Consider the following 57,671-nt stretch of genomic DNA (forward strand, 5'->3'; position numbering starts at 1 on the left):
TTATAGATGAAGGGTCGACAAAAAGGGCTCTAGCCGACCGAGAGTCTTCAAATTTATAGATGAAGGGTCGACAATGAGGGCTCTAGCCGACCGGGAGTCTTCAAATTTATAAATGAAGGGTCGACAATAAGGGCTTTAGCCGACCGGGAGTCTTCAATTTATAGATGAAGAGTCGTCAGTAAGCACTCTTCGGGTCAGACAGTTTTTATTTTATTAGGAGAAGGGTTACACCTTGGATTAAATAGGGATGAAAGACGGAGAATGCGTTGGGTATTCTCTTTTTTTTGATTAGTTAATGACAGATGTCAAGACAACTGATAAAATACCTTATGAATAATAGTATTATCCCTTCAGACCTAAAAAAAGGTTTTTAGGGAATAATGTAAATACATGTTGTACATAGGGGGATCATCATGAAAAATAAGAAGGAAATATCCACCCGAAGATTGCTTGGAATAGCTGGCATGGGCTGGATGTTCGATGCTATGGACGTGGGGATGCTCAGCTTTATTATTGCTGCCCTGAAGGTGGAATGGAATTTAACACCAGGTGAGATGGGCTGGATTGGCAGTATCAATTCCATTGGGATGGCTGTAGGGGCACTTATTTTTGGATTAATGGCAGACCGGGTTGGCAGGAAAAATGTTTTTATCATCACATTACTCCTGTTCTCAGTGGGGAGTGGTCTCTCAGCCCTTACTACATCACTTGCAGCCTTTTTGGTCCTAAGGTTCTTTATCGGTGCTGGCTTGGGCGGTGAGCTGCCGGTGGCCTCTACTCTTGTTTCGGAAAGTGTTTCTGCCGAAAGGCGCGGCCGGATCGTTGTTTTGCTCGAAAGTTTTTGGGCAGGCGGCTGGTTAGTAGCGGCCGTCATATCATACTTTATCATCCCGAAATTTGGCTGGCAGATTGCCCTAGTCATTAGTGCGATTCCTGCGCTATACGCCCTATATTTGCGAATGGGGCTTCCCGATTCGCCTCGTTTTACAGCAGTAAAAGAAAAGCATAAGACATCGATGCGTGAAAGTCTGCAGAAATTATTTTCTAAGGAATACGGACGTCAAACAGCCATGCTTTGGATTGTATGGTTCTGTGTTGTCTTTTCCTATTACGGAATGTTTTTATGGCTTCCTAGTGTGATGGTCATGAAAGGCTTCAGCCTAATCAAGAGCTTCCAATATGTACTGATTATGACAATCGCCCAGCTGCCTGGATACTTTACAGCAGCATGGTTTATTGAAAAATTTGGCCGGAAATTTGTCTTAGTTGTTTACTTAATTGGAACAGCGATAAGTGCTTATTTCTTTGGTACAGCGGACACTACGGCCATGCTGATGACCTCTGGTATTCTGTTATCCTTCTTTAACCTTGGTGCCTGGGGAGGATTATATGCTTATTCACCGGAACAGTATCCAACCATAATCCGCGGGACAGGTACTGGCTTTGCGGCCGCAGTAGGGCGTATTGGCGGCGTACTTGGGCCATTATTAGTTGGGAACCTAGTGGCCAAGCAGGTATCGATTTCATCTATCTTTATAATCTTCTGTATTTCGATTTTAATTGGAGCGTTTGCTGTCTTTATTTTAGGAAAAGAAACGAAAAATAAAGAATTAGTATAACAATTACTTGTAAGGGATTCCAAAAAAAGGAATCCTTTTTTCGTTTAAACGAACAGGAGAATATATTTAGACAAAATAATAAAAATAGATTGCTTTTGAGATTAAAAAGTATTTCGTCATCACTTTATTGTAATAAAGCGTTTATACTGGAAAAACTTTTTAATTTTCTTATTCTTTTAATTATTTTAAAATAACTGTATAATAAGACTAGACGAACCCCTAAATATTATGTACAATGTTTTCAGAATATTATAAAAAGGTTATACAAAGGTCTTGGGTCATTTTCTTAAAAAATAGGGGGTAGTTGGATGAGGAAGAGGAAATTAGCAGGAATCTTTATGTCTTTTATGGTGGCAGCCGGTGTGATGGCAGGATGTAATTCAAGTACAAGCGGAAGTGAAGAAAAAGGCGGCACGATTAAAATTGGTGCGAACCTGGAGCTATCCGGCGGTGTTGCATCATATGGCCAATCAGCAAAAGAAGGTATTGAATTGGCAATTGCGGAAATTAACAAAAAAGGCATTGACGGCAAAAAACTAGAACTAGTAACGGTCGACAATAAATCCGATGCAGCAGAAGCTACAAGCGGTGCACTAAAACTGGCTACGCAAGATAAAGTGGCAGCAATGATTGGTGCAGCAACAAGTACAAACACCCTTGCCCAAGTACAGATTGCCCAAGATAATAAAATTCCACTAATTACACCAACTGCAACCAACGCAACGATTACGTTTAAAGATGGAAAATTGAACGACTTTGTTTTCCGTACATGTTTCATTGACCCATTCCAAGGCACAGTTGCAGCAAACTTTGCAACCAATGATTTAAAAGCTAAAAGCGCTGCTGTTTTAATTGACAGCTCAAGTGATTACTCAAAAGGACTTGCAGCTTCTTTTAAAAAGGCATTTAAAGCAAATGGCGGCAAGATTGTAGCCGAGGAAGCATATGTGGCGAAGGATACAGATTTCCATGCTACCCTAACAAGGATCAAAGCTGCAAATCCAGATTACGTCTTCCTGCCTGGTTTCTATGAAGAAGTGGGTCTCATTGTCAAACAAGCTCGCGAGCTTGGTCTAAATGTACCATTTATGGGCGGAGATGGCTGGGATTCTCCTAAACTAGTAGATATAGCAGGTGCAGCTTCATTACAGAACACATACATTACCAACCACTATTCTTCAGGTGATAGTGACAAAAAGGTTCAAGACTTTGTTTCAGCATTTAAAGCAAAGTATGATGGTAAATCACCGGATGCCTTTGCTGCATTAGGTTATGATACGGTGTATTTCGTTGCCGATGCCATCAAGCGTGCAGGAAGCAGCGATCCTAAGAAAATCCAAAAGGCACTTGCGGAAACAGATGGTCTAGAACTTGTATCAGGTAAAGTAAAGCTAGATAAGAACCATGATCCAATTAAGGCCGCTGTTATTCTGGAATACGTAAACGGCCAGCAACAATATAAAACGAAGGTAAATCCATAATTAGAAAAGCTGCATTGCTAGATTGGACAAATTTATAGTTTGCCAAAGGAATAGGGAGCGATGATGTCTCCCTATTCCCAATTTATAAGAGAAAAATAAGTTTTCTAACTTAATAAACATGTAAACCTCAAATAGAAAAAGAAAACAGGAGTTCATCAGAAGGAGTGTAAACATATGGAGTTAATACAGCAGCTCGTAAATGGAATATCCTTAGGCAGTATCTATGCTTTGATTGCCCTAGGATATACAATGGTCTACGGAATTGTAAAATTAATTAATTTTGCCCATGGAGATGTCTTCATGGTAGGTGCATTTATTGGTTTTTATTCTATTACTGTTCTTCATGTAGGATTTTTCCCGGCATTACTTATATCAATGGCGGTTTGTGCCATCTTTGGTGTATTAATTGAGCGGATTGCCTACAAACCACTACGAAATGCAACAAGAATTGCTGCCCTTATTACGGCAATTGGTGTATCACTGTTCATCGAATATGGAACCATTTATGTTCGCGGCGCTCAGCCAGAAGCCTACCCAAGCGGATTAGTACCTTTAAAAAGTATCGAGATCTTAGGTGTTAAAATTAGCGGCCAGTCGATCCTTATTTTAGGGACATCAATTGTTTTGATGATCCTTCTGCAATTCATTGTTCATAAAACCAAGATTGGTAAAGCCATGCGGGCCGTATCACACGATATGGATGCTGCTAAGTTGATGGGGATTAATGTAAATAATACCATTTCAGCTACCTTTGCGATTGGATCAGCCCTTGCTGGTGCCGCAGGCGTTATTTTCGGAATGTATTATACAAAAATTGAGCCATTGATGGGAATTATCCCAGGTCTTAAAGCCTTCGTTGCTGCCGTCTTAGGCGGAATCGGAATTATTCCGGGTGCCATGACAGGAGGCCTGGTTTTAGGTGTTATTGAGGCACTTGTTAGTGCTGCAGGTTATTCATTATGGCGTGATGGCGTGGCGTTTATTGTGTTAATTTTAATCTTAATTTTCCGCCCGGCAGGTTTATTTGGTAAAAATGTCAGGGAAAAGGTTTAGGGGGTGGCTTAAGCGATGAATATTTTAAGACAAGCAAAGTTTTTCTGGACATCAATCGTTTTAGCCGTAGTATTTGCAGTTGTCATGCAGTTTTTAATTGCCGGTGGTTCGATCAACCAGTTTTATGTGAATACATTATTTTTCATTGGAATTAATATTATTCTAGCGGTTAGTCTTCATTTAATTATCGGGATAACAGGACAGTTTTCAATTGGACATGCTGGCTTCCTGGCCGTCGGTGCCTATGCATCAGCCATCATGACAATGAAATTAAGTATGCCCTTCCCGGTAGCATTAGTAACAGGCGGAGTAGTGGCAGCCATTGCCGGTCTGATTATTGGAATTCCAAGTTTAAGATTACGAGGCGATTATCTTGCGATTGCCACACTTGGTTTCGGAGAGATTGTTAGAATTGTATTTTTAAATTTAGATTATGTTGGCGGAGCAAGCGGGATGACCGTTTCTCATTTAACCACTTGGCCATGGCTGATTGGCTGTGTCATTGTAACCATCTTGGTGATTGTCAACTTTACTAACTCCACGCATGGACGAGCATGTATTTCCATCAGAGAAAATGAAATTGCCGCTGATGCGATGGGAATTAATACAACTTATTATAAAGTAACAGCCTTTGCACTTGGCGCCTTCTTTGCTGGTATTGCCGGTGCACTATACGCACACAACTTTTATATTATCCAGCCGACCAACTTCGGGTTTTTGAAATCATTTGATATTTTAATCTTTGTTGTTCTCGGCGGTTTAGGAAGTATGTCAGGCGCAATTATTGCTGCCATCTTGTTAACCATTATTTCAACGTATCTGCAAAGCTATCCGGAAATCAGGATGGTTATCTATAGTTTAGTACTGATTGTCATGATGCTTTACCGTCCACAAGGACTAATGGGTACAAAAGAAATCACCTCATTCTTTAAGGTTGGTAAATCGGCTAAAGGAGGAATACAGCATGACAGCAAGAACACAGTTGCTTAAAGTAGAAAATGCCGGTATCCGATTTGGCGGCTTAAAGGCTGTTTCTGATGTAAATTTGGAATTAAAAAAGGGTGAACTTGTCGGTTTAATCGGGCCAAACGGCGCAGGTAAAACCACATTTTTCAACCTATTAACAGGTGTTTATGTTCCAACGGAGGGAAGTATTTCTCTCGATGGCGAAAGATTAAACGGATTAGCACCTTATAGAATAACGAAAAAAGGGATCAGCCGGACATTCCAGAATATCCGCTTGTTCAATGAGTTATCCGTTCTGGATAATGTGAAGGTCGCCTATCACTCACTCGCCAAGCATTCTATTTTCAGCTCTATCCTTCGCCTTCCATCCCACTTTTCCGGTGAAAAGGAAATGGAACAAAAGGCGATTGAGTTTTTAAAGATTTTTAAACTTGAACATGTTTTACATGAAAAGGCAAAAAATTTACCGTATGGCCAGCAGCGCCGTTTAGAAATTGCCCGGGCTTTGGCAGCCAATCCTAAGCTGTTGCTTCTTGATGAACCGGCAGCCGGGATGAACCCGCAGGAAACGGAAGAATTAATGAATTTAATCGCGTTAATCCGTGAAAAATTCGACCTAACGATTCTATTAATCGAACACGACATGCTCCTTGTTATGGGCGTATGTGAACGAATCTATGTCCTTGACCATGGCCAGTTGATTGCCGAAGGTACACCAGAACAAATCAGAAGTAATCCAAAAGTCATCGAAGCGTATCTAGGCGAGGAGGTCTCTTAAAATGCTTAAAATCAATGATATAAATGTTTATTACGGGAATATTCACGCCTTAAAAGGAGTTTCTCTAGAAATTAATCAAGGGGAAATCGTTACCTTGATTGGTGCCAATGGTGCAGGGAAAAGTACACTTCTCCAATCCATTTCTGGATTATTAAAACCAAAATCAGGCGAGATCATTTTTGAAAATGAACATGTCGCTGGAAAAGTGGCTCAATCGATCGTAAAACGAGGAATCTCACATGTTCCGGAAGGACGCCGTGTATTTGCGAACATGTCAGTAGAGGAAAATCTTGATTTAGGTGCGTACCTCCGTAAGGATAAAAAAGGAATCAAGGAAGACTTAGAAAATGTTTATCAATTATTCCCGCGTCTTGAAGAGCGCCGTAAGCAGCTATCAGGAACTTTATCAGGCGGGGAGCAGCAAATGCTTGCCATGGGACGTGCTTTAATGGCAAGACCGCGTCTATTGCTGTTAGATGAGCCTTCAATGGGTCTTGCACCATTGTTAGTAAAAACGATCTTCCGGATTATTGAGGAAATCAACCAAACAGGGACAACCATCCTTCTCGTAGAACAAAACGCCAATATGGCCTTGTCCATTGCAGACCGTGCATATGTTATTGAAACGGGGAAAATTGTTGCCTCAGGTTCAGCGGAAGAACTCAGCCAAAGCGATCAAATTAGAGCAGCTTACTTAGGCGGTCATTAATTTTAAGGCTCTGTTAAACGATATTGTTGTTTTTTATACTCTGTTGATTGGAGCGGAAATCAACAGCCCAATTTAAAAAAGGTATCGGAAATGTCCGATACCTTTTTTGTCTAACCTTTTACTTTTTGATAGTCTGTATCCAGTTTAAATTGCTGGCGGCGTTTGGGACTTAAAAAATGTCTAAACTTGTTGACATAATCCTCATATAACTGTTCCATTCCGACTAAGGCAAGAGAAAAGAAGTTTGCATAATTCTTTTGTACTTCCCATTTCAATTCGTTTTTACCGCAGATACTATACTTATTTAATTCCTCTACTTCTTCTTGAATTTTAGCTAATTCAATCGCTTGTTCTTCGGACGGAAGAGAAAGTACATGATCAATTTTCTTAATATATTCCCTTGATTTTTCAATTTTCTCTTTGATATCAAAGTAGTCCCCTTTAGAAATTAAATCATACTCTAATTTGAAGTCATTAAGACGTTCTGCCGCTTCATAGGTAGAATTGACAATATCATTACGTGTCATATCCTTTGTTTCATAGCTGAGCATGTGTTTCCAGGATGGCTGGGTAATGGCCTTCCGATGGTCCTCAAGGGTATGGCAGAACTTTTTATAGCCGTGAACCTCTGGATGCTCAAACGCAGGGCTTGCTGGATCAAGAAACGGTGCTAGTGGAGCCACGAAGTAAAAGACTCTAGGATTCTTATGACAAGCTAAATGAATGGATTCACAGAAATCAATATTTTCAACCGCGCTTGTGTAGGTCTGTCCCGGGATTCCGACCATAAAGAACAGGTCTATCTTTTTACAGCCATTTTTTAAAGCAAAATTAAGAGTATCGATTACTTTTTGGTTGGTACAGCTAAATTTACCATTATAGCGCCTAATTTTTTCATCATGGGTTTCAAGCGTTATTTCAATACTATATTTCGGTACACTTTCGTTTATCATTTGAAAAAATTCCTCATCAGCATATTGGAATAATTCAAACACGATTTCATTTTTTAAATTCAGTTCTTTTAATCGGCTGAAAAACTCTTGAACATATTCCCGCCCGCCTTGCCGCAGATCATGAAGGATAAAAATAGGTGCCCGGCTAAACCGGGAGATGAATTGAATGTCCTCCACAAGCTTTTTCGGCGAGCGTAATGCCAAAGAATTGCGATGACAGTTCTGATCGTAGGCCTCTCTGGAGCCGCCGCAGATTAAACAGTTTTGTGTACACCCTCTTGCGGTTAGCAAGGCAGTGTTTGGATATTGAAGCCAGCCGTTGTAGGGAAGCGGATCCAGAAAGTTCCGATACTTAAACACAGAACGAACCGTATACCGATAGCCGGGAACATCAATATCATCTAGATCCTTTGGTACATATGTAATAGGATTGTAGCCACAGGTAGTTCCCTTTTTCCAAGTCAGGTTCGGTATATCTGCATAATGAGTATTACCTGCCTCAATCTTATTCATGAGTAAAAGCATGAGCTTTTCAGTTGAATCCCCACGCATAACGAAATCAATAAACGGATACTCAATCAATTCTTTATGATAATAAGTAGCTGATAATCCACCAAAGATCACGGGTGTCTCAGGATGGAGGTTTTTAACTACTTTTGCAAGTTCGATACTGCCGTGTGCGTGCGGCAGCCAATGAAGGTCTATGCCGAATGCTTTTGTTTTAATTTTGCGCAGCTTTGCTTCCACATCAAATTTCTCGCTCAGCAGCATCCGGTTGGCTATATTGATAATTTTTACCCTAAGTCCGTACCTCTCTAAATAATCGGCAATACTTGTCAGTCCAATCGGGTACATTTCAAACACGGGTGAGGATGGGACCACATCACTGATGGGACCGGATAGTAAAGGGTTCTTTCTAAAGTCATATACACTCGGTGCATGTAGTAATACTAAATCGTATCTCATTCAAGCTCACCTCAGGTCAATTTAGGGAATTTCTTTTTTTATATAGGCTCTTTTCGTAAACTTTGTTGCTTTTGGACCTAGTTAAGGGCTATTTACTAAGTTACAGGGCAATTTTCGCAATTGTTCTTACGAAAAGATGCCACGATGTATATAGTTATACGGGTCGATAAACTTTTACGAGGAACAACAATTTATGCGAAAATAGCCTTTATATAAGAAGTTTGTGCAATTTCAAACTGAAATGTGAGGATTTTCACAAGGGTTTATGCCAAGCTGGCTGGGCATCTGACCTTTCTCAGTGTTGTTATGGTATGTTCTTAAATTTAGTTTACTATAATAATGGTTTAATAGAGTGACAATCGGGTGACAGATTTTGGGTAATTATGTGTATAATATAGGACTTTTATCCTTAATGTAGAGGGACCAGATGACTGCTGATTTTCTCTTTATGTTGTTCGGAAATCTTAGATGATATAATGGCGATAACGATAAGAAATAGGTTTAAAGGATGATGGCGATGGCACAGATAAAAACAAATGCAATGCGGATACTTGATGCAAAAAAAGTAGACTATGAAATGCTTACATATGATAATAAAGACGGAAAAATTGACGGTATATCGGTTGCTGAAAAGATCGGGAAAAATCCTAAGGAAGTATATAAAACTCTCGTGGTACAAGGGGCCAGGAAAAATATAGTTGTATTTGTTATTCCGGTTGCTGAGGAGCTAGATTTAAAAAAAGCAGCCAAAGCAGCTGGAGAAAAATCTGTCGAAATGCTGCCAATGAAGGACATTCAAAAATGGACTGGGTATATCCGGGGAGGCTGCTCTCCGATTGGAATGAAAAAAGAGTATAGGACCTTCCTCGATGAAAGCAGCAGAAGTCTTGAGACAATAGTTGTCAGTGCCGGGAAAATTGGCGTTCAAATGGTCCTCACACCTGCTAACTTACTGGAAGTGACAAAGGCTGAATTCTACTCAGTGACAAAATAACAGAAGGACTAACAATGAACCCGGGTAAATCATGTAAGATAAATTTTGCATAGGCACTCACCTAATAAACAAGAGAGCATAAGATAAGGTGAAAAGTGAAAGCAGCTGTCAAACGCGATAGTTCAACACTGTTTTTTTGATATCGCTTTCTAATGTGATACCTCTTATGACGGGACGCAAGTTGATTGTTAAAGGGAGTGTTAATAAGTGGCAGGAAAGATTAGAAATTATTTTGCCGGCGGTAATACTGCAAGAGGCTTTTATAGTCTTTACGATTCCAATTTACAAGGATTAGACAGATTGTTTATTTTAAAAGGCGGTCCGGGGACAGGGAAATCCTCGCTGATGAAGAAAATTGGGCAAGAGTGGGTTGAAAAGGGATATGACATCGAACTCTTACATTGTTCATCTGATAACAGCTCGGTCGATGGGGTGATCATTCCTGCATTAAAGGTTGGTCTTGTCGATGGTACGGCTCCGCATGTCATTGAGCCGAAGGCACCGGGCGCAGTCGAGGAATATATTAACCTTGGTGAAGCGTGGAATTCCCGCGCCCTTCATGTCCAGAAAAATAAGATTCAGAAGCTGACAAACCAAATCAGTCATTCGTTTCAACATGCTTATGCAACATTTAAGGAAGCATTGGAAATTCATGATGATTGGGAAAAAATTTATATCAACAGTATGAATTTTAAAAAGGCTGACCAATTAACGAATAAATTAATTGATTCTTTTTTTGGTAAAATGAAGTTAAATAAAACCCCGGATGTCCGTCATCGTTTCTTAGGAGCAGCCACGCCGCAAGGAGCTGTTGATTTTGTTCCGAATTTAACGGAAGAAATTCCGAAACGTTACTTTATCAAAGGGCGTCCAGGGTCCGGAAAATCAACTATGTTGAAAAAGCTGGCCGCTGCAGGGGAAGAGCGCGGCATGGATGTTGAAATTTATCATTGCGGTTTTGATCCGCACAGCTTGGATATGGTTATTTTCAGGGAACTGGGTGTCGCTATTTTTGATAGTACGGCGCCGCATGAATATTTTCCAAGCAGAGATGGCGATGAGATTATTGATATGTATGAGATTTTGATTGAGCCTGGTACAGATGAGCTGTTTGCTGAATTTATCAGTAATATTGCTGAGAAATACAAAAACAAAATGAATGAAGCCACAAGTTACTTGGCTAAGGCCAAGTCCCTGCATGATGAGCTGGAAAAGATTTATGTAGCTGCAATGGATTTTTCCGTTGTGGAAAAAATTCAAGCACGTATTGCTGAGGAAATAAATGTTTTAGCGGGGAGTAAGGTTCAATTGTAAAATGTCGGGGGAATTCCCCCGGCATTTTTACTTATGTGGATTTGTTTTACTTTGCTGCCCTTTGTTCCGTTTATTACCTTTGCTGTTATCACCGCTGACAAACTCAGCTGCAAATTCAGCCTCTGCATGACCTGCTTGAGGTGAGTTTTGGTTTCGGCTGCCTTTATTAAATTTCTTTGTCATCTATGTATCCCCCCTTTTGATAGGATTAGTGTGTGTGATTGGATCATGGGTTTATCCAAATAAAATAAAGGAGAAATTGGGAAATAGTAGAACTATAAGTGGATATGGAGGAGAGGATGATACGGGTGTGGACAAGGATTGCCTTATTATCAAGGATGTTTGAGGATCACCGCAATACCGCTAATGCTGAACCAATGCAGAATTATATGAAAGGCCATTTTCTTTTCCTAGGAATAAAATCTCCTTTGCGCAAAGAAATAGAAAAACAATTTTTTAAGGAAACCGGAATTTTAAATGAGCCTTTTGACAAAGAATTTATAGAGGGACTTTGGAATTTGGAAGAAAGAGAATATCAGTATACAGCCTTAACCTATATGGAAAAGTCGCTGAAGAAGCTGCATAAAAGTGATCTGCCTTTTATGGAATGGCTGATTACAACGAAATCGTGGTGGGACACGGTTGATGCCATTGCTCCTAAACCAGTAGGGAAAATTGCCGTAAGATTCCCAGAGGTCATCGAGGAAACGATTGATGGCTGGTCAGTTCATGAGAATATGTGGCTGCGGAGGGCGGCCATTCTTTTTCAACTAAAATATAAAGAAAAAACAATGGAAGAACGGCTTTATCGGTACATAATGGAAAATGCGTTAAGTAAGGAATTTTTTATTCAAAAAGCTATTGGGTGGGCGTTAAGGGAATATTCTAAAACGAATCCTGCTTCTGTAAAACAATTCATTGACGGCCAAAGATTAGCTCCCTTAAGTGTTCGAGAGGGCAGCAAGTATTTGTATTGAGCAAACCGCGTTATTGTTTAGGCCAATCATGTTAGAATGGCACTAACGCAAAAAAAGTGTTGGTGCCTGTTGGGTGCTAAACCACAGTAAAAACGGAAAAGGTGAACAGCATGATTAAATGTATTGCATCAGACATGGATGGAACATTATTAAATTCAATGCAGCAGATTAGCGAAGAAAATAAACGGGCTATTTTAAAAGCACAGGCAGAAGGCATTGAGTTTGTGGTAGCTACCGGAAGATCCTATCAGGAGGCTACCTATGTGTTATCAGAGGCCGGCTTAACATGTCCTGTCATTTGTGTGAATGGAGCAGAGGTCCGCTCGAAGGAGGGCGAAGTACTCTCTTCTACTCCAATCAGTAAATCCCTTGCAAGAGAGGTTGCGGCTAAATTAAGTGAACATGATGTCTATTACGAGATCTATACAGATAAGGGTGCATACACGATCGATCCGGATAAAGCGGTTTCTATTTTAGTTGACATTGTTGTCAGCGCCAATCCTGAGGTGGATCCTGAGGAGATTAGATCCGCTGCAGGTGCAAGAATCCGTGATGGCTTGATTCATCAAATTGAGGATTACGAGCTTCTTTTCTCCGATGAAAATTTTCTGATTTATAAAGTCTTAGCCTTTTGTTTTGATCGGAATAAACTTCAGGCGGCTGGGGAAGATCTTAAAGATTTCACGGAATTGGATATTACCTCATCGGGTCATGAAAATCTTGAAATAACCAATAAACATGCGCAAAAGGGTCTGGCTCTAGAGGCGTTCGTGAAGGAGAAAGGAATTGACTTGGCTGAGACCATGGCTATCGGCGATAATTTGAATGATGTTTCCATGTTCGAGAGAGCCGGCAGGTCCGTGGCAATGGGAAATGCCAGCTATGAAATTAAGGCGCTGTGTGATGTAATGACGGCAGCCAATGATGAACATGGAGTGGCTCAGGCAATTCTTGAGGTTTTATAGAAAAGATCAACCGATTAAAGAAGCAGCGTGAGCCGGAGAAGGATGACCCCTCACGCCGGCTCACTTGTGCAACTCGCCTAAAGAATCTCTATCTCCAATGTGCTGACTTGTGAGACGAGTAATTCTTCATACTCCGTTTGGGCTTGGTAGTAGAGTTCCTGCTGGCCGGCATGAGGGTTTTCTTTTTTGACCTTTTCTAAAAGATCCTTTTGTACCTTCTGGGTGAGGACAATCAGCTTGGACTGCTTTTTTTGGGCATCCCAAAACCTATCTTCACCAAACCCGCTGATTAACTCTTTTACTCCGTTATACCCGTCATATTGCTCGCGCACCTTATTAACGGCTGTATCAATCTCTGCATCTGTGGCCTTATGACCTTTTTCATTGGCGAGCATGGCCATGGAACGAAGACGGATGATTTGCGTTAATAATTGATTTTTATCATCACTGACCTTTTCCTGTGATTCCAAGTAGGCCAGCTCTTCTTCTAATTGCTTGCCGCTGTACTTGGCTTTAGCCGCCTCACGGTTCATCGCCAGCTGCAGCTGATTCATCAGTTTATAAAAGGTAATATCCTCCTCTGTAATCCATTCTCCATTCATTTTTGCAATACCTTTAGGTTTTGACACATTTAGATTAATGACTTTCTCGGTCTTTTTTCCATCCTGTTCGATAGTAAACGCTGCTTCATATTTACCTGCCATAGGGAGGGCCACTTTCCCGGAGTAGGTGCCCTCCTGGCCTTCAGCTAATTCCACATCATATGTTCCATGGTCCATATTGGACATCATGAATTCAACGGAAACCTTTAGATTCTTAATCGCTTTTTTATTTTCCATTACCTTTACTTCAAAGGGCAGCTTAGAATCTTTTTGAGAATAAAGCTCTTTTGTTAATTTCACCGTATAATCAGGAGAAGTAATGCAGCCCGCAAGCGTCGCAATCAATAGGAACGTAAAGAATAATAATCCTCGCTTTCTCATGACTCCATTCCCCCTAAATGATGTGTGACTAAAAACTCATCAACTGTAAATTTTTCCATTTTCCCATCCTGTAAATAAACGACATGCGAACAAACGTGTTTAATTTCATCCATGTGGTGGGAGGAAAGCAGGATGGTTTTATCCTGAAGTGATTTCAGTATTTCTAAAATTTCCTTTCTTCCCATCGGGTCAATTCCGCTTGTTGGTTCATCTAAAATTAGAATGGAAGAGTCCTGATATAGCGTAATCGCAAGTCCAAGACGCTGCAGCATACCCTTTGAATACTTCTTTACTTGTATAGCTCGGTCATTCCACAGACGCACGGATTTCAATACTTGCTCCATCCGTTCCATGTCAGCTTCCTTCGACACTGCCTCAGCAAAGAAGGCCATATTTTCAAGGCCTGTCAGCATCGGATAAAGCATGAATTTTTCCGGCAGATACGCAATTGTACGCTTCCACTCATCATTTTTTCTTTTGACTTCAATCCCATTTATGGAAATAGCTCCTTGTTTGACAGGCAGTAAGCCTAAAAGACTATGAAGGAACGTGGATTTCCCGGCCCCATTTCGTCCGACAAGTGCACAAATTTCATTTTTATGAATGGTTATTGTGACAGAGTCTAACACCGTTTTCTTTCCAAAGGATTGATTTAAATTTGTTACCTTAATCATTCGTAGCCCTCCTTGCGGTTGAATAATATCGCTGTGCCAAATGAAAAAGTCAGCCAGAATAGCAAATTCCCAAGTAAAAAGACCACCGGCTGCGTCCACATAAAGGCTTGCAAGAGCCTTGACATATGACCAAAAGAGTACACGCCTATCCCCGTTTCAAGGTACATTCTTACCGCTTGGAGCGGGTTTAAAAAGTAAGCCGAAGAAAATAGTTTCACATTTTCATAGGTAACATCCGGCAAAAATGACAACAGGATAAAATCATGTAAGAAAAAAAAGTAAAACCAGACAAAAATCGTATAGCCGAGAATCTGCATCCGTGACCTGCTAAAGCTTCCAATGGCTGCACCCATTTGCAGGAATACTAGCACCATGACAACGATCGTAATCACAAAGATCAGATAGCTTTTCAAATCGAGTTGGAAATTAAATTTTAATAGTAATAGATAGAGAAATAACCATAGACCAAGCGGGATCAACAAGACGGTATAGAGACCAAGGCTTTTTTTGAACAAAAAGCCAGCATAATGATCCTTCTTCGTTAACAGCATAATTAACGTTTTTTGTTCCTTTTCTTGAAAAATCGAAAAGGCGCCAATGAACAGGCAAAGAATCGGGATAAAATAGATAATACTATCAAATAAATTGAGTAAGAGAACATAAAACCCTTTATCAAATGAAAGGACCGAGGAACGGAACAAAATACTGATTGAAATGAGAACGATGATACTTAAAGAGAACCAAAGCCCTTTCCCTCTTATGTTTTCCTTCCATTCCTTCCAAATGTAATGCATAGTAGATGTCTCCCTTTTAATAAAATCAATAGGACAAACAGGCCTAAACTAATAAACAAAGTAACAGGATGGCTGCCTTTTTTTGCTGCTAACGGATAGGAATCTTTGAACATGATTTCATCATTTTTCAGTGAACTATTAATCTTTTCATAGATTTTTATGGCCGGACTTTTTAAGAACAAGCTGGTTAATTCTTGGCCCTCAATCAATTGATGGAGGGAAGAATGATAGGTAATGGCGAAATCGCCAATCCCGTTTTGATTTAAGTCGGTAAGCGGAAAAGCGGAGCCCCAGTCATTTCCTTTGCCATCCCTGCTCCAGGCATTGTTTTCGCCGGTACCGCCTAAGGTAACAGCAGGAATCCTGTTTTCAGAAATGTGGTTAAGTGTAAAGGTTTGGTCACTCGAACTAGCCCACAGTTCCACTCCAATTTGATTTTGCATAATGCGGTTGCCCTTGATGGTGTTACGAGTAGACTGATCGATGTACAATCCCCGCTGGTTCATGTAAAACGTATTATTGGCTATATAATTATCGTTAGCTTGTAAAAGTAACAGGCCAAACGATTGGTTTCCGTAGTTAACAATAAACTGATTACCAACAAGCTTCAGGTGATTCGAGTTCATGATGGCTGCGCCGCCGGTGTTCATAGTAAAAACATTTTTCATAAAAAGATTTCCATCAGAATACATGTAATGCAGTCCATATCGAGTGTTACTAATCTTATTCCGGTAGCTGTGGTTGTTGTTTGCATAGTCAAAGAACATCCCGTCGCGGGTGCCTTCAATAGTGTTATTTTCTAGCAGGTTATTATTGGCGTAATACACATGGATGCCATTTCCCTGAGAAGCAATTTCACCTTTCCCCAGGCCTGTAATATGGTTAAATCGAATGATATTATGGTGCGCCTGGCTTAAATAAATGCCGTGAAAAGAATGGCGGATGGTGACATGTTCAACCAAGTTATCGTTTGTATAAATCTTTATTGCCGCAAATTCTTCGGAAGAGTTCCGGTTCATGCTGCTATGGGTAACCGTAAGTCCACTGATCTTCACATCAGGTGCTTTAATTGAGATCACGTTACCTGTTCCGTCGCCTTTAATCACGGTTTTTTTGGACCCTATAATGGTCATGCTTTTATTAATGATGATGTTGCCTGCATAGGTTTTATTTTCAAGCTTCAATACCGCCCCCTCTTTCAAGCTGTCAATGATCGCCTGCAGGTTTTCGGCTGCCATATATTTTTCTGGTTTTAACAGGATAAAAAGAGAAAAAACAAGAAGAAAGAGCGTGAACTTTTTCATTATTTTCGATCCTTCCACAACGGAATGAGCAACAGTAGAAACGCGGCAATCAGAAGATAGGCTCCGGTGCCAAGAACACTGTTGGTTACAAAGTTTGCGACGGTATTATGGCCAATAATCGGAGGTACAAAGGGGTCAATCTTGATTGGTGCCGTTGGACTTAAATTGGTCCCGAAATCATGAAGGGCTTTTCTCAAATCAAGAACACCGAGGATACCGCCGATTGTCATGAGGCCGATTAGTCCATACAGTACTGATTTTTTTCTAAGGACTGCTGTTAATAGAGTGAGCGCTGCTAATCCACCCACGAGATAGGTCAAATAGGTTAATTCTGGAAAGGTCTCTTCGCTGAAATTATCCATCCCGATGTAATGATTTAGACCATTGACGATGTCAATTTGTCCATCAAGCTTGTTTGGATAAACAATAATATTGAGACCTTCTGGATATTGTGGTGCAAAGAAAATCATTTTCCACCAAGGAAAAAATAGAGACATAACAATGAAAGCAGCTGATAGTACGATAAGTAATGAGCTAAAAATGGATAACTTTTTCCCTCTAACATTCAAGTTAATCACGACCTTATCGAATGGTTATGGCGGCGGGGATCATTGAAAGAGGAGTCCCCGCCAATTCTTATGAACATAATATCGATTAATTCTTTGGTTTTACTAGGAAGTATCCGTTCATTTCCTGGTGTAAGGCAGAGCAGAAATTCGTGCAGTACAGCGGGAAGGTACCGGCTTTATTGGCGATAAATTCCATGGTATTAGTCTGGCCAGGCTGAACCTCCATGTTCAGATCATAGCTGTTGATCGCAAATCCATGGGTAATGTCTTCATCGAAATCAATATTGGTCAGGTGGATGAAGACATGATCCCCCTCATTGACTTCAATCACATCCGGACGTTTGGCTTTAGCGTCAAAGATGAATTTTGAACGCATCGCAATTCCGTACACGTGAACTTCATTACCTTTACGGACAATTTTCGTATCATCCTTCTTATAAACAGCATCCTTATTGTTTTTATCCTTAGGATAAACATTAATGGTCTTGATTTTATCTGCTTTAATCATCTGTGCATAATGTGGTTCTGGGTCTACTGGTGCGGATTGAATCACCTGCATCTTGCCGCTGATATCAATTAATTGCATCGATTCTGGATGTGAAGGCCCCACAGAAAGGTAAGTGTCCTTCGCAATCTTGTTCAAAGCAATAAGCCATTTACCATCAGGAGCCACTGTATCGCCTTCGGCAGACACAGAATGTCCTGGGGAATATTGGACCGGAACACGGTCTAGTGTTTCACCGGTTTTTGGATTCCATTTAACAATTTCAGAAGAGATGAACATCGTTGTGTAGGCCATGCCTTTATCATCAAATTGGGTGTGAAGAGGTCCAAGGGCATTTTCAGGGTTAACTTCTCTTTCCATTACAGATTTATAGTTAAGGATAGGGAGGCCATTACGTTCACCGGCAAAGTCTTTGTTCGCTACTGCTTTAAAAGCCTTTTCAAAAGAGAAAACTGTCATCGATGGTGCCAGCTTACCTGAAGCAATGAAGTATTTACCGTCTGGAGTTACGTCAACACCGTGCGGCGACTTCGCAACCGGTACTAAATAAATGCCGCCTTTTTGTTTTTCAGGAAAAATCATTTTTTGACCGCCAACATCTTCGTACTTGCCTTCCTTCTCCATTTTCTCAAGCTCTTTCCAGTTAAAAAGAACAATATAGTCCCGGTCAGCCTGAGATGCGTTAATCTCTTGGTTGGTTGTCGCTTCTTCTGTATTATAAGTCGTCATCACGGCCCAATCGGCTGAGCCTTTTTTCCCTGCATCAGAAAGGTCATAGGACCATGGCGGCAGGGCCACCTGATAGGCGATGCCAAGCTTTTCACTTTTTTCATTAAATGTTACGGCAGACATGACACCTCGGAAGGATTGGCTATAGTTATCCAATGATTCATATTTTTGCCCCAGCGGTACTGCAAAGCGGGTTGGCAAAAACATGTACTCAGTGTTTTCTGTCACAAATGCTGCGCAGTGCGGCCCTGCGGTGTTTGGTACTTTAAGAATGTCTTTGGTTGTAAAGGTCTTTAAATCGACAACGGCTGCACGGCTGTTAGCTACGTCTGTAGCAAACATATATTTTCCGTCATAGTCACCGTTTGTTTCGGAGAAGGCCGGATGGTGAAGGTCTCCCCATGTATATCCTCCCATCATTTTCTTGGAATGCTCATCAAAGCCGTACCCTGTTGCGGAGTCCTGAGAAAATACCGGAATGGTTCTAATTTTGCGCATCGAAGGTACACCGTAAATAAACATTTGACCTGAATGGCCGCCGGATGCAAATAGGTAATAATCATCTTTTTCACCAAATGGGACGTAAACCTTTTCCGCATTGCTCTTGGTACTTGCAGTCGTATCCGTTTTTGCCTTTGGTGAAAAATCAGCAAAAGAAATCGTTGCAGCAACAAAGCCGGCAAGTAATCCGGATGCGATTGGAATCCATTTTTTCATTACATTACACCACCTTATTCATTATTTTTTTCAGACGCCTGTTTAAGAAGCTCTAATACTTGTTTCCGCTCTTCATCTGTTAATGGGTTTTTACCAATAACACCTGACATAACTGCTGATGTTGGCGCTTTCAAGAACTCCTCAATCGGTTTGCCATGCTTTCCCTCAACGTTAACAAACGCTTGTGAAAGATCCGGTCCTACTGCCCCGCCCTTTAAATGAAGCGATTCAACACTGTGGCAGTTAAGGCACCCTTTTTTGTTTAAAATAGTGTCTTCGCTCACAGCGGAAGTCGTGTTGGCAGCTTCTTTTGTGTCCTTCGTTTCTGTTGTGGCTGAGTTTGTAGCTGTTGACTCTGATTGTGCAACTTGCGGCTGTTTTTCGGAGTCCCCCATTATGACACCAAAAACCAGGTAGCCAAGGCTAAAACCAAGTAGTGCACAAATAACAAAGCTAATGACTGCTTTTTGCAATTTAACCGCCTCCTATGGTTCGGAATGAACATCTTCATCCTAAATGGAAAGTAGAGGGGAAATTGTGATGTTGGGCACAGTTTTGATTTGATTTTTGAACGTTTTGTGAAAGGAGAGGGAAAGGCCGGAAAATAGTGGGCATTGAAAAAATGAACATTTTGTGAATCTCGTCATTTCTTCTTGGGAAGAGGTAGTCTTCAATGGATAGTAACTCAGAAAAACGAAAAAAAGAGAATGTTCCCAAACAGTGTGACCTCATCCGAAAACACTCTATATAGCCTTCAGTTGGCTATATAGGAGGTCGTGAGGTCAGACTCTTTGTTCTTGAACATCCTCTTTTTAATTGACTCTATTTAACGATATTGTTGTTTTTTATACTCTGTTGATTGGAGTGGAAGGCGCTCGACTCCTGCGGGAGTACGGGGCAGGGGAGACCCCGCAGGCGCAAAAGCGCCGAGGAGGCTCACCGGCACGCCCGCGGAAAGCGAGCGCCTGGAGCGGAAATCAACAACCAATTTAACAGAGCTTTTTAATTAAATTTATAGGTCCAAAACCGTTCGTTGTTAATCCAAGCCATCATTTGCGGCTCTTGACTTTTTAGCTTTTCTACAGTGCCTTTAAATGAATGCTCTGTCTGCGACCGGTGTGCCTGAATGGCAGCCAGTTTCTTATGAACAACAGGTGAAACATCATGGATAATATCAGGTTCACCAAGCTCCTCAATGCAATTTTTGGAGAAGGCAACACAATGTAAGGTTGGCCGTGCGGCAGCAGGCATTCTTTCGACTGCTCTAATGACGGCTGCACCGGTGGCATCATGGTCAGGGTGAACCGAGTAACCAGGATAAAAAGTGATAATTAAGGACGGGTTCACTTCCTCAATGATAGCTGAAAGAGTATCTGATAATTTTTCATCATCCTCAAATTCAATGGTTTTATCACGGAAACCTAGCATACGTAGGTCTTGGATCCCTATAGCAGCTGCCGCGGCCTTTAATTCTTCTTTTCTAATTTTAGGTAAATTTTCCCGATCGGTAAACGGGGGATTCCCCATATTGCGCCCCATCTCCCCTAAGGTTAAACAAGCATATGTAACAGGAGTTCCGTTCTCGACATGTGTCGCAATTGTCCCGGATACACCAAATGCCTCGTCATCTGGATGAGGGAAAACAACCAATAAATGGCGTTCTTTTTCCATAAAACATTCTCCTTTCGGATCTATTAGGACATCTTTATTCAAATGGCTTTAGACTAATTTCTAAAGCAACGGCAAGCTTCCCGTCATGATCGTGTCCCGCCAATAATAGATGATTTTCTTCGTCGATTTCGAAGTGTGTAATCCCCTCAGCATAAATCCAGCCAAGATTGATCTTTAAACCCACACGATACGGACCGTCTCCTTTAATTTTCCCTATTTCATAGCGGACAAGGGCGTTGCGGATATACGCTCCGGCAGAGAAGAAGGATTGGTCATTATGTGTTGCGTAGGCACCGTTGGTGGTTTCAAGGTGAATATAAACATCCTTATTAGCAAAACGGTTGATAGCGTCCTGAACTTTTTTAACATCTATGAGTTCCAAAGTGCAGCCTCCTTCCAAATTGATGGATTCTAACTAATGTGTAGTGTTTTTCATAATGTAATTATCATACTAAAATCAAATAGAAAATGCGAAATCTGTGCTTTGTAAGAAAATGAAAAAGAACCGAGGAGCTCGGTTCTTCAATTAAAAGATATGAAAGTATATATTTCGACTTCGAGAATTGTCCAGCTTCAGGCGCCATCGGCTCGAGGTCACAAGCCAATCCGTCCAAAAGGTTAAAGAACAACCTTTCGGCCGGCTCGTCTTGTGCTTGTCGCCGATAGACGGGCGCCTTGCGCTTTTCTTATATATTATTCACAGTCCTCGCAATACTCAGTTACCGCTTTTCCACTTCGGTAGGCTCCATGCCAAGTTGGTCCTACATATTGGTTTAAAGGGAAACCTTGCTTGATGCCAGCAGAGACAAATCTCTTGGCCACATCGACTGCATCATAGACTGAATTTCCTTTAGAGATTTCTGCAGCGACTGCCGCAGAGTTTGTGCAGCCTGCCCCATGAGTAAAGTTCGTTTCAATTTTCTCTGATTCGTAGATCTGGAATTCCTTCCCATCAAACAGAAGATCGATAGACTTTTCTTCTGTTTGAAGCTTGCTGCCGCCTTTAATTAACACGAACTTAGCCCCTTGATCATGAATTTTTACAGCGGCTTCTTGCATTTCTTCAATGGTCTTTGGTGTCTTCATGCCCGCTAGCTGGCCAGCCTCAAAAAGGTTTGGTGTCACAACATAGGCACGTGGCAGAAGAAGTTCCCTCATGGCCTCTGTGGTTTCAGGATTTAAGACCTCATCTTCCCCCTTACAAACCATAACAGGGTCAATAACCACATTTTTTAACTGATTTTCATCAATCTTGCGTGCTACCAGCTCGATGATTTCAACAGTGCCAAGCATTCCTGTTTTCATCCCGTCAATCCCAACAGAAAGAATGGTATCTAGCTGCTTTTCAAGAATATTGACGTCAATCGGAAACACGTTATGATGCCAGCCTTTTGGGTCCATGGTAACGATACAAGTAATCCCTGTCATCCCATAAACGCCAAGCTCCTGGAATGTTTTTAAATCGGCTTGAAGACCTGCTCCGCCGCTGGAATCCGAACCAGCAATTGTAAGTACTTTTTTAATTGCCATTATGTAAGCCTCCTTTAGAAAAATAACTCCTTCCTTATTATAAATCAAAATTAAAATTATAACAGAAATCGACATTGGACCATTCCAAATAGTCAATCGTTACAAAAAAATGACAAATAGACCATTAGTACTATTTGCAAGCATCCACAGTGATAAATATTACTTTCAAAAAATTAGCGTGGAAGTACGATGAATTCAAAAGCAATTCATTATTTGTATGAAACCGTTTTCTAACGAAGGAGGGAATGGTATGAGCCGCAAAGGATGTCCCGATGAATATCCTATTACCTTAATTATTAACGGCTATGAGATAGCTGTTTTTCAATTGACAAAATACGACCTGATTGACTGGGCCTATGGATATTTGTTTTCTGAAGGATTTATTCAGGATGCAAGCGACATTGAAGCCATCCACATCGATGAAGAGATGGGAGCGATCCACGTCTCCCTTCACTCTCATTTTGATGAAGAACAGGTTTTCTCGAAAAAGAAACATTATACAGCTGGCTGTGGAAGAGGTGTCACCTTCTTCTCAATGACAGATGTAAAAAACTTTGCCAAGGTTTCCTCAAACAAAAAGTATGAATTAAGTTATCTATTAAAAAAGAGAAGTGAATTTGCTCAAAATTCCTCCCTATATTTGGAAACAGGCGGAATGCATGGGGCATGTATGGTAGAAGAGGATGGCATGATGACCATCCGGGAGGACATAGGCCGCCACAACGCGGTGGATAAAATTATTGGCTGTGCACTAAGAAAGGGTTTATCCCCTGAACGGTTGATTTTACTTACAACCGGACGGGTTTCATATGAAATGCTCTCAAAAGCAGCGAAATTCGGCTTTCCTGTGATCGGCTCTCGTACTGCAGCCACCAAGCAGGCGGTTCAGCTGGCAAAATTCTTGAATTTGGAGGTCATCGGCTATTTAAGAGGGAAAATGGCAACGATCTATACTTCAGCAGGAAGGGTCAACAATGATCTGACACAAGAAATAGACTTTGAGAGAAGCATTGAAGGGGGGAATTAAAACAAGAGAAAATAAAGGTCATAAATAGAGAGAAAAGGGCATTCAGCGTTCTGGCCCCATGGGTCAGGCGCTAAAGGCTTTTCATGGGATGTTCTAATCATTTTTGGGAAGGAGAATAGTGATGGTTGAAATGAACTTAAACCGCCGGCAATTCTTGAAGCTATCAGGTGCAACGGCTGCTACTCTAGCAGTTGTGGAACTAGGCTTCAATGATAAAAAGGCCTATGCGAAAACAAAAGATTTCAAGATTGCCAAAGCTGCTGTAACACCAACCATTTGCTGCTTTTGTGGTGTAGGATGTGGTATTCTTGTCCACACCAAAAATAATACCGTGGTTTATACGGAAGGGGATCCGGATAATCCAATTAATGAAGGTAAGCTATGTAGTAAGGGAACGACATTAAGACAAATTTACACATCAGAAAAGCGTCTAACAAAACCGCTGTACCGTGCTCCTGGAAGTAATAAGTGGGAGGAAAAGGATTGGGAATGGATGCTCGACACCATTGCCAAACGGACAAAGGAAACACGTGATCACTCATTTGTGGAAGTGGAAAATGGGATCTCTGTCAATAAAACCGAAAAGATTGCCAGCCTGGGCGGCGCGGCACTTGATAATGAGGAAACCTATTTAGTATCAAAACTAATGAGAGGGCTTGGTGTTACTTACTTAGAGCACCAGGCACGAATATGACATAGTTCTACGGTTGCCGGTCTGGCACCTACATTTGGTCGTGGAGCAATGACAAACCATTGGAATGATCTTCAGTGGACCGATTGTGCTCTAATTATGGGAGCAAACCCTGCTGAAAATCATCCAATCAGCTTTAGATGGCTGACAAAGGCAAAGGAAAAAGGCGGTAAAATCATCTCGGTTGACCCGCGTTATACACGCACGTCAGCGGTATCTGATATGTATGCCCCGCTGCGTTCCGGTACGGATATTCCGTTTGTCGGCGGTATGATTAAATATGCGATTGAAAATAATCTCATTCATAAAGAGTATGTTGTGAAATATACCAATGCTTCCTTTATTGTGAAAGAAGGCTACGACTTTAATGATGGTCTTTTCTCCGGTTATGATGAAGCAAAACGAGTTTACGATAAAACAAAATGGGCGATTGAAACAACACCAGATGGAAAACCCGTGAAGGATGAAACATTGCAGCATCCTCGTTCCGTGTTCCAGTTGATGAAAAAACATTATTCCCGTTATGATGTCGATACCGTAACAGCTGTAACAGGTACACCAAAAGAAGATTACCTTAGTGTTTGTAAAACCTTCTGTGAAACTGGAAAAGTAGGTAAATCAGGAACGATTCTATATGCTATGGGTACCACTCAGCATACGGTCGGTTCACAAAACGTCCGGATCTTTGCCATCTTGCAGCTGCTCTTAGGTAATATTGGTCTTCCGGGCGGAGGAATCAATGCGATGCGCGGGGAATCCAACGTGCAAGGATCTACAGACTTTGGGTTATTATGGGATAACTTAACGGGTTACCTGGCTGCACCAAAAGCTACGGTACCAGAGCATGCCACACTTGATGGTTATTTGAAAAAAGAAACCCCGCCTTCCGGCTATTGGAGCAATAAGCCTAAATTTGTTGTCAGCTTATTGAAATCCTGGTATGGGACAAGTGCAACGAAAGATAATGAGTTTGGATACCAATTTTTACCGAAGGGCAATAAAAACTATTCACATATAAACCTATTTAAAGCCATGTTCAACAACGAACTTGAGGGGGCCTTCCTTTGGGGAACCAACCCGGTAGTCGGAGGACCTAATGCCGGTAAGGAAAAAGAAGCCCTTGGCAACTTAAAATGGCTGGTTGCCGTTGACCTCTGGGAAACCGAAACGTCCGCCTTCTGGCAAAAAGAAGCCGGCAATGATCCATCACGCATTAATACGGAAGTATTCCTGCTTCCGGCATGTTCTTCTTTTGAGAAAGAAGGAAGTATCTCAAATAGTTCACGCTGGATGCAGTACCGTTGGAAAGCCATTGAGCCAAAAGGTGAGTCTCGTCCGGATCTTGATATTGTTCACGAACTTGCTGTGAAGCTGAAAAAGCTTTATGCCAATAGTCCCGAATCAGCTGATAAGCCATTCTTAGCACTGGATTGGAATTATGGAACCGGTGAAGCACCGGATCTTGACCAAATCGCCAAGGAAATTAACGGCTACGATTTGAAAACCGGTAAATTACTCAAGACCTTTGGTGATTTAAAAGAGGATGGTACAACCTCAAGTGGTAACTGGATTTATTCCGGTTTTTATCCTGAAGAGGGCAAAAACCTATCGCAGCGCCGAGATAATAAAGACACAGGCGGAGGAAACTTCTTAAACTGGTCCTTTGCCTGGCCGGCAAACCGCCGAATTCTATACAACCGTGCATCGGCTGATCCTAGTGGAAAGCCATGGAGCCAAGACAAAGCAGTGATTTGGTGGGATGATGCCCAAAAGAAATGGGTCGGAAACGATGTCCCTGACTTTAAAGCTGTAACAGCACCAACAGAACCAGGTGGAACTGGAGCCTTTATGATGAACAAAGACGGAGTCGCTTTATTGTTTGCTCCAACCATGAATGATGGCCCATTTCCAGAACACTATGAACCATTTGAGAGCCCTGTGCCTAATGCCTTTTCTTCTGTAGAGTATAACCCTGCCATTGTCATTAATGATGGAGAGTTTAACAAACGAGGTTTCAAGGTCGATTACCCGATTGTTGCCACAACCTATAGGGTAGAAGCCCATTGGCAGTCAGGTTCCATGACTCGAAACCAGGAGTGGCTGTCCGAGATTGCTAGATATATGTATGTGGAAATAAGTGAAGAATTGGCAAAAGAAAAGGGAATCAACAATAAAGACAAAGTGATTGTTACTTCTGCACGCGGCAAAATTGAAGCCTATGCATTGGTAACAAAACGCTACAAACCGTTTACTTTGAAGGGCAAAAAAGTGCACCAAATTGGAATGCCTTGGAATTTTGGATACAAAGGGTATGCAACAGGAGCAACAGCCAACCGCCTGACTCCACATATTGGGGATGCCAACACGATGATTCCGGAATATAAAGCATTCCTATGTGACATAAGGAGGGCTTAAGGATGGCTGAATACGTTAAATATGTTGACGTTACCAGATGCGATGGCTGTAAAGCTTGTATGGTAGCCTGTAAAAACTGGAATGATCTTCCGGCGGAAGTAACCGCATTCCAAGGGAGTGCTCAATCACATCCAAAAACAAGTGCTGACACATGGAATGTCCTTCAATATGTAGAGCACGAAAATGGAAAGGGCGATTTAGAATACCTATTCCGTCATTCCTCCTGCTTCCATTGTGATACAGCTGCCTGTGAAAAGGTATGTCCTGAAAGTGCTATCAGCTATTCAAAATTTGGGTCTGTAGTGATTGACCATGATAAGTGCGTTGGCTGCGGCTATTGCGTACAAAACTGTCCGTTTGAAGTGATTTCATTAAAGACTTACAAAGATAAGAATGGAAAAGAATACAAAAAATCTCAAAAGTGTACGATGTGTACCGACCGTCTTGAAGAAGGTTTGCAGCCAGCCTGCGTGACGACTTGCCATACGGATGCGATGCAGTTTGGCAAAAAAGATGAAATGCTTGCTAGAGCGGAGAAACGCTTAAGGGAAGTGAAGGACCGTTTCCCTAATGCTAATATCTATAATCCCGAGGGTGTTGGCGGCACACATACGATTTATTTATTAGCTGAAAAGCCAAGCGTATACGGTCTTCCTGAAAATCCTAAGATTCCAACATCCGCAGTGGTTTGGAAAGATTACGCTCAGCCAATCGGCAAAATGATGCTTGGTGCCACAACGATGGCGCTTGTCGGAGCCTTTATTACGAATAACATGATCAGTAAAAGAACACAAGGACATGAAGATGGAGGTGACAGCCATGAGTAATCATCAAAAGCATCCAAAGGCAAATGTACAAATTCGCCGCTTTCCTAAGGCTTTTGTTTGGGCGCATGCGATCAATGGAATTGCCTTCTTTGCCCTATATATCACGGCCCTGCCAATGTATACCGAATTCTTTGACTGGCTGTATCCAGTTTTTGGCGGCCCAGCTGCGGCTAGGCTGTTACACAGAATTTTTGCCGTCGTGTTCATTACACCTACTTTCATTTTATTAATCTTTAGTCCAAAGTTCTTTTTTCTATGGATGAAAGAATTAATCACATGGAAAAAGCGGGACCTTCAGTTTTTTGGTCATTTCGTTAAAGAATTGTTTGGCTTTAAGTTTGGTCATGTAAGACAGACATTCTTTAACGCGGGTGAAAAAATCAACTCCATTCTTCAGATTTTTTGTGCAATCTTGGTCATTGCTTCTGGATTTACGATGTGGTTCCCTGAATATTTCCCAAGGGCACTGGTTCAGTGGGGTTACGTCCTTCATAACGTTGGTTTTGGCTTAGGTATTGCTGTTATTGTCGGACACATCTACCTTTCCGTTGTGCACAAACACTCTAGACCAGGTTATTCCGGTGTACTAACAGGTAAGGTTCCTGCATGGTGGGCAAAAGGCCACTATGAAGATTGGTATGATGAAGAAGTGAAAAAGGGCAACTTCCCTAATTTGGATGATCCTAAGCGCAAAAAAGGTGCTTAATTCGAAAAGCGGAAGCGCCTTGAACAGAGGAGCTGCAGCTAGACAGTTAACAAAGTACAAAAGTTAAAAAGGAATGGCTGTCGAAGAAAAGACAGCCATTTCTTATAAAAAACTGCGAGGTGTGCCAAGATGATTAAATCCGTTGTTTCAAATGAATATCAGGAACTGCAAAAGAAAATTGCCGAGCTTCAGGAACAGTGGAAGCTTAAGCTTGATCCAGAAATCATTAGACAGAATCTTGATAAGGCAGCGGTGGAAGCAGGCGTTCCTGCAGCGGCATTAACGGCTATTGATTTTGAAATTTCACTATTCTTACAGTGGATAGATGAACTAGTTGCTCTTCTAGTAAAAAACAATCCTGAGTTAGAGTCAAAACTTTCAGGCATCAGCACCTTATTAAATGAGGAAACGGCAATCCTCTGGATTGAAGAGGCTTTCGCCTTCAATCAGATTTACTTTGCCGCTTATGCGGCGGAACACGGAATGGAAGAATGGATTCCGCAATTTCTTGCTGAAACGGCCCTTCGTCCATACCTGCGGCTAATAGCAGAAAAGGTCCAGCATGAAATAAACCATGCCGTACACGGGGCGGGCTGTCCAGTTTGTGGTGAACCGGTAAGATTAGCTGCCATTGTAGAGGATGGGAAAAAGGTAATCCATTGTCCGCGCTGCTTTGCCAATTGGCCAGCACGACGATTAGAGTGCGCGCACTGCGGTAATGAAAATCACGAAACCATTTATTTTTTAGAAATTGAAGGCGATGTAACCTCCAAAATTCAAGTTTGCGAGGAATGTAACGGCTATATTAAAATAATTGATAGCAGACAATATATTACAAAACCACCGGTCGCATTCCTGGACCTTAACTCCATTCATCTCGATATTGTCGCCCAGGAAAACGGATATAGTTCCATCGGGAAGAAAAAGACCAATTAAGAAGGGGCTTTTTTATGAAAGCTGCAGCCATCATTCTAGCAGGCGGAAAATCCAGCCGAATGGGTACCAATAAAGCCCTGCTGAGAATCAATGAAAAAACAAATATTGAAAGAATAGCAGAAAAGCTAAAACTTCTTTTTGATGATATAATTCTTGTAACAAATGATTCTGAACAATATGAATTTTTAGGCGTACGGATGGTTCCTGACCAATATCCTGGCATGGGACCGCTTGCTGGAGTGCATGCAGGCCTTATGGCATCAGAATACGATGCTAATTTCATTGTTGCCTGTGATATGCCATTCGTGTCTGGAAAACTGGCTGAGGCCATGGTTTCCAATGCCTTGCACTACGATGCAGTGATCCCCGTCATAAATGGGAAAATGCATCCGTTATTTGCTGTGTTTAAAAAGCAAGCAGCATCCCCTGTGGAACAGTCTATTCAAGGTGGACAGCTGCGGATGAAGGATGTGCTTGACCATTTAAACGTACTGTACCTAACAGAAAAAGAGCTAGCAACCTATAGTAAAATGGATTTGGAAAAAGTCTTTTTTAATATGAATCATCCAGAGGAATATGCGGAGGCCAAAAAATGGGCTGAGTCTGATTTTCAAAACTTGTAGGACTATTCAAGGGGGAGTAAGGGGACCATGCAATTTTTCAAAGTGAAAACAGTTGAAGAAACATTTGCCTTAATAGATGAAAAGATACCGGCAATCAAGCAAACCGAGGTTAGGGAGCTGAGTGAAGCACTTCATTACATTTTAGCAAGCCCGGTGGCAGCCAAGGAAAATGTACCGAGTTTCGACCGCTCAACTGTAGATGGATACGCCGTCCGTGCGAAAGATACGTATGGTTCCTCTGAATCCATGCCAGGCTTTTTAACCATTGCGGGTGAAGTAAAAATGGGCGAGGTCCCAACCGCAGAAGTAACCCAAGGAAAAGTGGTTTACGTACCGACAGGCGGCATGCTTCCTAAGGGCAGTGACAGCGTTATTATGATTGAACATTGCGAGGATGTAGATACTCTCCTCAATACTTATAAGCAAATCGCACCGGGTGAGAATGTCATTCGTGCAGGAGAAGACATTACCGAAGGTGAAATTCTGCTGGAAAGCGGCACGAAGCTTAGGCCCCAGGAATTAGGCGCTCTAGCCTCTTTAGGAGTCACACATGTGACAGTCTTTAAAAAATTGACGGTCGGCTACCTGTCATCAGGCGATGAAATTGTCCCCTATCAAACGGAAACACTAAGAGAAGGGCATATCCGGGATATTAATTATCTAACCATTGCCGGGCTGGCAAACGAGTGGAATGTTGATGTCCTATACGGCGGGATTGTCCGCGATGATTTTATGGAGTTTCAAAGCAGGGCAAAGGCCCTTTATGATCAAGTGGATTGTTTAATTCTTTCGGGCGGAAGTTCAGTTGGGGCAAAGGACTATACAACCGATGTCATTCAATCGTTAGGAGAACCAGGGGTATTCGTCCATGGAATTAGCATCAAGCCGGGGAAACCTACGATACTAGCATTAGCAGACGGAAAACCAGTCATTGGTCTCCCGGGACACCCTGCAAGTGCAATGATTATTTTTAAACTATTTGGTGAACGGATCCTCCGCCATCTAAAAGGAGAAAAGTGCGAGCGTAAACCAGAGCGGATTTTTGCAAAAATAACGAAGAATATTCCATCCTCCATGGGCCGGGCGGATTTTATCCGCGTCCGATTGTTTGAAAAGGAAGGCGAATGGTGGGCTGAGCCGATTATTGGAAAATCCGGTTTGATTACCACATTGGTAAAAAGCGATGGGATCGTCGAGATTCATTCAGAAAAAGAAGGCGTTTCACAGGGGGAATCGGTCCCTGTCATTCCATCAAGGTAGGGGGTCTAAAGTCAATGGAACAGAAGCAATATAAACGAAAAATATATTTAGAAGATAAACCCCGGGCAGAAGCAAGAGATGAAATTCTTGCCGCCTTTTTGCAGACCGCTGAAATTGAAACGATTCCAGTGGTGGATGCTTTAGGCCGTGTGACTGCAGAGCCAATCTTTGCGCATGTATCTATGCCGCACTACCACGCCTCCGCAATGGACGGGATTGCCGTTGTCGCGGAAAGTACCTACCAGGCGCACGAGCAAAATCCGCTCTATCTTAAGATAGGTGAACAATGTTGCTTTGTCGATACAGGGAACGCAATTCCTTCCCCCTTCAATGCGGTAATTATGATTGAGTATGTCCATATCGTTGATGATGAAACGATTGAAATTATTGAACCGGCAACACCATGGCAGCATATTCGTCCGATTGGCGAGGATATTGTCCAGGAAGAGATGCTTTTTTCGCAAGGCCATACCTTAAGACCTGCAGATTTAGGTGTGCTGTTGGCCGCACAGGAGCTAATGGTACCGGTTGTAAAGAAACCGGTCGTAGCCATTATCCCAACAGGAAACGAGTTAGTCGAAGCGCACGCTGATTTATCACCAGGTAAAATTATTGAATTCAATGGTACAGTGTTTTCCGGATTTGTTAGGGATTGGGGCGGCGAACCGCGCCTTCACAGCATCGTTAAGGACGAGCCGGAGAAAATAAAGGAAGTACTCCTTAAGGCAGCGGAAACCTCTGATATTATTGTGATTAATGCCGGATCTTCAGCGGGACGAAAGGATTTTACCGTCCATATTATTGATGAAATCGGGGAAGTGTTTACCCATGGGGTCGCCGCACGGCCGGGCAAACCCGTTATTTTAGGAAAAATAAACGACAAAATCGTCGTTGGTGTTCCAGGTTATCCCGTATCTGCCTATTTGGCGCTCGAATGGTTTGTGCAGCCATTAATCTGCAAGTATTTGGGGATTCCTGTTCCAAAGAGGCAAACGGTACCCGTCAAGCTTGGCCGTCGGATTGTCTCAGCAATGGGAGCGGAGGATTTTATCCGAATGAACATCGGCTTTGTGAATGGACAATTTGTGGCCAACCCGCTTACCCGCGCCGCAGGTGTGACCATGTCCTATGTCAGGGCTGACGGCCTGCTGATCGTCCCGCCAAACATCAGCGGCTATGAGCAGGGCGATACAGCTGAAGTCGAACTATTTAAGCCGCTTGAGGAAATCAAAAATGCCATCGTGTTTAGCGGAAGCCATGATCTAACCATCGATCTGTTATCATCCCACCTGAAGCGGGCTCGGACCGAGAGGAAAATCGTCTCCTCCCATGTCGGCAGCATGGCCGGCATCATGGCCATACGAAAAGGCGAGGCCCATGTAGCGGGCATTCATTTGCTAGACCCAAGTACAAAACAGTACAATAGATCTTACGTTAACAAACTATTAGCAGGTCAAGATGTGGTTCTTTATCCCTTTTTAAAAAGGAAGCAGGGTTGGATCCTGCCACAAGGCAATCCCCTGGGAATAGAAAACGTAACAGATTTAGTCCGCACCGACGCAAACTTTGTTAACCGCCAAAAAGGAGCCGGCACCCGCATATTGTTTGATTTGCTTCTGGATGAGGCGGGCCTTACAGCGGATGAAATTAACGGATATGACCGTGAAATGTTCTCCCATTTAGCGGTGGCGGCAGAGGTGAAAAGTGATGAACACGGTGCCGGGCTGGGAATCTATCCAGCTGCAAAGGCAATGGGGTTAGATTTTATTCCGGTTGCCGATGAAGAATACGATTTAGTCATGAAACGCGAGTTTTACGAAAGTGACAGCGGCCGGCAGGTAATCGAAATTATCCAGTCTCCTGCTTTCAAAGAAGAGGTGGAGAAAATCGGCGGTTACCAAGTTGTGGAACATGCCGTGCCAAAGCGTGTGACAGAAGAGGTGGAAAATGAAGATGTATGAAATATCCAAGGATCCGATTGATATTCAAGCGGTGATTGATAAAGTGGTTCAGCGAGACGCCGGTGCGATTACTACCTTTATTGGGACGGTCCGGGAATTAACCAAGGGCAAGAAAACCCTATTTTTAATTTATGAAGCCTATGAAGCCATGGCGGTTAAAAAGCTTGAACAGATTGGCCGTGAAATCGAAGAACGCTGGGAGGGTTCTAAGGCGGCCATCACCCATCGTGTCGGCCGGTTGGATATTACCGATGTAGCCGTTGTGATTGCGGTATCAACGCCGCACCGCGCGGATGCTTATGAAGCCAACCGTTATGCGATTGAACGGATTAAAGAAATCGTCCCAATCTGGAAGAAAGAGCATTGGGAAGATGGCGAAGAATGGATGGGAAATCAGCTTGAGACAGTCGCTTATCCGACTGGTAAACCTGAGGCAGGTGATTTAGATGAATAAGGTCTTGTTTTTTGCCCATTTGCGAGATGTGGTTGGTGCAGAGTTTTTATCTTTAGATGCAGCAGGTAAAACAGTTGCTCAATTGAAATCAGAGCTCTGCGAGAAATATGATCTGCCGCGCATGGAAACCGTGATGACCGCCATCAATGAAGAGTTTTCCTCTAATGATGAAGTTATTCATGAGGGCGATGAGGTAGCGTTCATTCCACCAGTAAGTGGAGGGTGAATAGATGAATGAACGTTACTCAAGGCAAGTTCTTTTTCCCGGAATTGGCAAGGAAGGACAAGAAAAAATAAGGGGAAAGCATGTCCTAATCATTGGGGCAGGGGCATTAGGCTCTGGAAGTGCGGAGGTGCTGACTCGTGCCGGGGTTGGCAGAATCACGATTGTCGATAGGGACTACGTGGAGGAGAGCAACTTGCAGCGCCAGCAGCTGTATACGGAAGAGGATGTCTTAGGTAAGCTTCCCAAAGCGGCAGCAGCAGAAAAACGATTGCGTGCAATTAATTCAGATGTAGAGATACGAGCAATCATCGGTGACGCTACCCCAGAACTGCTGGAAGAATTAGCCGCTGGTATCGATTTGATGATGGATGCGACCGACAACTTTGAAACCCGAATGGTTATGAATGATGTCTCGCAAAAGTACAAGATTCCCTGGATTTATGGTGCCTGTGTCGGCAGCTATGGCATGAGTTTTTCGATTATTCCCGGTAAAACACCTTGTTTGAATTGTTTGCTTAGGACCATCCCGCTGCAGGGAATGACCTGTGATACGGGCGGAATTATCTCACCAGCCGTTCAAATGGTAATCGCCCACCAGACGGCTGAGGCATTAAAAATGCTGGTTGAGGATTGGGAGTCAGTCCGGACCACCTTTGTCAGCTTTGATCTTTGGCGGAATCAATACACGAGCTTAAAAATGTCGAAAGCAAAATTTGCTGGCTGTTTGTCCTGCGGTGAAGAGCGGACCTATCCTTATTTAGATCATGAAAATAGGACGAAGACGACCGTTCTTTGCGGCCGGGATACTGTTCAAATTCGCCCTTCTAATCAAGGGGAGGTTTCACTTGAAAAGTTAGCAGGCCAGCTTGGTTCGTTAGGGTACCAAGTGAAGGGAAACCCTTATTTGCTATCGGTTGAAATGGGTCCCGAACGGATGGTTATTTTTCAAGATGGACGTGCGTTAATCCACGGAACAAAGGATTTAACGCATGCAAAGTCAATTTATCAGCGGATACTAGGTTAACAGAGAACCCGTACCAGGAATGGTGCGGGCTTTGTTTTTGTTGTTTGACTTTGAGAATTGTCCAGCTCCAGCGCCTTGCGCTTTTCTTCCGACATGTTTCACGTGAAACATGTCGAATAAGTGGATATGGTCTATTTTTTCGTAAATTTGTCGATAATCAGGTAGAATATAAACAAGATTAAATTTTGAGGTGTAATCAGTGAATATTTCTGTTGATAAGTTACTTGCGAAAATAGAAAATGAATTGAAATTAGCAAAAACTAGTACGAGAGAAGAAAACTTGCGGGAAAAGGTTTACTCTATTAAAATATTATGCGAACTCATCTTGGACGAAAAACAGGTGAGTGCGAAGCCTGCCGCACCGACACAACCAGCAGTCTCACCGCAGGTTTATCAACAGCCTTTAATAAATCAACAAGTATTTCAGCAGGGATCTTCCTTACAACAGCCTAAAAAGCTTGAAATGGACGATGAAGCAAATGGAGATTCACTATTTGATTTTTAAGATGGGGGAATTTTTACGATGAAAGCATTTATTATTGTGGGTGCAATCAATGCCTTTTTGGCAGTGGCGCTCGGAGCGTTTGGGGCTCATGGTTTAAAGGATAGACTGGATGCCCATTATCTGGACATTTGGAAAACGGGTGTTACCTATCAAATGTTTCATGCCACTGGAATTCTTATTGTCGCATTGCTTCTCGGCAAAGTACCAATGAGCTCTCTTTTTACATGGTCCGGATGGCTAATGCTCGTGGGAATTATTTTCTTTAGCGGCAGCTTGTATCTTCTCAGCTTAACGAAGGTTGGAGTTTTAGGAGCAATTACACCGATTGGCGGAGTTTGCTTTTTAGCTGCTTGGGTGTTAATGATTGTTGGAGCGGTTAAGAACTTATAATAGGAAAAACAGGCATTGGGGAAATTCCCAATGCCTGTTTTATTTATCTCGGAGGGTAACTTCCTAAAGTAGGACCGGCCCCGTATGGATATTCATATTCAATTTCTTCAGAGAATGTAATATAGTCAACAGCGACCATTGGAATGAGATATCGTGTGCCGACCTGCGGATCACTTAAAATCACGTGGTCACGACCGGCAGCTTCGATGATTCCTTTAAATTCTTTGGCATTCCATTGGTTATTTCCTTCAAAGGTAGCAAATACAGTAACCAATTTTCCTTTGTTTAAGCGAAGAATATTTTCGATGTATGACTGCTCAATCGGCAGCATGCCAGGAGCTCCAGCAGCGCCCTGAGGCGGCGGTGTGGCTGGCATACCCCCTCCAGCCGGCGGAAATTGCGGAAAGCCCTGAGTTGGCATAAAGCCTTGCCCGCCAGCCATTGGCTGTGCTCCTTGCTGGCGCGATGCATCCGTATAAGGCTGAAATCCTTGAGGATTGTAATATTGACTCATCTTTTTCCCTCCCATAAAAACTCATTCATAAGTAAAGTAATAGACGAATGACTTAACGATTCTATTCATACTCCATTGAACCAAAAATGGTGACAGTTTTTACGGCTCTTTTCTCACCTCTTTTTGATGAGACTTTCGGAGCTTAATCTTTAGACTCGCTGTTTAATTAGTATGAGGAAAAAGTATGAAATATGACTGAAAGAAAAGTGCTCTAAAACAGAAAAAAGTTCTCAAGGAACAAGTCCCGAGAACTTTTTAAAAAAGAATTATACATGGAGGAATTGAGGAACGCGTTCTTCTTCAAGCAAATTGCCGACGAAGAAGGCACCGAACTCGCCGTAGCGTGCGCTGACCTCATCAAAACGCATTTCATAAATGAGTTTTTTAAACTGAAGGACCTCATCAGCGAAAAGTGTAACACCCCATTCGTAGTCGTCGAAGCCAACGGAACCGGTGATGATTTGTTTAACTTTCCCAGCATATGTACGGCCGATCATGCCATGGCTGCGCATAAGGCCGCGGCGCTCATCCATCGGCAGCATGTACCAGTTATCATTGCCTTGACGGCGCTTGTCCATTGGATAGAAGCAGACATGCTTGGCTTTTGGCAATGTTGGGTAAAGTCGTGCAAGGATTTGTGGATTCTGATAGGGATCTTCACCAGCTGGCAGGTAGTTGCTGAGTTCAACTACGGAAACATAGGAATGAGCAGGAATGGTGAATTCCGCTAATTTAGTTTTATTGAATTGGGTTTCGATTTCGTTTAGTTCCTCCATGGTTGGACGAAGGATCATCATCATAAAATCGGCTTTTTGACCAACAATTGTATATAAAGCATGGCTGCCTTCTTTGCGTGCCTGTGTCGCGTTCCATTTTTCAACAAGACTTAAAAACTCGTGAATCGCGGCCTCGCGCTCATCACTTGAAAGCATTTTCCAAGTTGTCCAATCAACGGTACGGAAATCATGAAGGCAATACCAGCCATCAAGCGTTTGTGCTGCTTCACTCATTATAATCACTCCTAAATAATCATTCTTCTTATTACCAATGTTAACTATATCATAGTTTGACCAAGCAGCGCCTTTATAAAACTCTATATTGGTGACTAGTGGATATTTTTATGAAAAGGGTAAATAGTAAAAGAGGAGTGGAATTTTTAGAAAACTAAAACATTTTGGTGTAATCGCTGCCAGTGACTTACATTGCTTGAAATTTTACTTTGGTAAAGTATCCTAGAAGAAGAAGCTTTTTTAAGGGAGGATAAATGTAGTGAGTGATTTATTTGAAGGGTTAAAACAAAAAATTTCTGGACGCAATTTACGAATTGTTTTTCCAGAGGGATTAGATGAACGCATTATTCGCGCAACCAGCCGTTTAGCTGAGGAAAATTTAATGACACCTATCTTGGTAGGAAATATTGAACAGGTTCAGGCAAAAGCACAGGAACTTGGCGTTTCTGTTGAAAATGCAGAAATTTATGATCCAACAAGCTATGCAGGGATGGAAGAATTGGTTGCAGCATTTGTTGACCGCCGTAAAGGGAAAGTAACCGAAGAGGATGCCCGCAAAATCTTATTGGATGAAAACTATTTCGGTACGATGCTTGTGTATTTAAATAAAGCGCACGGTCTTGTCAGCGGAGCAGCACATTCAACGGCTGATACGGTTCGCCCGGCATTGCAAATTATTAAAACAAAAGCAGGCGTGAAGAAAACTTCTGGTGTGTTCATCATGGTACGTGAAGATGAAAAATATGTATTTGCTGATTGTGCGATCAATATTGCACCGGATAGCAATGATTTAGCAGAAATCGCGATTGAGAGTGCGAAAACAGCAGAAATGTTTGATATCGAGCCTCGGATTGCGATGTTAAGCTTTTCTACAAAGGGTTCAGCGAAATCACCTGAAACGGAGCGCGTGGCAGAGGCTGTAGCTGAAGCTAAACGCCGCGATGCATCACTTGTTTTAGATGGAGAATTCCAATTTGATGCAGCGTTTGTTCCTTCTGTTGCAAAAAGTAAGGCACCTGGCTCTGTCCTTCAAGGGGATGCAAATGTGTTTATTTTCCCTAGCCTTGAAGCTGGAAATATCGGCTATAAGATTGCTCAGCGTTTAGGCGGTTTTGAAGCTGTAGGGCCGATTTTACAAGGCTTAAATGCTCCTGTTAACGACTTGTCCCGCGGCTGTAATGAGGAAGATGTATACAAGCTTGCTCTTATCACGGCAGCACAAGGGTTAAAATAATGAACGAATGAGCTGGTCTTAGCTAAGGCTGGCTCTTTTTTCTGGGTGTGAAAAGGAGTGAACCCTGCCGGGCTGTTTAATTTCGCTTCTTTTTGATAAAATTAATCCTATTAAACCATTAAGGAGTTACAAAAATGGAAGGTTTATTACGGCAGCACGAGTGGCGGATCATTGACCAGTCGGCGGTTGGAGTTCATTTTCAAGCATTACAATCTTTTGGTACGGATGATACCTTATGTGCCTCTGTTGGTGCAGGCAAGGCGCCGGCGACTGCAAGGACCTGGGTTCATCATAATACGATTGTGTTAGGGATACAGGATACAAGATTGCCATTTTTACAGGAGGGCATTCAATTTTTGACTTCAGAGGGCTATCAGCCGATTGTCCGGAATTCCGGCGGATTAGCGGTTGTGCTGGATGAGGGTGTTCTTAATATCTCGTTAATTTTCCCAGAAGTCGAAAAAGGGATTGATATCAATCGCGGTTATGATGCTATGTGGCAGCTGGTTCAGCAGATGTTTGCTGATTTTCCTCAGCCAATTGAAGCGCGGGAAATTGTCGGCTCTTATTGCCCGGGAAGTTATGATTTGAGTATCGACGGGAAAAAGTTTGCCGGGATTTCGCAGCGTCGTTTGAAACGAGGGGTGGCCGTGCAGATTTATCTGTGTGTAAATGGCAGCGGCCAAAGGCGGGCTGAGGTAGTACGGGAATTTTATCAGCTGGCTAAAAAAGAGGAACAAACGAAATTTGTCTATCCGGAGGTGGTTCCTGAGGTTATGGCCTCGCTGTCGGAATTACTCGGTGTTGAATTGACGATTGCTGATGTGATGCTGCGTCTCTTAAAACAGTTAAAAGCAAATAGTGAATACTTATATGCTGGACAGTTGAATGAGTTCGAGCATGACTTGTTTCCTGGGTACTATCAGCGGGTGATGGAACGGAATGAGAAAATTGCTGAGATGGCGGATCAGATAAGTTAATCTGAGCTGTGGATTTATCTCCCTGTTGATTGGAGCCTCCTCGGCGCTCCCCGCGGAAAGCGAGTGCCAGGAGCGGAAATCAACACCCGATTTTATACTCCCAAATAAAAAAGCCGTAGATCTATTCAATAGATTTACGGCTTCCTATATTAAGTTGCTGCAACGCTTTGACTCTTCTCCCTTTAGTTCCCCAAAGAAAAATATTTATTCTGCTACTTTTTCAAGGTTTCCGTTACGATCCATTTTGAATTTTGTAGCGGGTCTTTCCTCTTCTTCAAATAATACAAGTTTTCTGGCACGGTTCATGATTTTCATCAAGGTCTCGTAGTCTTCTTGAATGGTCTCGGTATTTTGCTCCAGCCCTTCGATTTTTGCAGTCATTTCCTCATTTTGCTTTCTTAACTCGGTAATTTCTCTTTTCAATCTTTCATTCTCACTTTTTAGTGCTTCATTTTGCAGATTGGCATGATGAAAGTTTTGTAAATAAGAGATAACCGCATCAAGTGACATTGCACCACCCGCAGGTACTGCTTGACGGTAGGTTTGTGTTTGTGTTGTTTGTGAGACTGCTGGCTTAACAAAGGTTTCTTCGGCCATTTCTATCTGCATTTCTGGCATCTCAACAGCGGTTTCCATAGGCATTTCCACATGAATTGGGGCTAATATTTCTAATTCATCTGTAGCCGGGACTGGAGGATTGTAAAGCAGCTTTTTCTTGCCGCCTTGGTCTTTTCCTAATACTCGCTGTCTTTGTTTTCGCTGCTTTTTGGCTAGTTGGAGTGCTTTTTCATAGGTGTGGCGGACGACGGCATTCCATCTGAAGCCACAAGCTGCTGAAGTACGGTTAAGCTTGTCTCCTACTTCCTCGAAAGCATTTAGCTGAGTACTGCCTTCTCTTACATGACGAAGAACGGTTTCAGCTAATAGTAAGTCATTTTCATCTGTCCATGCATCTTGACGAACTTTCATATTTTTCAACTCCCTGGATAGTTTTACCAATTTGTCAGTTCCATTGACTGACGTTTTTTTAAAGTTCTAGTCTTAGGATTGACAACTTTTTCAAGGTTTATACCAAAATGATTGCAAGGATAGTAGAGTTTTTAACTAAAAGATTAAGTAGGATTGACAAGAGTTGCTAATGACCTGAGGCTTGCATTGGAAAAAAAGAACCTGTAAAATACCTATGGTGTAAAACTGTTTAAAAGATAATTGTGTTTTCAAATTACTAATTGTGTTTATTGGATAAAATAGTGATACAGATAATAGATTGACGATAGAAAGGGGTGGATGGAATGTCGAATGAATTTCGTGTTTGTGATGATTGTCAGGCCGTGAATTTAAAGACATTGATCCCTCGTTTGAAAGAAGTGGATCCGGATGCCGAAATCAAAATTGGATGCCAATCTTATTGCGGTCCCGGCCGAAAAAAAACCTTTGCCTTTGTTAACAACCGCCCCGTAGCTGCATTAACGGAAGAGGAATTAATGGAGAAGGTAAATAAAAAGATTAAGTAAATCCCTGTGTGGAAATAGATAGTAATTCATAGAAGATCACCTGCGTCCAATTAGACCAAAGGTGGTTTTTCTTTTTGTTTGGTACGTTTGGTTCCATTGGGTGCCTGTCACCAATAATCATATGCTAATAGTAGAATTGGTGCCTGTCACTATTAGTAATGCGTAGATGTTGTAAATGGTGGATGACGTCTGTTGATGTCGAAAAATCGTGCGGAATTTTGCTGTTTTTTGGTATATAATAGGAGTAATGATTAGATTGGCCAAAATTTGGCAATAGGAAAGTAGCATTTGTTTTAGGAAGAGGGTATTCCATGCAATATTCGGCTGAAAAGTTAACGGAAGAAAAAGTGTTTAAAGATCCCGTACATCGTTATGTTCATGTCCAGGACAGGGTAATTTGGGATCTCATTGGAACAAAAGAATTTCAGCGTCTGCGCCGGATTAAGCAGCTCGGAACCACTTTTTTAACCTTTCATGGTGCAGAACACAGCAGATTTAACCATTCGCTCGGAGTATATGAAATTGTCCGCCGCATTATCGATGATGTTTTTAGAGGGAGACCGGAATGGAACGATGATGAACGCCTTCTAACTCTATGTGCGGCACTTCTCCACGACCTTGGGCACGGCCCGTTTTCCCACTCGTTTGAAAAAGTATTTGATTTTGACCACGAAGACCTAACCCGTGCGATTATTTTAGGGAACACTGAAGTCAACAAGGTTCTCCTGAAAGTAAGCCCTGATTTTCCCACGCAAGTTGCTGAGGTCATAGCCAAAACATCAGCGAAAAAGCTTGTTGTCAGCATGATTTCTAGTCAGATAGATGCAGACCGGATGGATTATTTGCAGCGGGATGCCTATTTTACGGGGGTCAGCTACGGCCAATTTGATATGGAACGAATTTTAAGGGTCATGCGGCCTAAGGAAGAGCAGGTCGTGATCAAAAAGAGCGGCATGCATGCGGTCGAGGACTATATTATGAGCCGTTATCAGATGTATTGGCAGGTATACTTTCATCCTGTCTCCCGCAGTGCCGAAGTGGTTTTAAGGAAAATCCTCCACCGCGCCAAGTATTTGTATGAGAATAACTACTCTTTTAAACTTGAGCCTATCCACTTCATGTCTCTTTTCCAGGAGAAGGTAACATTAGAAGACTATTTAAAATTGGATGAGTCTGTTTGTTTTTATTATTTTCAGATTTGGCAAGAAGAAAAGGATGCGATATTAAGCGACCTTTGCAGGCGCTTCGTCAATCGCAACTTATTTAAATATGCTGAGTTTGACCCTGCGAAAGAATACAAGAAGCTTGCTGAATTAACGGTTCTATTTGAAAAAGCAGGAATCGACCCTGAATATTATTTGATTGTTGATTCCTCTTCGGATTTACCTTATGATTTCTACCGCCCAGGTGAGGAAGAAGAACGGCTGCCGATTCATTTATTGATGAAAAACGGAGAATTACGAGAGTTATCCCGGGAATCAGAAATCGTCGATGCGATTTCAGGAAAGAGGAGAACGGACCACAAACTCTATTACCCGGCTGACTTCATCGAAGACAACTCCAGCCAAAGCGAACTAAAAAAGCAAATTCGTGCCCTTTTAGAATAGTAACATGCTGAAAACATTAGAAATGGTGCCTGTCACCATTATAGATCTTAACATAGTGAACATATGAGAAATGGTGTATGACACCAATAGAGATCTGTTTAGATGGAGTAGGAGATGACGAATGTTGTTAAAAGATCATGCTAAGCTGATGCAGGCGATTATGGTTTCTGGTCAGATTACCGGAAGGAAAAAGCTGCAGAAGATGATATATATTGCGAAGAAGGTAGATTTCCCTTTTCAAGAGCGGTTTCAGTTTCATTTTTACGGCCCTTATTCTGAGGAATTAACAACAAGGGTAGAAGAACTTTGTAATATGGGGTTCTTAAATGAAGTAAAAGAAAAGAAGGGCGGATATTACCAATATCGCTATACACTGACAGAGTCGGGGAAGGAATTTCTAAGCTTAAATAAAGTAGAGATGCCAAGTTTAGAGGATTGTTTTATGGATATGAACGAACAAAATGCTAGATTCCTCGAGCTAGTTTCAACGGTTTTGTATTTTGATAATCTCTCAAAAGAAGAAGTTACCGACAAGGTATTCACCTTAAAAAGCAGCCAGCGTTATACCCATGCTGAAATCGAGGAAGCCTATCAATACATTGAAACCCTCAAAACCAAAATTCAATAATATAGATCAAAAAACCGCCGGGCAGATGAAAACCAACTCGGGCGGTTTTTTCTTTAGTGACAGGCACCCTTTCTACTATTTATGAGTGATAAACGGTGCCTGTCACCATTAATGTCACCGTTTATTTTATTTATCGCTTGCGCGGACGCCGGCTACTGCGTAGTTGTTTTTGCTCATTTCTTCAATGAAGACGGTGATTTTCTCTTTTGGGGCACCGGTGGTTTCGCTGACAGCATCAGTTACTTTTTCAACTAATGCACGCTTTTGGTCATCGCTGCGTCCTTCTAGCATCTTGACTGTTACATATGGCATAATTTTTCTCCTCCTTTTAAGCGAACTACTTGTAGTGTTCCACAAACCCAAGAAAAGTGCAATATTGTGTGCACTTTTGATTTTCTTTTTACAAGCAGTATCAGTTATACTAAAACTAATACAGAACGAAAGAACCATATATAAACATGGTTTAGCTCATTTTCCCATCGGTCTCTAATAAGGAAGGAGAAATCAAATGGAAGGATTCCATCTGGCCTACCCACTGCGGTTAATTCCCTATGTGGCGATTACCCTTATCTTTGCCTTTACATTTCATGAATTTGCCCATGCCTATGTTGCTCATAAATTTGGCGACAATACTGCCAAAAAACAAGGACGTCTGACTCTCAACCCGTTGCAGCATCTAGACCCAATCGGAACCATCCTTATTTTTCTTGCGGGATTTGGCTGGGCTCGTCCTGTACCGGTTAATCGTTTTTACTTTAAAAAACCGCGTCTAGCCGGCATCCTTGTTTCCGTAGCCGGCCCGCTGTCTAATTTGATTTTGGCCTCGCTTGGTTTTATTGTCGGTTATGGTCTCATGCGTTTCGGCGTAGAATCTTCTGTCCATTTTGATGAATTCCTAATGATTTTTATTAATTTAAATATTGTTTTATTCATCTTCAATCTGATCCCGCTGCCGCCGCTTGATGGCTACAGAATTATTGAGGATCTCGCTCCTCATCATGTTCGCGCAAAAATGACACAATATGAACAATACGGAATGCTGATCTTTTTAATTCTCGTGATCACCCCGCTTGACCGTTTTACGATCCAGCCTATTTTTAGCATTGTCGTCCCGGGGGTAAGGGAAGGATTAAGCAATTTCTTTTACACACTGTTTTTCTAGGAGGTTATTGTTTTAATGGAAGAAAATAAGAATAAAATGGGCTTTAATATTATAAAAAAAACCGACCCTATGGCGGGACATAAAGGATTTGGAAAAGGGGCATTGAGCCTTGATAATGTGTCACCTGTTTTTATTGATATTGAAGCAGGCGAGGCGCAGATTGATATCGGTGCGATGCATGCCCGAAGTGCCGTGGAAAAAGGGATTAAATTTTTGCCCAAACAAGAAGAAGTGCCAAACGGCAAGCCTTATTGGCTGATTTGGGTGACTATTGACCGAAATGAAGAAGGTCCTTATTATGCCGGTGTGACTGCTTGTTATATGACAGTGGACCGTGAAATCCGCCGCGGCTATAAATCCTTGCCTGAGCATGTGAACCGTATGGATAAATCACTCAAACGCCATATTATAGTGGATGTAATGGATGATCCTTCGAAAAAGGTATTAGCCAATTTCTTACGTGCCCACAATGAGGTATTATGGGAGAACTCTTCAGAGGAACTGAAAAAAGGACTCCTGGCCGAATAATTTTTTTAGAAAAATTTGCAAGTTATTTAGTTGTAGTTTTTTCTAAAAATAAGGTAATATATAGTCAGTGTGAAAAACACTGGTAAAACTAGGACAAGAAAAGCTCCGGAGCAATCCGGAGCTTTTCTATTCCCATGGCATGATTTTCTTATACCAAGGTACCTTTTTCTCTTCTGCTTTCTTTTTATCTTTATGGTGGATATTCTTTAAGTGGTCGGTGCAATATTCAGTCGGCTCGGTGCCTTTAACATAGTACGTAAAACGGCGGACAGGGCAATCCCTAGTAGCCAGTTTTCCATTTTGCGGATTCACATATAATCCGATGACACCATCTTTTGGAGGCTTAAACGCCCTAACCGGTTTCCCCTTCAAGGCTTCCTCCATAAAGTTGGCCCAAACTTTCTTCGCGTACGTTTTTTCAGCAGTCATTTCAATTGGCTTCCCGACATCATAGCCTGCCCAGACGGCTGTAACCAGCTGCGGAGAGTAACCGATCATCCAGCTGTCCGTTTCCGTTGATCCGGATTTCCCAGCGTATGGTCTGGTAATGTCCTTAAGGACGGTACTTCCTGTTACCTTGGCATAGCCGTTTAACTTCGAATCAAATATTCCCGTTAACATTTGCGTCATCACGTAGGCTCTTGCTGCATTTAAAACTCGTTCATGATGGTCTTCTTTTTCATAAATGACATTTCCATTATAGTCTTCCACTCTTGTAATTAACTCCGGATGCACCTGCTTTCCGCCATTAGCAAACATGCTGTAGGCATTGGCCATATCAATTACACGAACACCAGAGGTTCCTAAAGCAAGTGAAGGTACTTCTGACATTTTAGTGGACAATCCGAATTTCTTAGCCGATTCAATTAAAGTATCTTCCCCTAAAAATAAATGGGTTTTGACTGCAAAAATATTGTCAGACACAGCAAGTGCCTGGGCGAGTGTGATTTCCCCATTTGCATATTTATTATTGAAGTTATGCGGTGTGTAATCTGCCTGTCCGTCATCAAAATGGAAGGTCGTATATTCGCTTCGCATCGTCGAAGACGGGGTAAAGCCATGTTCTAAGGCCGCATAATACAACAGGGGCTTGATGGTTGAGCCAGGTTGCCGGATGGCTTGGACGGCACGGTTAAATGGACTTTTCTCATAATCTCTGCCGCCAACCATTGCTTTCACATCGCCCGTTTTTGGGTCCATGGCCACAAGTCCGATTTGAATCTCGGAAGAGCTGGCTACATATTTATTAATTTGCTTTTCGGCCGCTTGTTGTTGTTTTATATTAAGGGTTGTATAGACCTTTAATCCGCCTAAAGCGATGGTTCGATCATCTAAATGAAGCTGGTTCTTAAGTGCATTTCGGACCGCATCCTGAAAATAAGGAGCTACTTTTGCTTTTTTTGCAGTGTGAATCCCTGCTAATTTAAGTGGCGCAATCGCGGCGGCCTGTGCTTCCTTCTTCGTAATATAGCCGTTTTCCACCATGGTTTGTAAAATAATTGCCTGACGGGTTTTAGCCTTTTCCATATTTGCGAACGGTGAATAGATTCCCGGTCCCTTTGGTATTCCTGCAAGCATACTTGCTTCGGCAAGGGTTAAGTGGGAGGCTTTTTTTCCAAAATAATATTTGCTGGCAGCTTCCACACCGTAGGCACCGTTGCCATAATAAATGGTATTTAAATAGCCTTCAAGAATTTGCTTTTTTGAATAATTCATCTCTAGGCGAATGGTATAGAAGGCCTCATTCAGTTTACGCTTCCATGTTTTATCGTGTTCAAGAAATAGATTCCGTGCATATTGCTGAGTGATGGTGCTCGCACCCTGTACTTTCGCAAAAGCCTGAATATCTGCAACAACGGCTCCGGCAATCCGCTTAAAGTCAAAGCCATGGTGATGGTAAAAGTTCTTATCTTCGACCGAAATGGTGGCGTTGACCAAATCCGGTGAAATCTCCTCCATTCTGACCCAGTAGCGTTTTTGACCGCTGTTGCTTTCACCGATTAAGGTTCCATTATCGGCAAAAAATAAGGTTGATTGCGGGACAGCCAGCGGCGGTGCTCCTAATATTTTTGCATAGCCAAGGATACCGGCAAAAAGGATGAGCAAACAAATCATGCCTATCAAACTGAGGATAATAAACGCCCTTAGGTATTTAATTGTCTTTCGAAACCCTTGATCAGTCATGATTTCCATCATATTCACCCCACATTAAAAGCGGAAGCGCTTTGGTCAGCCCCGACAAGCGCTGGAGGTCCTGGCGATGAAGTCGTTCTTTGACTTCATTGACAGGACCGAAGCGACCTCGAGGGGCTAAGCGCTGCAGCTAGATATCGAAAAAATCGAGTTTTTTTAAAATTAGATAGTAATAGTATTGAAAAAATAGAGTCATTTTAAACATTCATGAAAAAATTCTTTAAATTTTACTAGACTTTTTCTTATGTTTGTAATTCAATAGTTTGGGTAGCATATTAGAAAAGCGGAAGCGGCCGCTGGATTTTATGCATATGGAAGGAAGTTGGTTATGTCAATTTGGTTTACAGAAAAGCAAACTGAAAACTTTGGGATTACCATGAAAGTCAACAAAACCTTACATACAGAGCAAACCGAATTTCAGAAGCTTGATATGATTGAAACCGAAGAGTGGGGCAACATGCTGCTGCTAGATGACATGGTCATGACATCAGTTCGTGATGAATTTGTTTATCATGAAATGGTGGCACATGTGCCATTATTCACCCACCCAAACCCTGAGAACGTTTTAGTTGTCGGCGGCGGGGACGGCGGTGTGATCCGTGAGGTGTTGAAGCACCCAAGCGTGAAGAAAGCTACCTTAGTTGATATTGATGGAAAAGTAATCGAGTACTCAAAAAAATTTCTTCCTGAGATTGCTGGTAAGCTCGATGATCCAAGGGTGGATGTCCGTGTGGATGACGGCTTTATGCATATTGCCAAAAGTGACAATGAGTATGACGTCATTATGGTGGATTCTACGGAACCGGTAGGTCCAGCGGTGAATTTGTTTACAAAAGGCTTTTACGCTGGAATCTCTAAAGCGTTAAAGGAAGACGGAATTTTTGTGGCACAATCGGATAATCCGTGGTTTAAAGCAGACCTAATCCGAAATGTCCAACGTGATGTCAGAGAGATTTTTCCGATTACTCGTTTGTATGTAGCCAATATTCCAACATACCCAAGCGGTTTATGGGCATTTACGATTGGTTCAAAGAAATATGATCCATTAGAAGTAGGCGAAGACCGATTCCATGAGATTGAAACAAAATATTATACAAAAGAACTGCATAAGGCAGCATTTGTTTTGCCTAAGTTTGTAGGGGATTTATTGAAGTAAATAAACCAAATAAACGGTCACAAAAAGTTCTTGTGACCGGGAATACATAAAAGAGAGGGATTTGAAATGCGTTTTGATGAGGCTTATTCGGGCAATGTGTTTATTAAGAGCCACCCGAATTTTGAAGATAGTCAGGTTGTATTATATGGAATGCCAATGGATTGGACGGTGAGCTATCGACCAGGTTCACGTTTTGGCCCAGCCCGTATTCGTGAGGTATCCATTGGTCTTGAGGAGTATAGTTTTTACCTTGACCGCGAGCTTGAAGAGGTAAAATACTATGATGCCGGTGACATTCCCCTTCCATTTGGAAATGCCCAGCGCAGCCTTGATATGATCGAAGAGTTTGTAGACCAAATCCTTGCAGCAGGCAAGTTCCCGCTTGGTATGGGTGGCGAACATTTAGTTTCGTGGCCGGTCATGAAGGCTATGTATAAAAAGTATCCAGATTTAGCTATTATCCATTTTGATGCGCACACAGACCTGCGTGAGGAATATGAGGGCGAGCCGTTATCACACTCAACGCCTATCCGTAAGATTGCTGAACATATTGGTCCAAAGAACGTGTATTCCTTTGGAATTCGCTCTGGTATGAAGGAAGAGTTACAATGGGCAAAGGAAAATGGCATGCATATTTCTAAATTTGAAGTACTTGAGCCATTAAAGGAAATTCTGCCAACACTGGCTGGCCGTCCGGTTTATGTAACCATCGATATTGATGTTTTAGATCCAGCACATGCGCCAGGAACAGGAACAGTGGATTGCGGCGGAATCACTTCAAAAGAATTACTTGCCTCCATCCATGCGATTGCACGCTCTGAAGTCAACGTAGTGGGCGGAGACCTAGTGGAAGTTGCACCAATCTATGACCCATCAGAACAAACAGCCAACACAGCCAGCAAATTACTCCGCGAAATGATCCTAGGCTGGGTAAAATAATGGCGCCGTCACCATTTGTTGTATAATCACAATGATTTAATCGTTTAAGGTGCCTGTCACCATTTACTATTTAATCACGATGTTTTGATAGTTAATGGTGCCTGACACCAAATTTGGTGCCTGTCCCGATGTGGGGCGGGCATCTTTTGATTTGTTGGTTGTCTAAGTTTATAATAGATAAAGTATGTGTTAATGGACTTAGGTCTATGATGATAATAAGAGGAACTTAAAGGGAATGATATATTCCTTTTAATAAGGAAGTGTGATTTGAGTTTGTCTACTACTGAAATTTCAATGAAGATAAATGTAAAAACAACCATCCATCAGCAAGAGGGTTCAGAGACAATTGAGCTGAAGGTGTGTGGCCGTTATTTTGAAAAGGACGGGGCAGCCTTTCTTAAATATGAGGAAGTGCTGGAGGAAGGCACTGTTCGCACGATTGTAAAGGTCGCGTCAGATGAGGCACTGATTTTAAGAGGCGGAGCAGTAAAAATGCGCCTGCCGTTCAAGTTACATAAGAAATTAAGAGGCAGCTATGAGATGCCGTTTGGGGTATTTGAAACAATGACGATGACAAGAAGACTGGAACATACTGACGGTCTGATTGATATTCTATATGACTTTACGATGCAGGGTTCCCCTGCAGGAACCTACCATTTGGAGATAACCTTTCAGGAGGATGAAAAATGAACATAGTAGAACAGGTACAAACAAAACTAAAGGAAGAGATCCGTGCGGCGGTACTCAAGGCCGGTCTGGCAGCGGAAGAACAGATTCCTGATGTAATCCTTGAAATCCCGAAGGAAAAGGCCCATGGTGATTATTCCACTAACATGGCGATGCAGCTTGCAAGGGTGGCAAAAAAGGCGCCTAGAATGATTGCGGAGGCATTAGTGGCTAATTTTGATCACTCAAAGGCTTCCATTGAAAAGATTGAACTAGCAGGACCAGGATTTATTAATTTTTATATGAATAATGCTTATCTAACAGACTTAATTCCAACCGTTCTACAAGCTGGAGATAAATACGGTGAAACCACTGTCGGCAACCGAGAAAAAGTCCAAGTAGAGTTTGTTTCGGCAAATCCAACCGGGGACCTTCACCTTGGACATGCCCGCGGTGCGGCCGTAGGGGACTCACTCTCCAATATTCTTGCAAAAGCTGGCTACGATGTTTCACGTGAGTACTATATTAACGATGCCGGAAACCAGATTAATAATTTAGCATTGTCGGTAGAGGCTCGTTATTTCCAAGCATTAGGCATGGATAAGGAAATGCCGGAAGATGGTTATCATGGAGCAGACATCATCGGCATCGGTAAGGCTTTAGCAGAAGAGTTTGGCGATAAGTACGTAAATGTCGCGGATGAGGAACGTTTCGAATTTTTCCGTGAATACGGTTTGAAATATGAGATGGCCAAGCTGAAGCAGGACCTTGAAGATTTCCGCGTTGGCTTTGATGTATGGTACTCAGAAACCTCCCTTTATAAAAATGGAAAAATCGATGAGGCGCTCGCGGCGCTTCGTAAAACAGGCTATATCTACGAGCAGGACGGCGCAACATGGCTGCGTTCAACTGATTTCGGTGATGATAAGGACCGCGTGCTCATCAAACAAGATGGCTCTTATACCTATCTAACGCCTGATATTGCTTACCATAAGGACAAGCTTGAGCGCGGTTTTGAAAAATTAATCAATATTTGGGGTGCGGACCACCACGGATATATTCCACGGATGAAGGCGGCTATCCAAGCTTTAGGTTACGACCGTGAGGCCCTCGAGGTGGAAATTATTCAGTTAGTTCACCTTTATAAAAACGGTGAAAAAATGAAGATGAGTAAGCGGACCGGAAAGGCTGTAACCATGCGTGACTTGGTCGATGAGGTTGGCCTCGATGCGACGCGTTATTTCTTTGCAATGCGCAGCTCGGATACTCATATGGATTTTGACTTGGATTTGGCTGTATCAGAATCAAATGAAAATCCAGTCTATTATGCTCAATATGCCCATGCCCGGATTTCAAGTATCCTCCGTACCGGCGGGGAGCAGGGAATTAATGTAGATACAGATGCTGATTTTTCACTGATCGGTTCTGAAAAGGAAATTGACTTATTGAAGAAAATTGGTGAATTTCCATCTGCTGTCGGTGAGGCCGCAATAAAGCGTGTACCACACCGTATTACGAACTATATCTTAGAATTGGCATCAGCGTTCCACAGCTTTTATAATGCGGACAAGGTGCTTGACAGCGAAAATCCTGAACGCACAAAGGCACGCCTTGCCTTAGTAAAATCAGTGCAAATTACCCTAAAAAATGCACTTGCCCTAATCGGAGTTTCCGCTCCTGAAAAAATGTAAACCAAAGCCTCTCGTATTGGAAACGAGAGGCTTTTTTATTTTGGTTATGTGCGAAATCAACATACAAGTAAAATTTCCAAAACATGAATATCTTCCAAAAAAATGCAGATATTAATGATAGATAATATAAGTAGGAGTGAAACTAGCAAATGAATGTAGGAAGAGCAAAAGAAATACTAGAATCAGCAGATATGATTAATGTCACCTATGACGGAAACCCTGTGATTATTCAACATGTAGACGAAGCCACCAAAATGGCCAGGATTTATTCCCGCCAAGAGCCTGACAACGAAAGAGATGTGCCGGTTTTAAACCTAATTGAGGAATAGAAAAGAGTCTCCATCATATTCGGAGACTCTTTTACTTTACTTCAATACTGGCCCCGCTGACCCGCTTAAATCCACGCAGTTTGCTTAAATCCTCTACTAATTTTAAGGCAGCCTGATCTTTTGCCTTGGCCTCAATCATAAAATCAACATCCTGCCCGCTTTCGCGCAATAAATGGACAAACGGCATAATAAATTCACTATCAACAAAATCAGCATGCGAGCGGAATTCTTTCTCATTTTTTGGAGAAGAAATATGGACTTTAGGAATCACTGCAACATTTGACCATGTCGCGAAAATCCGCGGCAAAAGCACCTCCAGTGGAGCCTCACTTAGGTTGGCCATATGGTGATGATAATCAAACACGAGAGGAATTCCCTCCTTTTCACACACCGTCAGGGTTTCCTCCGCTGTGTAGGTTTTATCATCATTTTCTAACGTCATTACCTTTTTAATGTCTGCAGGCAAAGTGGTCAGGTTCTCATAAAACCTTGTCAATGCAGCTGTTTTATCGCCATAAGCCCCGCCAACATGGATATTAATCAGGCCCCTATCAGTGATGCCCATCGCTTCAAACATCTGATAATGGTAGGTCATATCAATCACGGCATTTTCAGTTATAGTCATTTTCGGTGAAGTAAACAGGGTAAACTGATTCGGATGAAAGCTGACCCGCAGCTGATTCCGTTTGACTAGCTCCCCAATTTCACGCCATTCCTTCAAAAAAGGAGTGGTAAAATCCCAGCGGACCTCCGGATGAGTGGCCAGCGGAACAATGGAGCTTGAGAACCGGTACAATTCGATTTCGTGCGCAAGATTGTAGTAAAGCATCCGTAATGTATGGTTGAGATTTAATCTTGTCACCTCAAGCAGCTTTTCTTTGCGCTCACTCGCACTGAGCTGCTTATATCGGGTAAAGGTAAGTGCCTTAGCAGGGGAGGCATCCCATAAGCTAATCGCATGTGAAACATACCCGAACCTTATCTTTATCATCCAACGCTCCCCCTTATAAAAAATGGCAGACAGCTCCTGCGACCGTTTCCTTCACAGACCGCCAAAGGTTTGGTTTAGTTAAATCCTCTAAGGACATTGGCTTTGAATCAAGGATGTCCTTTTTGATTACCCGTCTTACGCGTTCAATAAAGGCAGGATCATAAATATAGCAATTAATTTCTTTATTTAAAAATAAACTGCGCCGATCGAAATTAGCCGAACCGATATCACAAATTCTATCATCAATCAGGATTGTTTTTGCATGATAAAACCCATTTTTATATTGATAAACCTGTGCGCCTTCTTTAAGAAGCTTTCGTAAATAACGATATGAGGCTTCTTGGACAAGGATATGATCAGCGGTGTAGGGGACAATGAGCGTAATGGTGACGCCGCGCCGCCGTGCTTCAAGTAATTCATTAAAAATGGGTATGCTTGGAATAAAATAGGGGGTTCCAATGATAATGGATTGTTCAGCTTTTTTAATTAATTGAATAAAAAATATCTCCAGCATCCCTGCCTCTGTTGGATTAAATTGATGCCGAATCTTGCCTTTCATCAGTTTAGGAAAAAACTCGGGCTGGTTAAAAACCTTTTCGTCTGCATATTCGTTCCAATCAATTAAAAACTCACTCTGCAAAAAATTGATACTTTCACCCGTGATTTTTAACTGGTAATCCCGCCACGGGCTAAGCTTCGGGTCCTCATCTATGTACTCCTTGCCAATATTAAATCCCCCCATAAAGCCGACCTTCCCATCAATGATGGATATTTTCCGATGATTGCGGACTTGGGCTGAATAAAAAAGGAAAGGGAGCTTCACCCGATTACTAAAGGCAATATGAATACCAGCGTTCCTTAAATCCTTAACCTCTTTTTTCTTGATCTCTAAGCTGCCGAGGCGGTCAATGAGTAATCGGACCTCGACACCCTCACGTGCCTTTTCTTTTAAAATGGTGAAAAATTCCTGTCCAAGGCTGTCATTCTTCACGATGTAGTACAGGACATGAATATGTTTTTGGGCCTTCTGTATCTCAGTAAAATAACTGCGGAAAAATTCCTTTCCCTGCGTAAACAGCTCAAACTCTCCATGGAGGATGCCGGTCTCTACCTTGTTTGCTGCTAAAAGATGCTTCCTTCGACCTAATCTAAAATCTAAGACAAGCCATATAATGATAAGAACAATGAATCCGCTCAAAAAGAGTACAAATTTCATTAACAATCTTTCCCCCAATCGGTTTCATTAGTGTCTCCCAGAGCGGTTATTTCTATTAGTTGGGCAAATTTTAAAAAAAGATTTGACTGAATGCTCATTCATTTTTATAATAAAGGTAGGTACAATTCAGAAAATTCAACAAACGACAGGGGAGAATTCAAGGAAAGGGGCGTTTTGCTTGACGGGTCTTTTATGGGTGAATCTGATTGCGTTTTTGGTTGTAACCGCTTACGCTATCAGTCTGTTTGTTTATGTGATCAAAACAAGGATTGAATTTATTAAGCTGGGCAAGAAAGTCGAGTTTGACAACAATGTGAAAGAACGTTTGAGGAAAATTTGGATCAATGTGTTTGGCCAGAAAAAGCTGCTTAAAGATAAAAAAAGCGGTGCCATACATGTCATGTTCTTTTATGGCTTTATTTTAGTCCAATTTGGGGCCATTGATTTTATTTGGAAGGGGCTTGTTCCAGGCACACATCTGCCGCTTGGGCCATTGTATCCCGGGTTTACATTTTTTCAAGAAATTGTCACCCTAATGATTCTCGTCGCGGTAGTTTGGGCATTTCACCGCCGTTATGTTGAAAAATTAGTTCGTTTAAAAAGGAATTTTAAATCGGGGCTTGTTTTGTTGTTTATTGGGGGATTAATGGTGTCTGTTCTCCTGGGAAATGGAATGGGTCTTATCTGGCATGGTGAGGACCCTTCGTGGACAGAACCTGTTGCTTCACTTATTTCGCTTATTTTTTCAGGAATAAATGAAACCGCCTCCGTTGTTATCTTCTACATAGCATGGTGGGCGCATCTATTGTTCTTGTTAACCTTCTTGGTTTACGTGCCGCAGTCGAAGCATGCACACTTAATTGCCGGCCCGGCAAACGTCTATTTTAATCGTCTGGATAAACCGGGTAAGTTGAAAAAAGTAGATTTCGAGGATGAATCACAGGAATCGTTTGGGGTTGGAAAAATTGAAGACTTTACCCAGCACCAAATGATCGATTTTTACGCCTGTGTGGAATGCGGGCGCTGTACGAATATGTGCCCGGCCACTGGTACAGGGAAGATGCTGTCGCCAATGGATTTAATCGTGAAAATGCGTGACCATCTCACTTTTTATGGGGCATCTGTCACTTCTAAGCAGCCATGGGTGCCGACATTTGCGTTTGCAAATTCAAAAGGAAATCAGATTGCACTTGCAGCACAGGGACAGGGTGCACAGGAATCTGCGGCTGCCGTGGCCTACAACCCTAGTTTGATCGGGGATGTGATTACCGAGGAGGAAATTTGGGCGTGTACAACCTGCCGCAACTGTGAAGATCAATGTCCGGTCATGAACGAACATGTTGACAAAATTATCGATCTTCGCCGCTTCTTAGTTTTAACAGAAGGAAAAATGAACCCAGATGCCCAGCGTGCCATGACTAATATCGAGCGCCAAGGAAATCCGTGGGGCTTGAACCGTAAAGAGCGCGAAAGCTGGCGCGAGGTACGGGGGGATGTTCATATTCCAACCGTGAAGGAAATGAACAAGGCTGGCGAGGAATTTGAATACCTATTTTGGGTTGGTTCAATGGGATCTTACGATAACCGCAGTCAAAAGATTGCTTTATCCTTCGCAAGGCTCTTGAACGAAGCAGGGGTGAAATTTGCCGTACTTGGCAACAAGGAAAAGAACTCAGGTGATACACCGCGCCGATTAGGGAATGAATTCCTATTCCAAGAGCTTGCCACGAAGAATATCGAAGAATTTGAAAAGGCCGGTGTGAAGAAAATCGTTACGATTGACCCGCATGCCTATAATATCTTTAAAAATGAATATCCTGATTTTGGATTAGAGGCAGAAGTATTCCATCATACTGAAGTTCTTTACAGGTTAGTCCGTGATGGAAGACTTGTTCCAAAACATGACGTGAATGAAACCATTACGTTCCATGATTCCTGCTATCTCGGACGATACAATGAAGTATACGATCCGCCGCGGGAGATTCTAAAATCCATTCCAGGTGTGAAGCTTGTGGAAATGGAACGTAACCGGGAAAAGGGAATGTGCTGCGGCGCGGGCGGCGGTTTGATGTGGATGGAGGAGGAGACGGGTCACCGCATTAACGTCAGCCGGACAGAACAGGCCCTTGCTGTTAACCCATCAGTGATCAGTTCTGGCTGTCCATACTGCTTAACCATGCTGTCAGATGGAACGAAGGCAAAAGAAGTAGAAGAAAAGGTAGCTACTTATGATGTGGCTGAACTGCTTGAAAAGGCGGTATGCGGCGAAGTAAAAGCAGAGGCTTCTTAATTTTTGACAGGAGTTGGATTGTTTTACAAATCAAAATTTTAAAAATTTTGTGTAAAATAATTCAACTCTTGCTCTTTTTTATGTAAAATAGACTTATAGATTAAAACGCTTTCATTGATTTATTAGACGTAGGCATAGGTGTGTGGGGCCTAGCTTGCGTTATATTTTTCGCTCCATTTCGAGCGAGCGTTCAGTCGCAGCTAGTAGAGGGGAACTGGCTAAAGTGTGATGAAAATGAATGAGGGAGAGATCTGATATGGGAAGAACGGTCATTTTAAGCGGTGTTCGAACACCTTTTGGAAAACTAGGGGGACATTTAAGCAGCTTTAGTGCCTCACAGCTTGGCGGTATGGCTGTAAAGGAAGCACTTATTCGTGCTGGCGTGAAACCAGAAGAGGTAGAGGAGGTTATTCTAGGGTCCGTTTTACAAGGAGGACAGGGGCAAATTCCATCCCGCCAGGCGGCACGTCATGCCGGCCTTCCTTGGGAAGTGAAGACTGAAACCATTAACAAGGTTTGCGCTTCTGGCATGCGCAGTGTTACTCTGGCGGATCAAATGATCCGTGCGGGTGATGAAGAGGTAATTGTGGCAGGCGGAATGGAATCGATGAGCAATGCTCCGTATATTCTGCCAAAGGCACGCTGGGGATTTAGAATGGGTGACTCCTCTGTAAAGGACTTAATGATTCATGACGGCTTGACCTGCACGTTTACTGGGGTGCACATGGGCACGTACGGGAATCAGACGGCAGCAGAGCTGGAGATTTCACGTGAGGCCCAGGATGAATGGGCACTTCGAAGCCATACTCGTGCGATTGCTGCTATTGAAAGCGGAAAGTTAGCGGAGGAGATCGTGTCGGTTGAGGTGCCTCAGCGTAAAGGCGACCCGGTATTGGTTTCTGCTGATGAGGGGCCGCGGAAGGATACCTCTATCGAACGTCTGTCAAAATTAGCGCCTGTCTTTAATTCAACAGGCACGATTACGGCGGGGAATGCTCCAGGCGTGAATGACGGTGCGGCTGCCCTTGTGTTAATGAGTGAGGAGCGTGCTGAGCGGGAAGGACGAGAGGCGGGGGCTGTAATCCTTGGCCATGCCGCTATTGCGGTCGAAGCAAAGGATTTCCCGCAGACACCTGGATTGGTGATTAATGAGCTGTTAAGAAAAACGGGTCGAAGCTTAGAGGAGATTGACTTATTTGAAATCAATGAAGCCTTCTCAGCTGTCGCTTTAGCCAGCGGAAAAATTGCCGGACTTGACCCAGAAAAGGTAAATGTTAATGGCGGTGCGGTAGCCTTAGGGCATCCGATAGGCGCAAGCGGAGCGAGGATTATTATTACGTTGATGCACGAATTGAAGCGCCGCGGCGGCGGAGTAGGGATTGCTGCCATTTGCTCAGGCGGCGGCCAGGGCGATGCGGTGATGATTGAGGTGCCGAAAGCGTAAGTTACACAGATTAATTGGGGACATGAGGCCAATATTTGCGAATAAGTGGAATTCATTTGCGGATATTGGCTTTTAACTTGCAGTTAACGACATGTAACCCACGGGTTTGCTGAGCGCCTAGAGAGGAAATCAACAGCTAAATTTAACAGAACCATTTAAAAAAAAAGAGATTCGGAGGGGAAAACATGAATGTTTCAAAGGTTATGATCATTGGGGCAGGACAAATGGGCTCGGGAATCGCCCAGGTTTGCGCTCAAGCCGGATACAAAGTGATTCTGAATGA

The 57,671-nt window shown here is 42.4% G+C and carries 58 protein-coding genes (1 of these 58 running past the window's edge); 39 read left to right on the top strand and 19 right to left on the bottom strand.

Going from position 1 to position 57,671, the window contains the following annotated elements; translation table 11 throughout:
* The first annotated feature begins 413 nt into the window (after positions 1–413).
* The 6 genes from CVD27_RS12930 to CVD27_RS12955 all read left to right on the top strand — a co-directional run bounded on the left by CVD27_RS12930 (position 414) and on the right by CVD27_RS12955 (position 6,606).
* Positions 414–1,619, top strand: coding sequence for an MFS transporter (locus CVD27_RS12930; RefSeq protein WP_101648324.1), 1,206 nt, complete (start codon positions 414–416; stop codon positions 1,617–1,619).
* A gap of 308 nt (positions 1,620–1,927) precedes the next feature.
* Positions 1,928–3,100 (top strand): ABC transporter substrate-binding protein, encoded by a 1,173-nt coding sequence (locus CVD27_RS12935; RefSeq protein WP_101648325.1) that lies wholly within the window; start codon positions 1,928–1,930, stop codon positions 3,098–3,100.
* 174 nt (positions 3,101–3,274) lie between these two features.
* The gene (locus CVD27_RS12940; protein ID WP_101648326.1) at positions 3,275–4,153 is read left to right on the top strand and encodes a branched-chain amino acid ABC transporter permease; all 879 of its coding nucleotides are present in this window, start codon (positions 3,275–3,277) and stop codon (positions 4,151–4,153) included.
* A 15-nt stretch (positions 4,154–4,168) separates the two neighbouring features.
* Positions 4,169–5,143 carry a branched-chain amino acid ABC transporter permease gene (locus tag CVD27_RS12945; protein WP_101648327.1) on the top strand — a complete coding sequence of 325 codons (975 nt, stop codon included), beginning with the start codon at positions 4,169–4,171 and terminating at the stop codon, positions 5,141–5,143.
* A complete protein-coding gene (locus tag CVD27_RS12950; RefSeq protein WP_101648328.1) occupies positions 5,118–5,897 on the top strand; it encodes an ABC transporter ATP-binding protein in 780 nt (259 codons plus the stop codon). The genes CVD27_RS12945 and CVD27_RS12950 overlap by 26 nt, the downstream gene beginning before the upstream one ends.
* A 1-nt stretch (position 5,898) precedes the next feature.
* The gene (locus CVD27_RS12955; protein WP_101648329.1) at positions 5,899–6,606 is read left to right on the top strand and encodes an ABC transporter ATP-binding protein; all 708 of its coding nucleotides are present in this window, start codon (positions 5,899–5,901) and stop codon (positions 6,604–6,606) included.
* Positions 6,607–6,716: 110 nt separating this feature from the next.
* On the opposite strand, the gene CVD27_RS12960 is transcribed toward CVD27_RS12955, so the two are convergent.
* Positions 6,717–8,525, bottom strand: coding sequence for a TIGR04190 family B12-binding domain/radical SAM domain protein (locus CVD27_RS12960; RefSeq protein WP_101648330.1), 1,809 nt, complete (start codon positions 8,523–8,525; stop codon positions 6,717–6,719).
* 517 nt (positions 8,526–9,042) lie between these two features.
* On the opposite strand from CVD27_RS12960, the gene ybaK reads away from it, so the two are divergent.
* Entirely contained in the window at positions 9,043–9,519 is a 477-nt protein-coding gene (ybaK, locus tag CVD27_RS12965) for a Cys-tRNA(Pro) deacylase (protein ID WP_101648331.1), read from the top strand.
* A 207-nt stretch (positions 9,520–9,726) separates the two neighbouring features.
* Positions 9,727–10,833, top strand: a complete 1,107-nt coding sequence (locus CVD27_RS12970; RefSeq protein WP_101648332.1) for a PRK06851 family protein — start codon at positions 9,727–9,729, stop codon at positions 10,831–10,833.
* A gap of 27 nt (positions 10,834–10,860) precedes the next feature.
* On the opposite strand, the gene CVD27_RS28115 is transcribed toward CVD27_RS12970, so the two are convergent.
* On the bottom strand, positions 10,861–11,016 hold the full coding sequence (locus CVD27_RS28115) for a hypothetical protein (RefSeq protein ID WP_180960268.1): 156 nt from the start codon (positions 11,014–11,016) through the stop codon (positions 10,861–10,863).
* A 116-nt stretch (positions 11,017–11,132) separates the two neighbouring features.
* Here CVD27_RS28115 and CVD27_RS12975 point away from each other — a divergent pair, with 116 nt between their 5' ends.
* Together CVD27_RS12975 and CVD27_RS12980 are read left to right on the top strand one after the other, a co-directional pair.
* Complete coding sequence (locus CVD27_RS12975) at positions 11,133–11,810, top strand: DNA alkylation repair protein (protein ID WP_101648333.1); 678 nt, start codon at positions 11,133–11,135, stop codon at positions 11,808–11,810.
* A 110-nt stretch (positions 11,811–11,920) separates the two neighbouring features.
* Positions 11,921–12,775 (top strand): HAD family hydrolase, encoded by an 855-nt coding sequence (locus CVD27_RS12980; protein ID WP_101648334.1) that lies wholly within the window; start codon positions 11,921–11,923, stop codon positions 12,773–12,775.
* 77 nt (positions 12,776–12,852) lie between these two features.
* On the opposite strand, the gene CVD27_RS12985 is transcribed toward CVD27_RS12980, so the two are convergent.
* From CVD27_RS12985 to CVD27_RS13015, 7 genes are all read right to left on the bottom strand, one after another.
* Positions 12,853–13,758 (bottom strand): FixH family protein, encoded by a 906-nt coding sequence (locus CVD27_RS12985; protein WP_101648335.1) that lies wholly within the window; start codon positions 13,756–13,758, stop codon positions 12,853–12,855.
* Positions 13,755–14,432 carry an ABC transporter ATP-binding protein gene (locus tag CVD27_RS12990; RefSeq protein WP_101648336.1) on the bottom strand — a complete coding sequence of 226 codons (678 nt, stop codon included), beginning with the start codon at positions 14,430–14,432 and terminating at the stop codon, positions 13,755–13,757. Before CVD27_RS12990 ends, CVD27_RS12985 begins: the two co-directional genes overlap by 4 nt.
* Positions 14,429–15,226: an ABC transporter permease gene (locus CVD27_RS12995; protein ID WP_101648337.1), complete on the bottom strand. Its 798-nt coding sequence runs from the start codon at positions 15,224–15,226 to the stop codon at positions 14,429–14,431. The genes CVD27_RS12990 and CVD27_RS12995 overlap by 4 nt, the downstream gene beginning before the upstream one ends.
* A complete protein-coding gene (nosD, locus tag CVD27_RS13000; protein WP_101648338.1) occupies positions 15,190–16,530 on the bottom strand; it encodes a nitrous oxide reductase family maturation protein NosD in 1,341 nt (446 codons plus the stop codon). Before nosD ends, CVD27_RS12995 begins: the two co-directional genes overlap by 37 nt.
* The gene (locus tag CVD27_RS13005) at positions 16,530–17,099 is read right to left on the bottom strand and encodes a hypothetical protein (RefSeq protein WP_101648339.1); all 570 of its coding nucleotides are present in this window, start codon (positions 17,097–17,099) and stop codon (positions 16,530–16,532) included. Before CVD27_RS13005 ends, nosD begins: the two co-directional genes overlap by 1 nt.
* Before the next feature lie 85 nt (positions 17,100–17,184).
* A complete protein-coding gene (nosZ, locus tag CVD27_RS13010) occupies positions 17,185–19,050 on the bottom strand; it encodes a Sec-dependent nitrous-oxide reductase (RefSeq protein WP_101648340.1) in 1,866 nt (621 codons plus the stop codon).
* A gap of 14 nt (positions 19,051–19,064) precedes the next feature.
* Positions 19,065–19,523 carry a cytochrome C gene (locus tag CVD27_RS13015; protein ID WP_101648341.1) on the bottom strand — a complete coding sequence of 153 codons (459 nt, stop codon included), beginning with the start codon at positions 19,521–19,523 and terminating at the stop codon, positions 19,065–19,067.
* Between the two features lie 343 nt (positions 19,524–19,866).
* On the opposite strand from CVD27_RS13015, the gene CVD27_RS28120 reads away from it, so the two are divergent.
* Positions 19,867–20,043 (top strand): hypothetical protein, encoded by a 177-nt coding sequence (locus CVD27_RS28120; protein ID WP_180960271.1) that lies wholly within the window; start codon positions 19,867–19,869, stop codon positions 20,041–20,043.
* A gap of 9 nt (positions 20,044–20,052) precedes the next feature.
* Here the strand turns inward: CVD27_RS28120 and bshB2 are convergent, their stop codons facing one another.
* From bshB2 to pdxK, 3 genes are all read right to left on the bottom strand, one after another.
* A complete protein-coding gene (gene bshB2 / locus CVD27_RS13020; protein WP_101648342.1) occupies positions 20,053–20,721 on the bottom strand; it encodes a bacillithiol biosynthesis deacetylase BshB2 in 669 nt (222 codons plus the stop codon).
* A gap of 34 nt (positions 20,722–20,755) precedes the next feature.
* Complete coding sequence (locus CVD27_RS13025) at positions 20,756–21,103, bottom strand: YojF family protein (RefSeq protein ID WP_101648343.1); 348 nt, start codon at positions 21,101–21,103, stop codon at positions 20,756–20,758.
* Positions 21,104–21,414: 311 nt separating this feature from the next.
* The gene (gene pdxK / locus CVD27_RS13030) at positions 21,415–22,251 is read right to left on the bottom strand and encodes a pyridoxine/pyridoxal/pyridoxamine kinase (RefSeq protein ID WP_101648344.1); all 837 of its coding nucleotides are present in this window, start codon (positions 22,249–22,251) and stop codon (positions 21,415–21,417) included.
* 250 nt (positions 22,252–22,501) lie between these two features.
* On the opposite strand from pdxK, the gene fdhD reads away from it, so the two are divergent.
* From fdhD to CVD27_RS13100, 13 genes are all read left to right on the top strand, one after another.
* Positions 22,502–23,278 carry a formate dehydrogenase accessory sulfurtransferase FdhD gene (gene fdhD / locus CVD27_RS13035; protein WP_101648345.1) on the top strand — a complete coding sequence of 259 codons (777 nt, stop codon included), beginning with the start codon at positions 22,502–22,504 and terminating at the stop codon, positions 23,276–23,278.
* Between the two features lie 130 nt (positions 23,279–23,408).
* Positions 23,409–26,384, top strand: coding sequence for a formate dehydrogenase-N subunit alpha (gene fdnG / locus CVD27_RS13045; protein ID WP_142384094.1), 2,976 nt, complete (start codon positions 23,409–23,411; stop codon positions 26,382–26,384).
* Between the two features lie 2 nt (positions 26,385–26,386).
* The gene (locus CVD27_RS13050) at positions 26,387–27,211 is read left to right on the top strand and encodes a 4Fe-4S dicluster domain-containing protein (protein ID WP_101648348.1); all 825 of its coding nucleotides are present in this window, start codon (positions 26,387–26,389) and stop codon (positions 27,209–27,211) included.
* A complete protein-coding gene (locus CVD27_RS13055) occupies positions 27,204–27,917 on the top strand; it encodes a formate dehydrogenase subunit gamma (RefSeq protein WP_101648349.1) in 714 nt (237 codons plus the stop codon). The genes CVD27_RS13050 and CVD27_RS13055 overlap by 8 nt, the downstream gene beginning before the upstream one ends.
* Before the next feature lie 129 nt (positions 27,918–28,046).
* On the top strand, positions 28,047–28,853 hold the full coding sequence (locus CVD27_RS13060; protein ID WP_101648350.1) for a formate dehydrogenase accessory protein FdhE: 807 nt from the start codon (positions 28,047–28,049) through the stop codon (positions 28,851–28,853).
* Positions 28,854–28,867: 14 nt separating this feature from the next.
* Complete coding sequence (mobA, locus tag CVD27_RS13065; RefSeq protein WP_101648351.1) at positions 28,868–29,476, top strand: molybdenum cofactor guanylyltransferase; 609 nt, start codon at positions 28,868–28,870, stop codon at positions 29,474–29,476.
* A gap of 27 nt (positions 29,477–29,503) precedes the next feature.
* The gene (locus tag CVD27_RS13070) at positions 29,504–30,736 is read left to right on the top strand and encodes a molybdopterin molybdotransferase MoeA (protein ID WP_101648352.1); all 1,233 of its coding nucleotides are present in this window, start codon (positions 29,504–29,506) and stop codon (positions 30,734–30,736) included.
* A 14-nt stretch (positions 30,737–30,750) separates the two neighbouring features.
* Positions 30,751–32,697: a molybdopterin biosynthesis protein gene (locus CVD27_RS13075; protein ID WP_101648353.1), complete on the top strand. Its 1,947-nt coding sequence runs from the start codon at positions 30,751–30,753 to the stop codon at positions 32,695–32,697.
* Positions 32,684–33,151 (top strand): molybdenum cofactor biosynthesis protein MoaE, encoded by a 468-nt coding sequence (locus CVD27_RS13080; protein ID WP_180960269.1) that lies wholly within the window; start codon positions 32,684–32,686, stop codon positions 33,149–33,151. The genes CVD27_RS13075 and CVD27_RS13080 overlap by 14 nt, the downstream gene beginning before the upstream one ends.
* On the top strand, positions 33,144–33,377 hold the full coding sequence (gene moaD / locus CVD27_RS13085) for a molybdopterin converting factor subunit 1 (protein WP_101648355.1): 234 nt from the start codon (positions 33,144–33,146) through the stop codon (positions 33,375–33,377). The genes CVD27_RS13080 and moaD overlap by 8 nt, the downstream gene beginning before the upstream one ends.
* A 4-nt stretch (positions 33,378–33,381) precedes the next feature.
* A complete protein-coding gene (locus tag CVD27_RS13090; protein WP_101648356.1) occupies positions 33,382–34,401 on the top strand; it encodes a thiazole biosynthesis adenylyltransferase ThiF in 1,020 nt (339 codons plus the stop codon).
* 199 nt (positions 34,402–34,600) lie between these two features.
* Positions 34,601–34,906 (top strand): YwdI family protein, encoded by a 306-nt coding sequence (locus CVD27_RS13095; protein ID WP_101648357.1) that lies wholly within the window; start codon positions 34,601–34,603, stop codon positions 34,904–34,906.
* An 18-nt stretch (positions 34,907–34,924) separates the two neighbouring features.
* On the top strand, positions 34,925–35,296 hold the full coding sequence (locus CVD27_RS13100) for a DUF423 domain-containing protein (protein WP_101648358.1): 372 nt from the start codon (positions 34,925–34,927) through the stop codon (positions 35,294–35,296).
* Between the two features lie 43 nt (positions 35,297–35,339).
* On the opposite strand, the gene gerQ is transcribed toward CVD27_RS13100, so the two are convergent.
* The gene (gene gerQ / locus CVD27_RS13105; protein WP_180960270.1) at positions 35,340–35,810 is read right to left on the bottom strand and encodes a spore coat protein GerQ; all 471 of its coding nucleotides are present in this window, start codon (positions 35,808–35,810) and stop codon (positions 35,340–35,342) included.
* A 266-nt stretch (positions 35,811–36,076) separates the two neighbouring features.
* Entirely contained in the window at positions 36,077–36,820 is a 744-nt protein-coding gene (gene hemQ, locus CVD27_RS13110) for a hydrogen peroxide-dependent heme synthase (protein WP_101648359.1), read from the bottom strand.
* Positions 36,821–37,079: 259 nt separating this feature from the next.
* Between hemQ and pta the strand changes: the two genes are divergently transcribed.
* A complete protein-coding gene (pta, locus tag CVD27_RS13115; protein ID WP_101648360.1) occupies positions 37,080–38,054 on the top strand; it encodes a phosphate acetyltransferase in 975 nt (324 codons plus the stop codon).
* A 134-nt stretch (positions 38,055–38,188) separates the two neighbouring features.
* Positions 38,189–39,034 (top strand): lipoate--protein ligase family protein, encoded by an 846-nt coding sequence (locus tag CVD27_RS13120; RefSeq protein ID WP_101648361.1) that lies wholly within the window; start codon positions 38,189–38,191, stop codon positions 39,032–39,034.
* A gap of 204 nt (positions 39,035–39,238) precedes the next feature.
* On the opposite strand, the gene CVD27_RS13125 is transcribed toward CVD27_RS13120, so the two are convergent.
* Positions 39,239–40,003, bottom strand: coding sequence for an RsfA family transcriptional regulator (locus CVD27_RS13125; protein WP_101648362.1), 765 nt, complete (start codon positions 40,001–40,003; stop codon positions 39,239–39,241).
* A gap of 323 nt (positions 40,004–40,326) precedes the next feature.
* On the opposite strand from CVD27_RS13125, the gene CVD27_RS13130 reads away from it, so the two are divergent.
* From CVD27_RS13130 to CVD27_RS13140, 3 genes are all read left to right on the top strand, one after another.
* Positions 40,327–40,548 carry a DUF1450 domain-containing protein gene (locus CVD27_RS13130; RefSeq protein ID WP_101648363.1) on the top strand — a complete coding sequence of 74 codons (222 nt, stop codon included), beginning with the start codon at positions 40,327–40,329 and terminating at the stop codon, positions 40,546–40,548.
* Between the two features lie 311 nt (positions 40,549–40,859).
* A complete protein-coding gene (locus CVD27_RS13135) occupies positions 40,860–42,155 on the top strand; it encodes an HD domain-containing protein (protein ID WP_101648364.1) in 1,296 nt (431 codons plus the stop codon).
* A 124-nt stretch (positions 42,156–42,279) separates the two neighbouring features.
* Positions 42,280–42,783, top strand: coding sequence for a YwgA family protein (locus tag CVD27_RS13140; protein ID WP_101648391.1), 504 nt, complete (start codon positions 42,280–42,282; stop codon positions 42,781–42,783).
* Positions 42,784–42,909: 126 nt separating this feature from the next.
* On the opposite strand, the gene CVD27_RS28735 is transcribed toward CVD27_RS13140, so the two are convergent.
* Positions 42,910–43,095, bottom strand: a complete 186-nt coding sequence (locus CVD27_RS28735; protein WP_101648365.1) for a 2-hydroxymuconate tautomerase — start codon at positions 43,093–43,095, stop codon at positions 42,910–42,912.
* Positions 43,096–43,291: 196 nt separating this feature from the next.
* On the opposite strand from CVD27_RS28735, the gene CVD27_RS13150 reads away from it, so the two are divergent.
* Positions 43,292–43,945 (top strand): site-2 protease family protein, encoded by a 654-nt coding sequence (locus tag CVD27_RS13150; RefSeq protein ID WP_101648366.1) that lies wholly within the window; start codon positions 43,292–43,294, stop codon positions 43,943–43,945.
* A gap of 15 nt (positions 43,946–43,960) precedes the next feature.
* Positions 43,961–44,473, top strand: coding sequence for a YwhD family protein (locus CVD27_RS13155; RefSeq protein WP_101648367.1), 513 nt, complete (start codon positions 43,961–43,963; stop codon positions 44,471–44,473).
* A 126-nt stretch (positions 44,474–44,599) separates the two neighbouring features.
* Here CVD27_RS13155 and CVD27_RS13160 read toward each other — a convergent pair whose 3' ends face one another.
* Entirely contained in the window at positions 44,600–46,666 is a 2,067-nt protein-coding gene (locus tag CVD27_RS13160) for a transglycosylase domain-containing protein (RefSeq protein ID WP_101648368.1), read from the bottom strand.
* A 328-nt stretch (positions 46,667–46,994) separates the two neighbouring features.
* Here CVD27_RS13160 and speE point away from each other — a divergent pair, with 328 nt between their 5' ends.
* From speE to CVD27_RS13185, 5 genes are all read left to right on the top strand, one after another.
* Entirely contained in the window at positions 46,995–47,822 is an 828-nt protein-coding gene (gene speE, locus CVD27_RS13165) for a spermidine synthase (RefSeq protein WP_101648369.1), read from the top strand.
* Between the two features lie 66 nt (positions 47,823–47,888).
* A complete protein-coding gene (speB, locus tag CVD27_RS13170; protein WP_101648370.1) occupies positions 47,889–48,761 on the top strand; it encodes an agmatinase in 873 nt (290 codons plus the stop codon).
* A gap of 294 nt (positions 48,762–49,055) precedes the next feature.
* Positions 49,056–49,451 (top strand): DUF1934 domain-containing protein, encoded by a 396-nt coding sequence (locus tag CVD27_RS13175; RefSeq protein WP_101648392.1) that lies wholly within the window; start codon positions 49,056–49,058, stop codon positions 49,449–49,451.
* Positions 49,448–51,118, top strand: a complete 1,671-nt coding sequence (gene argS / locus CVD27_RS13180; RefSeq protein WP_101648371.1) for an arginine--tRNA ligase — start codon at positions 49,448–49,450, stop codon at positions 51,116–51,118. The genes CVD27_RS13175 and argS overlap by 4 nt, the downstream gene beginning before the upstream one ends.
* Positions 51,119–51,267: 149 nt before the next feature.
* A complete protein-coding gene (locus CVD27_RS13185) occupies positions 51,268–51,447 on the top strand; it encodes an H-type small acid-soluble spore protein (RefSeq protein ID WP_101648372.1) in 180 nt (59 codons plus the stop codon).
* Positions 51,448–51,478: 31 nt separating this feature from the next.
* On the opposite strand, the gene uvsE is transcribed toward CVD27_RS13185, so the two are convergent.
* Positions 51,479–52,435, bottom strand: a complete 957-nt coding sequence (uvsE, locus tag CVD27_RS13190) for a UV DNA damage repair endonuclease UvsE (RefSeq protein ID WP_101648393.1) — start codon at positions 52,433–52,435, stop codon at positions 51,479–51,481.
* Positions 52,436–52,451: 16 nt separating this feature from the next.
* Positions 52,452–53,654, bottom strand: a complete 1,203-nt coding sequence (cls, locus tag CVD27_RS13195; protein WP_101648373.1) for a cardiolipin synthase — start codon at positions 53,652–53,654, stop codon at positions 52,452–52,454.
* A gap of 178 nt (positions 53,655–53,832) precedes the next feature.
* Here cls and CVD27_RS13200 point away from each other — a divergent pair, with 178 nt between their 5' ends.
* The 3 genes from CVD27_RS13200 to CVD27_RS13210 all read left to right on the top strand — a co-directional run.
* Positions 53,833–55,944, top strand: coding sequence for a (Fe-S)-binding protein (locus CVD27_RS13200; protein WP_101648374.1), 2,112 nt, complete (start codon positions 53,833–53,835; stop codon positions 55,942–55,944).
* Positions 55,945–56,200: 256 nt separating this feature from the next.
* The gene (locus CVD27_RS13205; RefSeq protein ID WP_101648375.1) at positions 56,201–57,388 is read left to right on the top strand and encodes an acetyl-CoA C-acetyltransferase; all 1,188 of its coding nucleotides are present in this window, start codon (positions 56,201–56,203) and stop codon (positions 57,386–57,388) included.
* 185 nt (positions 57,389–57,573) lie between these two features.
* Positions 57,574–57,671, top strand: partial view of a 3-hydroxybutyryl-CoA dehydrogenase gene (locus CVD27_RS13210; RefSeq protein ID WP_101648376.1) — the 5' end (the start) only. Its footprint extends 754 nt past the window's final position; the window shows 98 of its 852 coding nt (coding positions 1–98); the start codon lies at positions 57,574–57,576; the stop codon falls past the right edge of the window.

Source organism: Neobacillus cucumis, assembly GCF_002860255.1.
GTDB lineage: Bacteria > Bacillota > Bacilli > Bacillales > Cytobacillaceae > Neobacillus > Neobacillus cucumis_A.

Excerpts from the sequence above, each read along its gene's own strand:
- CVD27_RS12930 (WP_101648324.1), top strand. The coding sequence starts at position 414 with ATGAAAAATAAGAAGGAAATATCCACCCGAAGATTGCTTGGAATAGCT.
- CVD27_RS12935 (WP_101648325.1), top strand. The coding sequence starts at position 1,928 with ATGAGGAAGAGGAAATTAGCAGGAATCTTTATGTCTTTTATGGTGGCA.
- CVD27_RS12940 (WP_101648326.1), top strand. The coding sequence starts at position 3,275 with ATGGAGTTAATACAGCAGCTCGTAAATGGAATATCCTTAGGCAGTATC.
- CVD27_RS12945 (WP_101648327.1), top strand. The coding sequence starts at position 4,169 with ATGAATATTTTAAGACAAGCAAAGTTTTTCTGGACATCAATCGTTTTA.
- CVD27_RS12950 (WP_101648328.1), top strand. The coding sequence starts at position 5,118 with ATGACAGCAAGAACACAGTTGCTTAAAGTAGAAAATGCCGGTATCCGA.
- CVD27_RS12955 (WP_101648329.1), top strand. The coding sequence starts at position 5,899 with ATGCTTAAAATCAATGATATAAATGTTTATTACGGGAATATTCACGCC.
- CVD27_RS12960 (WP_101648330.1), bottom strand. The coding sequence starts at position 8,525 with ATGAGATACGATTTAGTATTACTACATGCACCGAGTGTATATGACTTT.
- ybaK (WP_101648331.1), top strand. The coding sequence starts at position 9,043 with ATGGCACAGATAAAAACAAATGCAATGCGGATACTTGATGCAAAAAAA.
- CVD27_RS28115 (WP_180960268.1), bottom strand. The coding sequence starts at position 11,016 with ATGACAAAGAAATTTAATAAAGGCAGCCGAAACCAAAACTCACCTCAA.
- CVD27_RS12975 (WP_101648333.1), top strand. The coding sequence starts at position 11,133 with ATGATACGGGTGTGGACAAGGATTGCCTTATTATCAAGGATGTTTGAG.
- CVD27_RS12980 (WP_101648334.1), top strand. The coding sequence starts at position 11,921 with ATGATTAAATGTATTGCATCAGACATGGATGGAACATTATTAAATTCA.
- CVD27_RS12985 (WP_101648335.1), bottom strand. The coding sequence starts at position 13,758 with ATGAGAAAGCGAGGATTATTATTCTTTACGTTCCTATTGATTGCGACG.
- CVD27_RS12990 (WP_101648336.1), bottom strand. The coding sequence starts at position 14,432 with ATGATTAAGGTAACAAATTTAAATCAATCCTTTGGAAAGAAAACGGTG.
- CVD27_RS12995 (WP_101648337.1), bottom strand. The coding sequence starts at position 15,226 with ATGCATTACATTTGGAAGGAATGGAAGGAAAACATAAGAGGGAAAGGG.
- nosD (WP_101648338.1), bottom strand. The coding sequence starts at position 16,530 with ATGAAAAAGTTCACGCTCTTTCTTCTTGTTTTTTCTCTTTTTATCCTG.
- nosZ (WP_101648340.1), bottom strand. The coding sequence starts at position 19,050 with ATGAAAAAATGGATTCCAATCGCATCCGGATTACTTGCCGGCTTTGTT.
- bshB2 (WP_101648342.1), bottom strand. The coding sequence starts at position 20,721 with ATGGAAAAAGAACGCCATTTATTGGTTGTTTTCCCTCATCCAGATGAC.
- pdxK (WP_101648344.1), bottom strand. The coding sequence starts at position 22,251 with ATGGCAATTAAAAAAGTACTTACAATTGCTGGTTCGGATTCCAGCGGC.
- fdhD (WP_101648345.1), top strand. The coding sequence starts at position 22,502 with ATGAGCCGCAAAGGATGTCCCGATGAATATCCTATTACCTTAATTATT.
- CVD27_RS13050 (WP_101648348.1), top strand. The coding sequence starts at position 26,387 with ATGGCTGAATACGTTAAATATGTTGACGTTACCAGATGCGATGGCTGT.
- CVD27_RS13055 (WP_101648349.1), top strand. The coding sequence starts at position 27,204 with ATGAGTAATCATCAAAAGCATCCAAAGGCAAATGTACAAATTCGCCGC.
- CVD27_RS13060 (WP_101648350.1), top strand. The coding sequence starts at position 28,047 with ATGATTAAATCCGTTGTTTCAAATGAATATCAGGAACTGCAAAAGAAA.
- mobA (WP_101648351.1), top strand. The coding sequence starts at position 28,868 with ATGAAAGCTGCAGCCATCATTCTAGCAGGCGGAAAATCCAGCCGAATG.
- CVD27_RS13070 (WP_101648352.1), top strand. The coding sequence starts at position 29,504 with ATGCAATTTTTCAAAGTGAAAACAGTTGAAGAAACATTTGCCTTAATA.
- CVD27_RS13075 (WP_101648353.1), top strand. The coding sequence starts at position 30,751 with ATGGAACAGAAGCAATATAAACGAAAAATATATTTAGAAGATAAACCC.
- CVD27_RS13080 (WP_180960269.1), top strand. The coding sequence starts at position 32,684 with ATGAAGATGTATGAAATATCCAAGGATCCGATTGATATTCAAGCGGTG.
- moaD (WP_101648355.1), top strand. The coding sequence starts at position 33,144 with ATGAATAAGGTCTTGTTTTTTGCCCATTTGCGAGATGTGGTTGGTGCA.
- CVD27_RS13090 (WP_101648356.1), top strand. The coding sequence starts at position 33,382 with ATGAATGAACGTTACTCAAGGCAAGTTCTTTTTCCCGGAATTGGCAAG.
- CVD27_RS13100 (WP_101648358.1), top strand. The coding sequence starts at position 34,925 with ATGAAAGCATTTATTATTGTGGGTGCAATCAATGCCTTTTTGGCAGTG.
- gerQ (WP_180960270.1), bottom strand. The coding sequence starts at position 35,810 with ATGAGTCAATATTACAATCCTCAAGGATTTCAGCCTTATACGGATGCA.
- hemQ (WP_101648359.1), bottom strand. The coding sequence starts at position 36,820 with ATGAGTGAAGCAGCACAAACGCTTGATGGCTGGTATTGCCTTCATGAT.
- CVD27_RS13120 (WP_101648361.1), top strand. The coding sequence starts at position 38,189 with ATGGAAGGTTTATTACGGCAGCACGAGTGGCGGATCATTGACCAGTCG.
- CVD27_RS13125 (WP_101648362.1), bottom strand. The coding sequence starts at position 40,003 with ATGAAAGTTCGTCAAGATGCATGGACAGATGAAAATGACTTACTATTA.
- CVD27_RS13130 (WP_101648363.1), top strand. The coding sequence starts at position 40,327 with ATGTCGAATGAATTTCGTGTTTGTGATGATTGTCAGGCCGTGAATTTA.
- CVD27_RS13135 (WP_101648364.1), top strand. The coding sequence starts at position 40,860 with ATGCAATATTCGGCTGAAAAGTTAACGGAAGAAAAAGTGTTTAAAGAT.
- CVD27_RS28735 (WP_101648365.1), bottom strand. The coding sequence starts at position 43,095 with ATGCCATATGTAACAGTCAAGATGCTAGAAGGACGCAGCGATGACCAA.
- CVD27_RS13150 (WP_101648366.1), top strand. The coding sequence starts at position 43,292 with ATGGAAGGATTCCATCTGGCCTACCCACTGCGGTTAATTCCCTATGTG.
- CVD27_RS13155 (WP_101648367.1), top strand. The coding sequence starts at position 43,961 with ATGGAAGAAAATAAGAATAAAATGGGCTTTAATATTATAAAAAAAACC.
- CVD27_RS13160 (WP_101648368.1), bottom strand. The coding sequence starts at position 46,666 with ATGGAAATCATGACTGATCAAGGGTTTCGAAAGACAATTAAATACCTA.
- speE (WP_101648369.1), top strand. The coding sequence starts at position 46,995 with ATGTCAATTTGGTTTACAGAAAAGCAAACTGAAAACTTTGGGATTACC.
- speB (WP_101648370.1), top strand. The coding sequence starts at position 47,889 with ATGCGTTTTGATGAGGCTTATTCGGGCAATGTGTTTATTAAGAGCCAC.
- CVD27_RS13175 (WP_101648392.1), top strand. The coding sequence starts at position 49,056 with ATGAAGATAAATGTAAAAACAACCATCCATCAGCAAGAGGGTTCAGAG.
- argS (WP_101648371.1), top strand. The coding sequence starts at position 49,448 with ATGAACATAGTAGAACAGGTACAAACAAAACTAAAGGAAGAGATCCGT.
- CVD27_RS13185 (WP_101648372.1), top strand. The coding sequence starts at position 51,268 with ATGAATGTAGGAAGAGCAAAAGAAATACTAGAATCAGCAGATATGATT.
- cls (WP_101648373.1), bottom strand. The coding sequence starts at position 53,654 with ATGAAATTTGTACTCTTTTTGAGCGGATTCATTGTTCTTATCATTATA.
- CVD27_RS13205 (WP_101648375.1), top strand. The coding sequence starts at position 56,201 with ATGGGAAGAACGGTCATTTTAAGCGGTGTTCGAACACCTTTTGGAAAA.